This window comes from Oceanobacillus sp. AG, assembly GCF_009746545.1.
Lineage (GTDB): Bacteria > Bacillota > Bacilli > Bacillales > Amphibacillaceae > Oceanobacillus > Oceanobacillus indicireducens.
Genome location: NZ_WOWT01000027.1, coordinates 1 through 56,568, shown reverse-complemented (window position 1 = coordinate 56,568; position 56,568 = coordinate 1). Strand labels below are relative to the sequence as shown.

General features: G+C 38.4%; 51 protein-coding genes, 2 pseudogenes and 2 riboswitches. Of the genes and pseudogenes, 22 read left to right on the top strand and 31 right to left on the bottom strand.

The window, feature by feature from the left end; genetic code table 11:
• Positions 1-137: 137 nt before the first annotated feature.
• The 3 genes from GN217_RS14340 to GN217_RS14330 all read left to right on the top strand — a co-directional run bounded on the left by GN217_RS14340 (position 138) and on the right by GN217_RS14330 (position 3,071).
• Complete coding sequence (locus GN217_RS14340) at positions 138-641, top strand: hypothetical protein (RefSeq protein ID WP_156857348.1); 504 nt, start codon at positions 138-140, stop codon at positions 639-641.
• Positions 642-665: 24 nt separating this feature from the next.
• Positions 666-2,021, top strand: a complete 1,356-nt coding sequence (gene celB, locus GN217_RS14335) for a PTS cellobiose transporter subunit IIC (protein WP_156857347.1) — start codon at positions 666-668, stop codon at positions 2,019-2,021.
• 339 nt (positions 2,022-2,360) lie between these two features.
• Positions 2,361-3,071: an SDR family oxidoreductase gene (locus tag GN217_RS14330; RefSeq protein WP_156857346.1), complete on the top strand. Its 711-nt coding sequence runs from the start codon at positions 2,361-2,363 to the stop codon at positions 3,069-3,071.
• A gap of 55 nt (positions 3,072-3,126) precedes the next feature.
• Here the strand turns inward: GN217_RS14330 and GN217_RS14325 are convergent, their stop codons facing one another.
• On the bottom strand, positions 3,127-4,221 hold the full coding sequence (locus GN217_RS14325) for an NAD(P)/FAD-dependent oxidoreductase (protein WP_156857345.1): 1,095 nt from the start codon (positions 4,219-4,221) through the stop codon (positions 3,127-3,129).
• Positions 4,222-4,362: 141 nt separating this feature from the next.
• On the opposite strand from GN217_RS14325, the gene GN217_RS14320 reads away from it, so the two are divergent.
• Genes GN217_RS14320 through GN217_RS14305 form a run of 4 tightly spaced genes read left to right on the top strand, consistent with a single transcriptional unit; the run spans position 4,363 to position 8,077 of the window.
• Positions 4,363-5,205, top strand: a complete 843-nt coding sequence (locus tag GN217_RS14320; protein ID WP_156857344.1) for an ABC transporter ATP-binding protein — start codon at positions 4,363-4,365, stop codon at positions 5,203-5,205.
• A complete protein-coding gene (locus GN217_RS14315; RefSeq protein ID WP_156857343.1) occupies positions 5,159-6,076 on the top strand; it encodes an iron-hydroxamate ABC transporter substrate-binding protein in 918 nt (305 codons plus the stop codon). Before GN217_RS14320 ends, GN217_RS14315 begins: the two co-directional genes overlap by 47 nt.
• Before the next feature lie 4 nt (positions 6,077-6,080).
• Positions 6,081-7,076 (top strand): FecCD family ABC transporter permease, encoded by a 996-nt coding sequence (locus GN217_RS14310; RefSeq protein ID WP_156857342.1) that lies wholly within the window; start codon positions 6,081-6,083, stop codon positions 7,074-7,076.
• Positions 7,073-8,077, top strand: a complete 1,005-nt coding sequence (locus tag GN217_RS14305; protein ID WP_156857341.1) for a FecCD family ABC transporter permease — start codon at positions 7,073-7,075, stop codon at positions 8,075-8,077. The genes GN217_RS14310 and GN217_RS14305 overlap by 4 nt, the downstream gene beginning before the upstream one ends.
• Positions 8,078-8,779: 702 nt before the next feature.
• Here the strand turns inward: GN217_RS14305 and GN217_RS14300 are convergent.
• Positions 8,780-10,063 (bottom strand): acetylornithine deacetylase, encoded by a 1,284-nt coding sequence (locus GN217_RS14300; RefSeq protein WP_156857340.1) that lies wholly within the window; start codon positions 10,061-10,063, stop codon positions 8,780-8,782.
• Between the two features lie 135 nt (positions 10,064-10,198).
• Positions 10,199-10,301, bottom strand: a riboswitch (TPP riboswitch).
• 691 nt (positions 10,302-10,992) lie between these two features.
• On the opposite strand from GN217_RS14300, the gene GN217_RS14295 reads away from it, so the two are divergent.
• On the top strand, positions 10,993-12,216 hold the full coding sequence (locus tag GN217_RS14295; protein ID WP_156857339.1) for a CynX/NimT family MFS transporter: 1,224 nt from the start codon (positions 10,993-10,995) through the stop codon (positions 12,214-12,216).
• Positions 12,217-12,318, top strand: a complete 102-nt coding sequence (locus GN217_RS19455; protein WP_370459799.1) for a putative holin-like toxin — start codon at positions 12,217-12,219, stop codon at positions 12,316-12,318.
• Here GN217_RS19455 and GN217_RS14290 read toward each other — a convergent pair.
• Positions 12,311-12,898: a gluconate 2-dehydrogenase subunit 3 family protein gene (locus GN217_RS14290; protein ID WP_156857338.1), complete on the bottom strand. Its 588-nt coding sequence runs from the start codon at positions 12,896-12,898 to the stop codon at positions 12,311-12,313. The two genes, GN217_RS19455 and GN217_RS14290, sit on opposite strands and share 8 nt — an antisense overlap.
• A gap of 257 nt (positions 12,899-13,155) precedes the next feature.
• Between GN217_RS14290 and GN217_RS14285 the strand changes: the two genes are divergently transcribed.
• Entirely contained in the window at positions 13,156-14,253 is a 1,098-nt protein-coding gene (locus tag GN217_RS14285) for a transposase (RefSeq protein WP_156857337.1), read from the top strand.
• Positions 14,254-14,441: 188 nt separating this feature from the next.
• Here the strand turns inward: GN217_RS14285 and GN217_RS14280 are convergent, their stop codons facing one another.
• The 5 genes from GN217_RS14280 to GN217_RS14260 all read right to left on the bottom strand — a co-directional run bounded on the left by GN217_RS14280 (position 14,442) and on the right by GN217_RS14260 (position 18,031).
• Positions 14,442-14,660 carry a hypothetical protein gene (locus tag GN217_RS14280; RefSeq protein WP_156857336.1) on the bottom strand — a complete coding sequence of 73 codons (219 nt, stop codon included), beginning with the start codon at positions 14,658-14,660 and terminating at the stop codon, positions 14,442-14,444.
• A gap of 29 nt (positions 14,661-14,689) precedes the next feature.
• Positions 14,690-15,565 (bottom strand): RpnC/YadD family protein, encoded by an 876-nt coding sequence (locus GN217_RS14275; RefSeq protein WP_156857335.1) that lies wholly within the window; start codon positions 15,563-15,565, stop codon positions 14,690-14,692.
• Positions 15,566-15,903: 338 nt separating this feature from the next.
• The gene (locus tag GN217_RS14270; RefSeq protein WP_156857334.1) at positions 15,904-16,320 is read right to left on the bottom strand and encodes an Ltp family lipoprotein; all 417 of its coding nucleotides are present in this window, start codon (positions 16,318-16,320) and stop codon (positions 15,904-15,906) included.
• Positions 16,321-16,566: 246 nt separating this feature from the next.
• The gene (locus tag GN217_RS14265) at positions 16,567-16,983 is read right to left on the bottom strand and encodes a hypothetical protein (RefSeq protein ID WP_156857333.1); all 417 of its coding nucleotides are present in this window, start codon (positions 16,981-16,983) and stop codon (positions 16,567-16,569) included.
• A 94-nt stretch (positions 16,984-17,077) separates the two neighbouring features.
• On the bottom strand, positions 17,078-18,031 hold the full coding sequence (locus tag GN217_RS14260; protein ID WP_156857332.1) for an alpha/beta hydrolase: 954 nt from the start codon (positions 18,029-18,031) through the stop codon (positions 17,078-17,080).
• A gap of 134 nt (positions 18,032-18,165) precedes the next feature.
• Between GN217_RS14260 and GN217_RS14255 the strand changes: the two genes are divergently transcribed.
• The 3 genes from GN217_RS14255 to plsY all read left to right on the top strand — a co-directional run bounded on the left by GN217_RS14255 (position 18,166) and on the right by plsY (position 19,757).
• A complete protein-coding gene (locus GN217_RS14255) occupies positions 18,166-18,648 on the top strand; it encodes a ribonuclease domain-containing protein (protein ID WP_156857331.1) in 483 nt (160 codons plus the stop codon).
• A gap of 1 nt (position 18,649) precedes the next feature.
• Complete coding sequence (locus GN217_RS14250) at positions 18,650-18,916, top strand: barstar family protein (protein WP_188858061.1); 267 nt, start codon at positions 18,650-18,652, stop codon at positions 18,914-18,916.
• 220 nt (positions 18,917-19,136) lie between these two features.
• On the top strand, positions 19,137-19,757 hold the full coding sequence (plsY, locus tag GN217_RS14245; RefSeq protein ID WP_156857329.1) for a glycerol-3-phosphate 1-O-acyltransferase PlsY: 621 nt from the start codon (positions 19,137-19,139) through the stop codon (positions 19,755-19,757).
• Between the two features lie 431 nt (positions 19,758-20,188).
• Here plsY and GN217_RS14235 read toward each other — a convergent pair whose 3' ends face one another.
• The 6 genes from GN217_RS14235 to GN217_RS14210 all read right to left on the bottom strand — a co-directional run bounded on the left by GN217_RS14235 (position 20,189) and on the right by GN217_RS14210 (position 29,714).
• Entirely contained in the window at positions 20,189-21,859 is a 1,671-nt protein-coding gene (locus GN217_RS14235; RefSeq protein WP_156857328.1) for a hypothetical protein, read from the bottom strand.
• Positions 21,860-21,924: 65 nt separating this feature from the next.
• Positions 21,925-22,878: a hypothetical protein gene (locus GN217_RS14230; protein ID WP_156857327.1), complete on the bottom strand. Its 954-nt coding sequence runs from the start codon at positions 22,876-22,878 to the stop codon at positions 21,925-21,927.
• 153 nt (positions 22,879-23,031) lie between these two features.
• Positions 23,032-26,382 (bottom strand): DEAD/DEAH box helicase family protein, encoded by a 3,351-nt coding sequence (locus GN217_RS14225; protein ID WP_156857326.1) that lies wholly within the window; start codon positions 26,380-26,382, stop codon positions 23,032-23,034.
• A 26-nt stretch (positions 26,383-26,408) separates the two neighbouring features.
• Entirely contained in the window at positions 26,409-27,608 is a 1,200-nt protein-coding gene (locus GN217_RS14220) for a restriction endonuclease subunit S (protein ID WP_156857325.1), read from the bottom strand.
• Entirely contained in the window at positions 27,605-29,071 is a 1,467-nt protein-coding gene (locus tag GN217_RS14215; protein ID WP_156857324.1) for a type I restriction-modification system subunit M, read from the bottom strand. Before GN217_RS14215 ends, GN217_RS14220 begins: the two co-directional genes overlap by 4 nt.
• Positions 29,072-29,168: 97 nt before the next feature.
• Positions 29,169-29,714: a transcription repressor NadR gene (locus tag GN217_RS14210; RefSeq protein WP_156857323.1), complete on the bottom strand. Its 546-nt coding sequence runs from the start codon at positions 29,712-29,714 to the stop codon at positions 29,169-29,171.
• Between the two features lie 175 nt (positions 29,715-29,889).
• Between GN217_RS14210 and nadC the strand changes: the two genes are divergently transcribed.
• The 3 genes from nadC to GN217_RS14195 are packed head-to-tail and all read left to right on the top strand — an operon-like array spanning position 29,890 to position 33,733.
• Positions 29,890-30,726 carry a carboxylating nicotinate-nucleotide diphosphorylase gene (gene nadC, locus GN217_RS14205; protein WP_156857322.1) on the top strand — a complete coding sequence of 279 codons (837 nt, stop codon included), beginning with the start codon at positions 29,890-29,892 and terminating at the stop codon, positions 30,724-30,726.
• Positions 30,727-30,760: 34 nt separating this feature from the next.
• Positions 30,761-31,768, top strand: coding sequence for a TAXI family TRAP transporter solute-binding subunit (locus GN217_RS14200; protein WP_156857321.1), 1,008 nt, complete (start codon positions 30,761-30,763; stop codon positions 31,766-31,768).
• A gap of 30 nt (positions 31,769-31,798) precedes the next feature.
• On the top strand, positions 31,799-33,733 hold the full coding sequence (locus GN217_RS14195) for a TRAP transporter permease (RefSeq protein WP_156857320.1): 1,935 nt from the start codon (positions 31,799-31,801) through the stop codon (positions 33,731-33,733).
• A gap of 113 nt (positions 33,734-33,846) precedes the next feature.
• Here the strand turns inward: GN217_RS14195 and GN217_RS14190 are convergent, their stop codons facing one another.
• The 6 genes from GN217_RS14190 to pdxR all read right to left on the bottom strand — a co-directional run bounded on the left by GN217_RS14190 (position 33,847) and on the right by pdxR (position 39,043).
• Entirely contained in the window at positions 33,847-34,653 is an 807-nt protein-coding gene (locus tag GN217_RS14190; protein ID WP_156857319.1) for a glycosyltransferase family 8 protein, read from the bottom strand.
• 115 nt (positions 34,654-34,768) lie between these two features.
• Positions 34,769-36,010 carry a Zn-dependent hydrolase gene (locus tag GN217_RS14185; RefSeq protein WP_198042672.1) on the bottom strand — a complete coding sequence of 414 codons (1,242 nt, stop codon included), beginning with the start codon at positions 36,008-36,010 and terminating at the stop codon, positions 34,769-34,771.
• Positions 36,011-36,162: 152 nt separating this feature from the next.
• Positions 36,163-36,639, bottom strand: a complete 477-nt coding sequence (locus GN217_RS14180; protein WP_156857317.1) for a nucleoside deaminase — start codon at positions 36,637-36,639, stop codon at positions 36,163-36,165.
• A 55-nt stretch (positions 36,640-36,694) separates the two neighbouring features.
• Positions 36,695-37,591, bottom strand: a complete 897-nt coding sequence (locus tag GN217_RS14175; protein ID WP_156857316.1) for a DMT family transporter — start codon at positions 37,589-37,591, stop codon at positions 36,695-36,697.
• 17 nt (positions 37,592-37,608) lie between these two features.
• Positions 37,609-37,998, bottom strand: coding sequence for an aminotransferase-like domain-containing protein (locus GN217_RS19450; RefSeq protein WP_370459797.1), 390 nt, complete (start codon positions 37,996-37,998; stop codon positions 37,609-37,611).
• Positions 37,982-39,043, bottom strand: a complete 1,062-nt coding sequence (gene pdxR / locus GN217_RS14170) for a MocR-like pyridoxine biosynthesis transcription factor PdxR (RefSeq protein ID WP_370459798.1) — start codon at positions 39,041-39,043, stop codon at positions 37,982-37,984. The genes GN217_RS19450 and pdxR overlap by 17 nt, the downstream gene beginning before the upstream one ends.
• 110 nt (positions 39,044-39,153) lie before the next feature.
• Here pdxR and gabT point away from each other — a divergent pair, with 110 nt between their 5' ends.
• Both gabT and GN217_RS14160 read left to right on the top strand, forming a co-directional pair.
• On the top strand, positions 39,154-40,461 hold the full coding sequence (gabT, locus tag GN217_RS14165; RefSeq protein WP_156857315.1) for a 4-aminobutyrate--2-oxoglutarate transaminase: 1,308 nt from the start codon (positions 39,154-39,156) through the stop codon (positions 40,459-40,461).
• A 12-nt stretch (positions 40,462-40,473) separates the two neighbouring features.
• Positions 40,474-41,864 (top strand): annotated as a pseudogene (locus tag GN217_RS14160) (NAD-dependent succinate-semialdehyde dehydrogenase).
• 376 nt (positions 41,865-42,240) lie between these two features.
• Here the strand turns inward: GN217_RS14160 and GN217_RS14155 are convergent.
• From GN217_RS14155 to GN217_RS14125, 7 genes and pseudogenes are all read right to left on the bottom strand, one after another.
• Positions 42,241-43,521, bottom strand: a complete 1,281-nt coding sequence (locus GN217_RS14155; protein ID WP_156857314.1) for an ArgE/DapE family deacylase — start codon at positions 43,519-43,521, stop codon at positions 42,241-42,243.
• A 47-nt stretch (positions 43,522-43,568) separates the two neighbouring features.
• Positions 43,569-44,810 (bottom strand): Zn-dependent hydrolase, encoded by a 1,242-nt coding sequence (locus tag GN217_RS14150; RefSeq protein ID WP_156857313.1) that lies wholly within the window; start codon positions 44,808-44,810, stop codon positions 43,569-43,571.
• A gap of 22 nt (positions 44,811-44,832) precedes the next feature.
• On the bottom strand, positions 44,833-46,398 hold the full coding sequence (locus GN217_RS14145; protein ID WP_232334450.1) for a sodium:solute symporter family protein: 1,566 nt from the start codon (positions 46,396-46,398) through the stop codon (positions 44,833-44,835).
• 38 nt (positions 46,399-46,436) lie between these two features.
• Positions 46,437-46,634, bottom strand: a complete 198-nt coding sequence (locus GN217_RS14140; RefSeq protein WP_156857311.1) for a hypothetical protein — start codon at positions 46,632-46,634, stop codon at positions 46,437-46,439.
• A 480-nt stretch (positions 46,635-47,114) separates the two neighbouring features.
• A pseudogene (locus GN217_RS19445) lies at positions 47,115-47,198 on the bottom strand (hypothetical protein); the annotation flags it as partial.
• 265 nt (positions 47,199-47,463) lie between these two features.
• Complete coding sequence (locus tag GN217_RS14130) at positions 47,464-48,771, bottom strand: nucleobase:cation symporter-2 family protein (RefSeq protein WP_156857310.1); 1,308 nt, start codon at positions 48,769-48,771, stop codon at positions 47,464-47,466.
• A gap of 5 nt (positions 48,772-48,776) precedes the next feature.
• The gene (locus GN217_RS14125) at positions 48,777-49,352 is read right to left on the bottom strand and encodes a xanthine phosphoribosyltransferase (protein WP_156857309.1); all 576 of its coding nucleotides are present in this window, start codon (positions 49,350-49,352) and stop codon (positions 48,777-48,779) included.
• A gap of 590 nt (positions 49,353-49,942) precedes the next feature.
• A riboswitch (purine riboswitch) is annotated at positions 49,943-50,044 on the bottom strand.
• A gap of 182 nt (positions 50,045-50,226) precedes the next feature.
• Here GN217_RS14125 and GN217_RS14120 point away from each other — a divergent pair.
• The 3 genes from GN217_RS14120 (at position 50,227) to GN217_RS14110 (ending at position 52,623) form a co-directional block, all read left to right on the top strand.
• On the top strand, positions 50,227-50,934 hold the full coding sequence (locus GN217_RS14120; protein ID WP_156857308.1) for a helix-turn-helix domain-containing protein: 708 nt from the start codon (positions 50,227-50,229) through the stop codon (positions 50,932-50,934).
• 187 nt (positions 50,935-51,121) lie between these two features.
• Entirely contained in the window at positions 51,122-51,508 is a 387-nt protein-coding gene (locus GN217_RS14115) for a PIN domain-containing protein (RefSeq protein WP_483310469.1), read from the top strand.
• 479 nt (positions 51,509-51,987) lie between these two features.
• A complete protein-coding gene (locus tag GN217_RS14110; RefSeq protein ID WP_156857306.1) occupies positions 51,988-52,623 on the top strand; it encodes a pentapeptide repeat-containing protein in 636 nt (211 codons plus the stop codon).
• A gap of 550 nt (positions 52,624-53,173) precedes the next feature.
• Here the strand turns inward: GN217_RS14110 and GN217_RS14105 are convergent.
• The 3 genes from GN217_RS14105 to GN217_RS14095 all read right to left on the bottom strand — a co-directional run bounded on the left by GN217_RS14105 (position 53,174) and on the right by GN217_RS14095 (position 54,887).
• Positions 53,174-54,070 carry a permease prefix domain 1-containing protein gene (locus GN217_RS14105; protein ID WP_232334449.1) on the bottom strand — a complete coding sequence of 299 codons (897 nt, stop codon included), beginning with the start codon at positions 54,068-54,070 and terminating at the stop codon, positions 53,174-53,176.
• Position 54,071: 1 nt separating this feature from the next.
• Entirely contained in the window at positions 54,072-54,416 is a 345-nt protein-coding gene (locus GN217_RS14100; RefSeq protein ID WP_370459795.1) for a PadR family transcriptional regulator, read from the bottom strand.
• Between the two features lie 312 nt (positions 54,417-54,728).
• On the bottom strand, positions 54,729-54,887 hold the full coding sequence (locus GN217_RS14095; RefSeq protein WP_188858099.1) for a hypothetical protein: 159 nt from the start codon (positions 54,885-54,887) through the stop codon (positions 54,729-54,731).
• A 248-nt stretch (positions 54,888-55,135) separates the two neighbouring features.
• Here GN217_RS14095 and GN217_RS14090 point away from each other — a divergent pair, with 248 nt between their 5' ends.
• Positions 55,136-55,624 carry a PTS sugar transporter subunit IIA gene (locus GN217_RS14090; RefSeq protein ID WP_156857302.1) on the top strand — a complete coding sequence of 163 codons (489 nt, stop codon included), beginning with the start codon at positions 55,136-55,138 and terminating at the stop codon, positions 55,622-55,624.
• A 198-nt stretch (positions 55,625-55,822) separates the two neighbouring features.
• Here the strand turns inward: GN217_RS14090 and GN217_RS14085 are convergent.
• Positions 55,823-56,568, bottom strand: a 746-nt coding sequence (locus GN217_RS14085; RefSeq protein ID WP_156857301.1) for a transposase, incomplete at its 5' end; no start/stop codon positions are given.

Here is a 56,568-nt window from a genome sequence, read left to right as displayed (position 1 = left end):
AAACCCTGTTTGAATATTCCGCACTCTGAGTGAACACTATGCCCACCAATACATTCTATAAAATGGCGTTTGAGTAATTCTAAGAAAACAGGAGCATTTTGAAGATAATCAAAGTATATAGAGGGAGAGGGATTTAAATGAAAAAAGATGAAATGGCACAGATAGTACAAAACAGAAAAAAGTTAAGTGTAAAATCAATGTATTTTAATCGATATTTACTTGTAAGATATGTATCCGCGTTATTCTTTTTTACAAATTTTTATTGGTTAATCTCATTATTGATGAGTGATTCGTCACTATTCTTTATCCCATTGGTATTAATCATCGTATTTGTTGTGAGTGCTGCCGAACAGGTAAAAATATTTAGCAGTCATACTAATAATGCAAAACACACAAAATACTATTTTAAAATTCAACTTGTGATAAATATTATATTGTTATTACCAACTTATTTTTCTTCTTCCTTTACCCAGTTATACCCTTTCCTAATTGAAAAAGGGTCGTCTAAACTATTTATTTTAGCGATATTAGTGTTAGGAGTAATATTGAGTGCGATCACTCTCAAGCGTTTACATTCGATTAAACATAATGAGGATAAACATTTTGAACGCATCAAGGAATATGAACAAGCTATTAATTAATAATAGATAGAAGGGGAAATTACAATGGAAAATGAAAATAAAGTATTTGCTTTCTTAGAGAAGTATCTAATGGGTCCAATGGGTAAAATTGCGTCCTTTCGTATAGTGCGTGCCATAATGGCTGCAGGGATGGCTTCTATTCCGTTTGTAATTGTAGGATCGATGTTCTTAGTCTTGAACGTACTACCAGAGACATTTACTTTTTTAGAGGGCTTTTTTGATAATACATTTTTCAGAATTAGTGATTTGTATATGTTAGCAAACAAAACAACGATGGGAATATTAGCGTTATATTTTGGCCTCGTTATTGGGTATGAGTATACAAAAATATTTGCTGAAGAAGAAGAGTTAAACCTAAACCCGTTAAATGGTGCTTTACTATCTTTGTTTGCATTTTTTATGACTGTTCCTCAGTTAGTTATCGAAAATGGGAAAATGACTCTCGTACATCTAATTGATGAAGACAATACAATTGTCCATGGGTGGGAAATGGTTGCAGATGGGGTAAGTCGCTTAGGAGCGACAGGAATATTCACAGCAATCATTATGTCCGTTATAGCGGTGCAAGTCTATAGATTGTGTGTTAAACAAAATTGGGTTATTAAAATGCCTGAGGCCGTTCCAGAGGGTGTGTCCAGGTCATTCACAGCCCTAATTCCGGCATTTCTAGTAGCTTTTGTTGTTTTATTAATCAATGGTATTCTAGTTGCACTGGGGACTGATATCTTTAAGATTGTTGCAATTCCTTTTGGCTTTGTTGTTAATTTAACAAGTAGCTGGGTAGGTATTTTAATTATTTACTTCTTAATCTCCGCTCTTTGGATTGTAGGTATTCATGGGGCAACTATTATTTCAGGCTTCTTGACACCAATCGTTCTAACAAACTTGCAATCTAACATAGATGGAGCAAACATTCCATTTGCAGGCGAATTCCAAAATGCATTTGTTTATATGGGTGGTTCGGGGGCTACTTTAGGCTTATGTATTTTCATTGCATTTTTAGCTAAATCAAAGCAATTAAAAGTTCTAGGCAAAGCCGCTCTTGCTCCTGGTATTTTTAATATTAATGAGCCGCTAATATTCGGATTACCAATTGTCTATAATCCCTTTTTAGCAATCCCATTTTTCCTAGCACCAATGGTATCAGCATCAATAGGTTATTGGTCGATCAAACTAAAAATTATAGGTCCTGTTATCGCACATCTTCCTTGGCCTACTCCAATTGGTGCCGGAGCTTTCTTGAGTACAGGTGGGGACTACTTGGCAATCATTGTTGCATTGGTTTCTGCTATTGCAGCATTTATAGTTTGGCTGCCCTTCATTAAAATGTATGATAGTAAGTTAGTTAAGCAAGAAGAAGGTGAAGAAGCGTTAATTTAAACTAAATTATAAGTTGCAATCCTGAATAACTAAATTAAGGCAGCATATTGGAAAGATAGACCCCTTCTGATATTGCTGCTTTTTCATTCAAAAACCGCTTACTCTTCTTTCATAATGAATGACTTGTTTTTATTTTGAGTAATATCTTCTACAGTCCTTGCTTCTTGTCCATCACTTTGATCAGTAGTATGCATACCCCTTGAGTATTATCAACAAATGCTTAATAATTAGTGCAAATGCTTTATTTTTGCTATCCATTTAGAATACTTTCAATCGCTTTCATATCAAAGAGATAAAAGAGCGGGATGGTAGCGGTACAATAAGGAGGAGAAGATTATCTTGAACAAATTACAAGGGAAAACGGCGATTGTAACAGGTGCCAGTGCTGGGATTGGAGCTGCTATTGCTAAGGAATTAGCTAGTGAGGGGGCAAATGTCGTCCTAGCCGCCCGCAGGCTAAAAAAGTTAAACGAGTTAAAGAATGAAATTGCAGAAATAACAAACGGAAAAGTGAAAGTCATTGCTGTCCAGGCGGATGTATCCGTTAAGAATGACGTTAATCAACTCGTGGAACAGGCACAAACGGAGCTAGGAAATGTAGACATTCTTGTCAATAATGCTGGGCAAATGCTAACAGCCACCGTCCAATCTGGACAGGTGGAGGAATGGGAAAAAATGATCGATCTAAATGTGAAGGGTACCCTTTATAGCATTGATGCTGTCTTACCTTCCATGCTATCCCGTTCTACTGGCCATATCATTAACATTGCTTCTGTTTCTGGCCTTGAAGTAACAAAGACAAGTACCGTCTATAGTGCTACAAAACATGCTGTTCGGGTTATCTCTCAAGGGTTAGAAAAGGAACTCGCCAAAACAGGTGTAAGGATAACCAATATTTCACCAGGTATGGTTGATACGAGCTTAAGCAGTGACAACAACTGGAATGGCCGTAAAAAGCTTGAGCCAACTGATATCGCAAAGGCTGTCGTCTATGCTGTTACCCAGCCTAGTTATGTGAATGTTAACGAGATTACGGTGCGACCGGTGTAAAATAGAGGGGCCTATGAAGGTCCCTCTTTTGATTGATTTTTAGTGTAGATGCTTTTTACTTACAATGCCTACCACCCACAGTCTCTTTGCAACAGGCCTCCTCCCTCATCATCTCCTCCACTAATTCCTGATTCCTCTGCCTGAAAAGATCATTATGCGACGATACCATCGCATATTCCTCGGCCTGCGGTTGAATATATTGCTTCGCCCGGTTCACGGCATTCGCAGCATCTTGGAAACAACCGGCAATCAAATTTAGTTTACCATCGAAAGCTACAATATCCCCCGCCCCATATAAACCAGGAACGGATGATTCACAATGTGTATTACCAGCAATGAAAAAATCATCCTTCATTTGAATATTCAAATCGCTCTCTTGTAGTAAACTCGCATCCTGTTCATAGCCGTGATTAATGATCACATCGTCAACAGTAACTTCAATTTTCTCCCCTGTCACTCGATCCGTCAGTTCCACAGATTTGATTTTTTCATGGTTTTCACAAGCGACTAATTTCGTAATCGTCGTTTGCGAAAGCTGCGTCACAGAGCTGTTCCGTAACTGGGTCACTTGTGCTTCATGACCAGTCGGTTCACTCTTTCGGTAGGTCATATATATTTTTTTCGCGATTGGTTCGAGTTCATTCGCCCAGTCAATCGCCGCATTGCCACCTCCTGAAATAAGCACAGTTTTACCTTGGAATCGCTTAAGTGACGTAACTGCGTAATGAATATTCGCGGCTTCAAATTGTTCCGCTCCTTCAATCTCCAGTCTTTTCGGATTTAGAATTCCTGCCCCAACCGCAACAATTACTGTCTTTGAATAATGCATGTCTCCTAAAGCGGATCGCAATACAAAAATTCCTTCTTCATTACGAGAAATCGCTTCTATTTTCTCATTCAACACTACGGCTGGTTCAAAAATCAACGCTTGGTCGACTAACTGTTCCATCAGCTTTTCTCCTGGAACGGGCGGCACTCCACCGACATCCCAAATCATTTTTTCCGGATAGACATGGATCTTTCCGCCAAGACGCGGCTGATATTCAATCAGCTTCGTCTTCATTTCCCGTAAACCGCTATAGAAAGTGGAATAGAGCCCGGCCGGACCTCCACCAATAATCGTTACATCAAACAGTTCCTCTTGTTTCATCGTCATCCACTCCAACCCCACATTATTTTAATCTTGAATAGACATTGACACATTGAAAATTTAATTATATATTAACATATATAATTGAAATTGATAATCATTATCAGTGAATATCACTAATTTAGGATGGAGGTAATACAAATGACCCGCCTTTCCGGTGAAGATTTATATATTGGCTATGGGGATCAATCAATCGTTAAAAATCTCAGTTTAACCATTCCAGATAAGAAAATTACAACGATCATCGGATCCAACGGTTGTGGAAAATCTACTTTATTGAAGGCTATTACACGGATTATCCCTCACCAAGGAGGCTCCGTCCTGTTAGATGGGAAAGATATTGCAAAAGAAAATACGAAAACGCTCGCGAAAAAAATGGCAATACTTCCTCAAACTCCTGAAAGTGCCGACGGGTTAACAGTTGGAGAATTAGTATCCTACGGGAGATTCCCTTATCAGACCGGTTTCGGACGTTTAACGAGAAAGGATTTGGAAGTCATCGATTGGGCACTTGAAGTTACAGGTATAGCGGACTTTAAATACCGGCCCATCAGCTCCCTTTCCGGCGGTCAGCGCCAACGAGTTTGGATTGCAATGACACTCGCACAAGAAACGGAAATTATCTTTCTGGACGAGCCAACAACTTATTTAGATATGGCGCACCAGCTCGAGGTTTTAGAGTTATTACAGAAACTAAACGAAGAACATAACCGGACGATTATTATGGTGTTGCATGACTTAAATCAAGCCGCTCGATTCGCCGATTATATCATTGCATTAAAGAATGGAGAGATCGTGAAAGCCGGGGCTTGTGAAGAAATTATAAATTCGGAAGTGCTCCGGGAAGTTTTTCAAATCGATGCCGTCATCGGACGGGATCCGCGCACGAATAAACCTATGTGTATGACGTACAACCTACTGAAAGGGGAAAAACAATATGAAGAAACGAATCATCCCATTTTTGCTGCTGCTCATTCTCATTAGCGCATGCAGCAATTCCAATACAACGAAAGAAACAAGTGACGCACCAGAAGGCGAAGGGGAAACAATTACATACGAATCGGAGACAGGCCCGATTGAGGTTCCCGCCAATCCCGAACGGGTCGTCATCCTCTCTGGCTATACAGGGAATGTCATCCATTTAGGGGTGAACGTTGTCGGTGTAGATGTTTGGTCTAAAGACAATCCGACCTTTGAAGAAGAATTGAAAGATGTAGCAGAAGTTTCAGAGGATGATCTGGAAGGGATCTTGGAATTAGAACCAGACCTAATTATTGCGCTATCAACGGTGAACAATCTCGATAAATTAGAAGAAATTGCACCAACTGTAACCTATACATGGGGAAAAGTAGATTATTTAACCCAACATATCGAAATTGGCAAACTTCTTGGGAAAGAGGAAGAAGCGACAGAATGGGTTGAGGACTTTAAACAGCGCGCGGAGCAAATCGGGGAAGACGTCCGTGCCAAGATTGGTGAAGATGCAACCGTATCGGTTATGGAAGCCTATGGCAAAGATCTTTATGTTTACGGTGAGGACTTTGCCCGTGGAACAGAAATCTTATATGATTCAATGAAACTTAAAATGCCTGAAAAAGTAAAAGAACATGCATCCGAATCAGGTTATTATACATTATCGGCAGAAGTGCTCCCGGAATTTGCAGGGGATTATATCGTGCTAAGTAAATATTCCGAGGCAGACACCGCCTTCCAGGAAACGGACACCTACAGGAACATACCGGCTGTGAAAAATGGTAATGTGATTGATATGCAAGGGGAAGGTGCATCATTCAGCGACCCGGTTACATTGGAGAAGCAGCTCACACTCTTTGAAGAAGGATTTCTAGGAAAGTAAAATTATGAAGGAAAAAGCTTTAGCATTCAAATTTATTCTAGCCATTCCCATCTTTATCTGCATGTTTCTTCTTGCAATGAGCTTTGGTGCAGCAGAAATTTCAGTTCAAGATGTGTGGCTCGCGCTCATAACATCCAATAAGAATGACGCAATTTCCATTATCCGTGATATTCGCTTACCCCGGGAAATTGCCGCAATTGCTGTTGGAGCAGCGCTTGCTGTATCTGGTGCGATCATGCAAGGTTTAACCAGGAATCCGCTTGCCGATCCTGGACTCCTCGGTTTAACGGCCGGTGCGAATACGGCTTTAGCAATTACGATTGCCCTCCTTCCTACAGCCAACTACTTTCTAACGATGGTTGCCTGTTTTATCGGAGCGGCAATCGGTGCCGGATTAGTATTTGGCATTAGTTCCATGAAAAAAGGCGGGTTCTCTCCCTTTCACATTGTACTTGCCGGAGCTGCCGTCTCCGCATTTCTAGTTGCCATTGCTGAGGGAATTGGAATTTATTTTAAAATATCAAAAGACATTTCCATGTGGACAGCAGGCGGAATGATCGGCACGAATTGGAAGCAACTGCAAATTATCATGCCCTTTATCCTTATCGGGATTGTGCTGGCCATCTTCCTTTCCAAGCAGCTGACGATTCTCAGTTTAAATGAAGAAGTAGCGATAGGCCTTGGACAAAATATTTTCAAAGTTAAAATCCTGCTCTTTATCGCCATTATTATCCTTGCAGGCGCATCCGTTGCCCTGGTTGGGAATATGACGTTTATTGGACTGATGATCCCGCATATCGTCCGAGCAATCGTTGGGACGGATTATCGGTTTATTTTACCAATGGCTGCGATTGCAGGGGCTACGTTCATGCTGTTCGCTGATACGGTTGGGCGTACGTTGAATGCACCATTTGAAACGCCTGTTGTCGCTATCATCTCTGTGATCGGCTTACCATTTTTCCTCCTCATCGTTCGTAAAGGAGGAAAAGCATTCGTATGATACATCCGGCATTAATTAATAAACAGCGCATCATTTTAGTTATTTCACTATTACTTATTATAACGACGGTTATAATAAGCATGGGCATCGGTTCATCCAGCTTAACCTTTGACCGACTCATTCAGACGCTTCTCGGATCTGGCAGTAGAAATGAGGAATTCATCTTATATTCGATTCGCTTGCCACGGATATTGATTACCCTTCTAGCTGGGATGGCACTCGCTCTGTCTGGATCAATCCTGCAAGGAATTACGAGAAATGATTTGGCTGATCCTGGTATTATCGGAATTAATTCCGGTGCGGGAGTCGCCATTGCCGTTTTCTTTTTATTTTTTCCGATTGAAGCTGGACGCTTTGTTTATATGATTCCAGTTGTTGGATTTCTCGGCGCATTTATCACTGGTTTCCTTATTTATCTATTTGCTTATAGTAAAAAAAGTGGCTTGCAGCCTGTAAATCTCGTGCTCATCGGAATCGGATTTTCTGCGGCACTGTCAGGTGCGATGATTGTGATTATTTCCTCTGCCGAGCGGGAGAAAGTAGATTTTATCGCCAAATGGATCGCAGGGAATATCTGGGGAACCGACTGGCCATTTATTGTGGCTCTCCTTCCCTGGCTTGTCGTTTTGATTCCATTTACTTTATATAAAGCGAACCGGTTGAACCTGCTTGGGTTAAGTGAACCTGTTGCAGTTGGTGTTGGGGTTTCCATTGAGAGAGAACGCGTCACGCTACTTTTAACAGCTGTTGCATTAGCAGCTGCTGCCGTTTCTGTCACAGGGGGGATCAGCTTTATCGGACTGATTGCACCACATCTTGCGAAATCCCTAGTCGGACCGAGGAATCAATTGTTTATCCCGGTTGCGATTTTACTTGGTGGCTGGTTGCTGTTGGTTGCGGATACAGTTGGAAGAAATTTGATTGATACAACGATTCCGGCTGGAATTATGGTTGCTTTGATTGGTGCGCCATATTTTGTTTATTTGTTGGTGAGGGATTGAGGATGAAACGATTAAAATAAAAAATGGCTGCAAATGGATAACGATTTGCAGTCATTTCATCTTCAATTATTCCACACCAGGATGATTCCCGGAAAAACCCAAACAGTATGATGAAGATATAAACTCCAATGATTATAATGAGGAACATATAAGAGATAACGAACCGATCCGATTTTTATCGATTTCAGTTAGAAGACTTAGAGAAAGAAACATCCGTAATTAGAAGGATTGCACCTGTTGCACAACCTCCTTATAAATCTTTACTTTTGGAAAAAACTGACTTCTATATTATCTATATGTCTGACTAAATAGCAAAACAGCATCGGATTTTAACTACCAATGCTGTTTTAATTATTTATATTTGGAACTATGAACGAGTCTAGCATAGATGACTAGATACTCACACTTCAAAAAGATTTAACATAGTAGTCCGTAATAATGGGAAATGCAAGAAGTGCACGAACGAAATTGTCACAATCCCAGATCAGTTAATATACTCTCCATTTTTTCACTTCTGCAAAAATATGAAATTCACCCATTAGATATTTCAATTCGCTTTTAGAACCTTATATGAGACTGTTTCACGAATTTAGAGCTGTTTTATCTAATAGAACCCTGCTATAAGACAGATTCAAATCCTTTAAGTCTCATAATTCATAACTGCTGAGCATACCACTTTTTCATTGATGGACATCGTTCCTTTTACGATTTTGTTTTCCTTTGATTCGTCCACTCATAGATAAATTGAATCATTGTTTTCGTAAATTGAAGAAGTTGTTGAATAGAAACCTCCTCATTGACCGCATGTGCATGCCTGAACTCACCCGGTCCATAAATCGCTGCCGGTATCCCCATATGCCCAAACCATCCTCCATCGGTAACAGAAGGGGAAACATCGATGACCACCTTACTATCGTGTACCATTTCATGAGACGCGGCTAGCGCATGAACCGCAGTATAATTCTTATCGACTTCTAATGATGGGAAGATTTCCCCGCGTTCTTCAATCATCGAAGTTCCACCCCATTCAAAAGTAGGCGGATGATGGCACAACCAAGGATCTGCTTTGGCAATGCGAAGAATATAGTCTTCTATTTCTTTACTCACTTGTTCATGCGTCTCATTCGGATAATAATGCACCGTGATCCATAAACGACACTCATCAGCAATAAATGCCGCATGGCGTCCCCCTTCAATTACAGCAGGATTAATCGTATTCGTTCCCGCCGGATATCCTTCATACTGTTTCGTTACAGCCCAATAGCGCTCCAGCTCTTGTAAGCCTTCTATAACTTTCATCATCTTTTCAATTGCACTCGCTTCAGGCAGACCACCGCCAGCATGTATCATGTTCCTTCTCATCGCATCATGAAACGTACGCGGATTTTTTACCGTAATCCACCCAGTTATTACACCGCCTTGACCTTGGATATGTAAATCACTCGTATCTACTACAAGCGCAAAGTCTGCATTATACCCTCGCTCGCAACATTGCAACGTACCCGCCTCACCAACTTCTTCACCTATAACAGATTGGAAAATCAGATCTCCTGGCAATTCGATATCCGCTTCATTCAATAGTTTCGTTGCGAATAATGCACTAGCAAGCCCGCCCTTCATATCAGCGGCTCCTCGACCAATAATCCGATCTTCTTCGATAATCGGCTCGAATGGATTCGTTTTCCACACTTCATCTTCACGAGCCTCAGCTACATCAATATGACCATTGATGATGAGACTATTATGTGTAGTAGATTTTATTCCCTTTTTCACACCAACAACATTCGGGTCATTTGGATACACGTCCCACATGTCGATTTCAAAGCCCATTCGATGTAAATAATCAGCGATAAAATTCTGTGCATCTTTCGTATTCCGAGCAGGAGGCGCAGATGTATTATATTCAATGAGCTTTGATAATAAATCAATTAATTCCATTTTTCTTGCGTCGACTTGCTTTAATAAGTGTTCAACCGTTATATCCATTAGATAACTCCCTCTCTAATTTATTTTAATAGACAACTAGTCATTCACCTCCCTAAACAAAAAAACCACTCCTAGAAAATAGAAGTGGTTAGAATAAGACACAAATTAGTTACATGAAAAAACATGTTCTTCAATCTGTTCTATTCACCGCTTCCTTACGCTAGTTCAAACTAGATCAAGTTCAAGGGTTGAGGATTACCTCTCTCAGTTTTTCAGTAAAACACCCCTAGTGGTGATTAAATATGAGTTTTTCAGACATTAAGTTTAGTATGTCATATTGATTGTTAAACTGCAACCTCTGTTTGATGTACTCTCTTCTATTTTGATTTCTTATGATAAAACGAAATGTATGCAGGACTATTTAGCTCATTTTTTATCATAATTAATTATCATTAATTAAAAATAAAATTTCAGTTATACTAAAAAAAAGATTCGACGGTAAGTAAGAAAAACCCTCTAATACAGGCATATTCAAGTGTCTTATTAGGGGGTTTTATTTAGATTACATATATAGCGTCATCATGTTGAAATTACTCTTCAAAAAAAGAAAACAGCTTAAAGTGTATGTCAGCAACATTATATTTGCATCTATAAACAAACATGTCTATTTTAGTTATAAAAGTATCCCCTTGTCCGGTTTTTGGTTTTACTTAACTAGCATTGAGCTACCATAATGACTCGCGGGCAAACGATCAGATATGGTACCTCAAATTCAAAAACTAATGATGAAAGCGCTAATCGGAGCTACATTAGCAAATCTTCTGAACGGCGCCATTGTTGCAATGCTTATTTTCTAATAAATCTATACTTGAATACCAGAAAGAATATTATTTAGGATGTTTGCTTCAAGCGAATAACAATGATTGATGTATGTTTGTTTGAATGATATCCTATTTAATATTGGAATATAGATTGAAAGAAGGTCTTTCATGAAGAATACAGATCATGCTATCAATAAAGGTCCTTTTAATTTACAGAACCTTATTTTAACAATTGGAATTATATTCGTAGCTTTTAACTTACGGCCTGCTATTACGTCAATCGGTCCTTTAATTCGTTTAATCAGAGATGACGTTGATATTACGAATGGAACGGCAGGGTTATTGACAAGCTTACCCCTGATTACATTTGCCATTGTATCACCAATTGTTCCAAAGTTATCTAGAAAATTAACAAGCGAAATTGCATTAATCATTGGTTTACTTTTAATCATTATCGGTATTCTAATTCGCTCTTTCGCAATTCTTACCCCGTTATTGCTAGGAACACTTATTATTGGTTCGGGTATTGCAATATGTAATGTCTTATTACCAGGAATAATTAAGGATAATTTCCCGTTGAAGGTTGCACTCATGACAGGTGTTTACTCAACAGCTATGAATATATTTGCAGCCTCTGCTTCAGGGTTAAGTTATCCATTTACAAAAATGTTAAATGGAAATTGGCAATTATCTCTGCAAATCTGGATGATACCTGCAATCCTAGCTGTCCTTATTTGGATATATATAACAAGAAAAAATACAGTAAACAATGAAGGAAAACAGATACAACTAGAAAGTAATAATTCGGCTAATAATCGAATGTGGGGTTCCGCCTTGGCATGGCAGGTTGCAACCCTTTTAGGCTTACAATCATTCTTATTTTATGTGACGATATCTTGGTTGCCTGAAATGTTGATTTCAAATGGTGTAAGTTTAACGACAGCTGGTTGGCTCCTATCTTTCGCACAGATTATTGGGCTTCCCGCTAGCTTTTTAGTACCGACCTTTGCCGGTAAAGTGAGATCCCAAAGCCTTATTGCTGTATCGATGGGATTATCAGCTTTCTTTGGTTATAGCGGTCTTCTGCTAGGGAGCTCGATGCCTATATTGATTATAAGTATTACATTAATTGGCATCACGTTAAATGGTGGGTTCGCATTAGCTTTAACTCTACTAGGCTTACGTGCAAAAACCTCTGAACAAGCCTCAGAGTTATCGGGTATGGCCCAGTCGATTGGATATTTATTAGCTGCTGCAGGTCCTTTTGCGATAGGCATAGTATTTGATTTAACAACGAGTTGGACGGTGCCATTAATTGTATTAATTCTAATATCTACATTAATAATGATCTTTGGCTTTCTAGCAGGAAGAAATAAATATGTATTAAATTAAATATGCAACTTTTACACTGAGGCAACATTCCAAACTTTGACGTTAATGATTTCTTTTTCCACAATGATCATTGCGTTAATCGCAGTCGTTGCCTCTATTTAAAAAACTCAGATGAAGGTACACCTGATAAATCATTTGCTTCCCCCTGCTCAAATGCGATTAATACCTCATCTTGCTGACCAGGTTCTAAATCAACGAACTTCTGAGAAAACTCTTTGTTGCTGTGATTATCCAGTTCTTTTAAACCTGAACGGAATAAGTCTTTTCGGAAAAGCTTAATCTGTTCTCCTTGCGTTTCCTCCGGTTCATACCATGGACCCAATCGATAATCACTGCCGTTGATCCCCCATTGACTGGCAAGCTGATGGTCAATATAGATTGCTGCATTTAAATCTTTTGCGCCTGGTCCTAAGTCATCCGCTGGGAAGATACGTTCACAAGCGGCTACTGTAGTCTGATATTCATCAGGATAGAAAAACATCAATGCAATATTTGGATTTTCCTCGGGTGCTGCTGGTGCCACATCGGTTTCTGTATTTTTATTACTACCAAGTAAACCCCCGATTGTACCACCAACAACAATGCCCCCAACGGCTATGCCTGAGTTTCTTAAAAATGTACGTCTCCAACGGTCTGTACCTTGTTTTTCACCTGTATTATTTTTCTTTTTGTCGTCTGACATAGAAATAACCTCCTATTTATTAATTGAAAGCACTTATATTTGCCAAAAATGGAGTAAAAGTTAAAAAATGATCCAAATAACCACTTTTCTCTAGCTTAGACATATAAACAAAGAAAAATACTTTTAGTTTATGTAAAGCTAGCTACAATACTTAAAACGGGGCTGTTGCACATCAGATAACTGATTGTACAACAGCTTTTTTGTGTAAACACAAAAAAACAGACCACAAAGGGTCTGCTCTCGTGTATTATTAATTTATGACTAATAAAACAATAATACAACCCCAGTATACGCAAACATCCGGTAATTATCAATTATATCTACCGATGGATGTAGAAGAAATGATTCCGATGGATGATTCGGTCCGACTTCACTGCCTCTTATGTGAAAGGATGGATTATAGAGAACTATTACAGGCGTACTCTCCAAAAGGGAGAAAACCGGCAGTCGATCCAGTCATTCTATTTAAGGTCATTACCTACGCAGCTTCGCAAAAAATCTATTCTTCCCGCGAAATCGAAAAAGCATGTCGCCGGGATATCAATTTTCGTTGGCTTCTTCAAGGGTATACAGCTCCGGATCATTCCACCATCAGTCGTTTCAAGCAAAAATATCTGACTGATAGCGTAATGGAACAGCTCTTCTTCCAACAAGTCGTGTGGCTCTATCAACAAGAAGCGATTACCGGTGAAACAATCTATATAGATGGCACAAAAATCGAAGCGTATGCCAATCGGTATTCTTTTGTATGGAAAAAGGCAATCACCAAGCATGAAGCCAAGATGTATACCAAATGGCAAGCCCTTCTGGAACAGATTAATACAACGTACTGTCAGATCTTCACAAGTCCTTACGAGACCTTTTTGGATGATTTGAAACAAGTACTTGCTTTCCTGGAGAAAATACAAGAGGAAGAAAACATCACGTTTGTTTATGGCAAAGGGAAAAGAAAAAACGTCCTTCAACGTTACCATGAACAAGTAAAGGAAATGCTTCAGCGCAAAGAACACTATGATGCTTCCAATCAGATTATGGGAGAGAAACGAAACAGCTATTCCAAAACAGACCATGATGCGACGTTTATGCGTATGAAAGATGATCATATGCGGAATGGTCAACTCAAACCGGCCTATAATGTCCAAGCTGCCGTGGATGCGGAATTTATCGTTGGAATTAATGTGTTTTCCGATCGAAACGACACAACAACATTGATTCCAATGCTTCAATATTTAAAGGAAAATCTCCCCTTCGCGTATCGCCATATCGTCGCAGATTCCGGATATGAAAGCGAAGAAAATGATGTGTATTTAAAGAAGCAACAACAGACGGCCTATATCAAACCGCAAAATCATTAACGCAAGAAAAAAGCTTCTTTCAAAAAGGACATCAGACATCGAGAAAACATGGCTTATCCGAGGAGTTAGAAATAATGCCTGGTAGTAATTTATCCCAAGACTAAAATCACGAGTGTTCTTGATTTTATTTAAAAAACCTCTCTGCCATATTCGGAATAACAGAGAGGTTTTATATCAGCTAGGTGCTATTAATTTTTTTCATTTAAAGCCTTTATTTCCTCTTTATCCAAGTAGGTGACTTCCGCTATAAGATTGATATCTAATCCTTTGCTCAACATTTCCATGGCAACTTCTTTCTTACCTATTTCCTTCCCTATCTCCTTCCCAATTTCTTTTCCCTTTTCCTCATACGAGATTGGTATCTCGAGAATCTTTTCTGCTTCTGGCAGCTCTTCAATTTCCTTCATTAGCTGTTCCTCCTGTTCTGTAGGAGTTTTTATATTTTTTCTTTTAATCTCTTTATTTCCTCTTTATCCAAGTAGGTGACTTCCGCTATAAGGTTGATATCTAATCCTTTTCTCAGCATTTCCATGGCAACCTCTTTCTTACCTATTTCTTTTCCTTTTTCCTCATACGAAATTGGTATCTCAAGAATCCTTTCCGCTTCTGGCAGTTCTTCAATTTCCTTCATTAGCTGTTCCTCCTGTTCTGTAGTTAGTTTTAAATATGTCTCAAAAAATCCATAGACAATACGCTGCTTGGCTGGGTTTAATTTCATTTTCACCATCATGCGCAGAAATTCCTTTTTAACCTGTACCTTTTCCTTTTCCTGATATCCCATTTCACTCATAAGTGCTGCAGCAACTGGGTTTTCAGAGAGAATATAATCACGCCAGTTCTTTTTCTTTAGATGCAGTGTCAGATAGTTGAATGTCAGCACATGGAAAAAAGGGAATTCCATTGTGTACTGGTTTCTTTCCCAGTCTGCTTTATAAGTTAGTACAGCAATAGGCACTATCGGTTTTTGATACTTATTGTACAGCATGCTGAAATAGTGATACATGCGCTCGTGGAAATGCTTTTGTTCATAACTTTGCGGCTCAACATGGATAATTACCACAACATCTGTCCCTTTTAGTGTTGTTTCAATAACAATATCCAACCTGCGGGTTTCTCCCTGTAATACATCGGTATACACTTCTTCAGACAGTGGTTTTATCGCATGAAAATCAATACCTTCGTAAACGTCGGGAAAGAATGCTTCGAGAAATTCTTTAAAAAATGTTTTGATAAGGTCCTTGTACAGTTGATCATGTTTTGTGTAGGTTGATTTTGAGGGTTCTTCTTTAATAAGCTGTGGCAGGGCTGCCATTTTAATCACATCCTTTAGGGGGTTTGGTGCGATGACGGAGGTGCTGTTTCTGCTTATAATATAGCATGTTTTTAATTAAATGCAAATTATTCAAATATCTTAAGGCAGGCTCGTTTTAGATACATCTATTCCGAATATTAAAGTCAGTACTTTTTCTTTCCATATGTCATTAATTTTATTACGTATTGCATTATCGTTGACCCTTTAACATCTCAACAAGCGTCAATCTTAGTCCTCTAGCATTCATGGCAACGAATATATCCTTAGAAAACCTTGACTTAATCTTGTAGTTCCTTTTAACTGTTTTATTTTTTTGCAATATTATACTAAATCAAATACTATGAATGCACCAACGACTCAAATGAGAATGGAGGTGAAAAAAACGGGAACGTATTAGCATACTGAGCGGCATCCTCTGGATATTGATCTCCATATTCAGATGTTAACTGTTCAAAAAGTCCCTTTTCAGAAAAATGCATAAGGTCGATATAATTTTGAGCAGCCTGTAAGGCATTTTGATATTCTCGCGGCACATCAGCTTCTTCTGGTTCCGGTTCCGTCTTTGCCTCTGCCTCTACTTCTTCAACTTCTTCAGGGTTTTCTTCAACGTTTTCATCCTCATTATCTTCAGACAAGCTTTCTTCTGCATCTGCATTATCGTCACTTTGATTACTTTCGCCTGATTCTGTCTCCCCGCAAGCCGCTAAAACGAAGGCAATAAGTAATGATAATATAAACACTGATAATTTCCTCATAGTTATTCCCCCATATGTATAATGTTATGAGTATATTATCCTATATTTTGTCACTCATTACAAGACTATTTACCCTTATCATATTGTTTCCAAAACCCAAATTACCTTGATTTTTAACTGATACCTGCCCTTTTGCTTGCTGGAGGAAGTTTAGCTATGAAGTTATCCGAATTGGATTTAAAAGCTCTCCTTCTGTTATTATAGGCCTACAAATAATCAAAACGTCTATATTTTACTTTTGCACCTTTAGTTTAATTTTTTCACTATGGAACCTACTGCAATACCAAATAAAGCGTGTGAGACAGTCCAATAATTCCATGCAGCTACATCATTATATCTAGGCGGCTTGTTTGTTAAAGCACTGAGGAAATATAATGCTCCCCCACCAACAGAATAAACCAAAACATAAGGAAAAATATTTTTTTCCAAGCGAAATGACTTTAAAACATAATATAGACTTAGAGTACTAAGGACACACGTTGCATAATGAAAGCCAATCCCCACACCCGGAATATGCTTATATCTCTTAATAAAAGGAATGTACCCGATGTTATACAACAAAGTTTCAGAGGGGTTCCCAGTTATTTTACGGACGACTTTTAGTGAAGCAGCCAGAACTGCACCTGAGAAAATGCCTGTTGCTATAAGCTTTGAGATTCTCATCTTATCACTTGCTAGATATAGTATAGTTGGCTATACCCCTTCAACAATTTGAATGAAACACTTCGTTATAAAAATTGCATCAAACAGCTTCAAATTATTCAACGAGAACACCATCAAGAAAATCCCCGACTCTTCTCTGGAACTCACTGGTTATGTTATCCATTGCCTTCGTATGCCCCGTCTCAGGGACAAGCCATAATTCTTTTTCACCACCCGCTTCATTATAAATCTCATGGGCCATGTCAGTTGGAACTAAATCATCATCTTCTCCGTGGATGATGAGAAGCGGTAGTGTATTCTTTTTAACCTGCTGAGTAGCCGAGCCTTCACCGAGCATATAACCAGCACGAGTCTTTGATATGACACTAGTAACTTCGAGTAGCGGAAATGCTGGCAGTCCATATAAATGTTGCAATTGATGAGCCAATTCATCCTTTATCGTGCTATAGCTGCTATCAGCGATAATTCCCTTCACCTCTTCCGGCAACTCTTCTCCACTTGTCATTAATACAGTGGCGGCTCCCATTGAATTTCCGTGCAAAATAATATTCTCCGTTCCATATTCTTCAATCAGCAAATGAATCCAATCAACATAATCCAATCGATCATGCCAGCCATATCCGATATAGTCTCCTTCACTTTCTCCGTGCCCTCGTGCATCTGGAAGTAAAATATCAAATCCCCTATCATAATAAAATTTGGCTAACTTCCCCATATCGTCACTGGTGTTACGAAAACCATGGGCAAGGATTACAGCTTTTTGATCGTCCGCCTCATTTTCAATAAATTGCGCAACCAGACTCAAATCGTCATAAGAATTCATTTCGATTCGCTTAGGTTGCTGATCATCAAACCAGCTATTCGCCTCCTCTAGAAGGGCCTGGTCCTCTTCGGATGCTACAGAATTAATCGTTGAATCCTCTCGGTGTAATTCTACCTCCGTTCCTCTTTTTATTCCCTGTCCGTAAAAATAATTGCCTGCAAAAATGAACCCGATAAATACGACAGCCAGAATAGCCGCTAATGTAATGAGTATTTTCTTTTTCAAATAAAAACCCCCTTGTCAGTATTAATTTAATTTTCATTACTCCATTATAACAATTAAGATTTGCTTGAATCTATTAAGTATTATACAAAACCATTTGATATAATAGAATATAAATTAGATTAAAGGTGAGATGAATGAAACGAATCATATATTTACTAAGCATACTCCTAATTGGAGTTATTTTAACTAGTTGTTCAGCTGCAGACCTATTTGCTGATTTTAATGAGTCAGTACCAGAACCTGCCAATGCAAATACAGAACAGTTGATAGAGGAAGATGGATATTATACAAGCAAGGATGAGGTTGCTTTATATATCCATACTTTCAATAAACTCCCAGACAATTATATTACAAAATCAGAGGCTAGTAAGTTAGGGTGGGTGGCTAGTGAAGGAAACCTCTGGGAAGTAACGGATCAGAAAAGTATTGGCGGCGACAGATTTGGAAACAGAGAGGGAACCCTCCCTGACAAAGCGAATCGACAGTATTATGAAGCTGATATAGACTACGAAGGCGGCTATCGTGGACCAAAGCGCATTGTTTATTCCAATGACGGATTAATTTACTACACCGACGATCATTATGATACATTTACCTTATTATACGGAGATGAATAGAATGGAACACATCACACTTGATGGGCGTAAAATGCAGGATAAAGATACAGTACATCAATATTTAAAAACTGTACTGCATCTTGATGAATATTACGGAAACAATCTTGATGCACTATGGGATGCCCTAAGCACCTCCCATCATCCCCTTGAAATTCGCTTGATTTATCGTGAAGAAATGCTTGAGCAGCTTGGGAGTTATGGAGAGTCCATAATAAAAGTATTTGAGGACGTGGCTGAGGAGAATCAGAGGATTGTGTTTAGGAGTTGAGTCGGTAGTTGATGGTTGGTTAAGTGATAAGTTCGTAAATATGCTTGCGATTTATGCCCCACCTGAATCTTCCATGGCTAATGTTTGTTTATGTTCTGATAGGTAATTTTAATGCTAGTTACTGTAGAAAAAGATAATTAAAAATCAAATTACATAGTTGGAAAGTACAGATACAAAATAACAAATAGACTGAATAATAGAACAAATAAGGAGAGAGTCCATGGATATTTTAAAGCTTTTTGTGGCCTTAGCTTTTGGTTATTTTTTAGGTAGCCTTAATACAGCAGTGATTGTAGGGAAAATATACGGCACGGACATTAGATTCCATGGAAGTAATAGTGCCGGGCTTACAAATACTCTAAGGGTACTTGGGAAACCTGCTGCAGTTTTTGTTCTTATAGGAGATATATTAAAAGGTACAATTGCTTGTTTTATAGGCTTGTTACTTGGTGTTTACTTTTATTCGGGAGAGGCAATGGATTCCTTAAGCCTCTTAGCGGCAGGCGCAGGAGCTGTTATAGGGCATAACTGGCCGATATATTTTAAGTTTAAAGGGGGTAAGGGAGCACTTACAGCAGTGGCTGTACTATTTATGATTGACTGGATTATGGGTCTTTTATGCCTTGTTTTTTTTGTAATAATAATAGCTTTAACACGTTATGTATCTTTAGGTACCATAGGTGCTACAACACTTATAGCAGTTATTTCATTTATTCCTATTTTTGAGCATACTTTATATTTCAATATATTTGTATGCCTAATGGCTCTTATAATAATAATTAAACATAGGGAAAATATACAAAGGCTGTTTTCAAGAACAGAAAATAAACTTACTTTTTGATTATTACCTACACTGAGGATATTGGCGAAATATAAAAGTTTAGAATTAGTTAAGCAAACGGTTGTGTTTGTAGAAGATTATAGATAAAAATAGGACCAAACTTTTGCAAACAAATGATAAAATCCAGTATTAATTGAAATTGGTGGTAGCACGTATTCTAGTACATTAGAATACGTGCTAAATAATTTACTCTACAATCGTCCAGTTAGTATCTTTTTCTAGTAGGAGTTCATACTGTGAAAACTGTGTAGCTTTAGTAGTTTCATCTGAATATCTCACAGTGACCTATACTTTTATCTATATAGAACAGCTACATGCAGATAATTTATTAGTCAACTGATTTACGATTGACAGCTTGTGACTGAGGCATGAGCCTAATACCCTAAAGGAACAAAAAGTCGTGATCGGCGAAGTTGTTTATTAGGCTAAGATTAAGCACTATGAAATTTTTCAAACTCCGACTTAAATGCTCTCTTTCGGGAGTGTAACTTTTTATAGTACTCTATTATCCGCTCTCTTGCATTTAAATCGCCATTGGACTCCAAGGTTTCACCCAAAGAGGCGATCAGTGCGGCTGCCTTATAATAGCTTTTACGGTAGCCTCCCCCAACGACGGCTTCTGTTCTTTGGTCTACTACTTTTGATAACCATTGAATATACTTTTCATATTGTTCAGCAGATAAATCAACTTTTCCTTTCCAAGTTAGGAACTGATCTAGAAAGCAATCCCTATTGGAAGTCGTATATCCTAGTCTGTGTACGAAACCATTGATAAGCTGTTGTCCAGCTTTTGTAATTTCCGAGTTCTTATTTAGCGCTAAAATAAAAAGTGGCACAGCTATCCCTATGAAATTGTTACTCCACCCCAGTTTGGTTGTCTCTTTTTTACAATCTTCATAGACAGTTTCAAATTCAGCATTAAAAAAAGCTATAACCTCTTTTTGTTCCTTTGAAAGGTTATTTGTTAGTAATTGTCGATTTACTCGATAATCGTAATCTATTTTTTGTTCGGGCAATGTTTTTGCATATTTTGCTGCTTGGCTTGTTATTTCGCGTCCACCTTCAGTTAATTGAAATAAACGTAGATAGTTACTTAAACTTGAATCCGAATAAAAGGCAGCCACATAGCATTTTTCTACCGTTTCATGATGGTCTAAACTATTTGCAGCTTTAGCAGTCAAATCCGCAATTTCAGCTCGAATAATCAGGTTTTTAGGTAACTGTTGCATTGCTTCAAGTCCGAGTTTTTCACACTCTATCACTTGGTTTTGGTTCAATAGATGCTCACATGCATATTTATACAGTATGGGATGGGTTGCCGACACGACCTTAGCTGTTTCACATAGTCGATGAATTCCCCCTTGATACATACATGCTTCGATCAATAGTTTCCCTGCCAAATCCCCTTGTTTATTTCCTAAAAAGGAAATCCAGTCTTCCATAAATAAATCCAGATCCGCAAGCGCCTCAGGGCCTATAATAAATATTTCTTCCATTCTTAGATTTGTTGACATTTTCCATGTGAAATAATTAAATAATGCAGCAGGTCTCCGTTTTCCTTCCGTAGCCTGATATTTTGCATAGATAGCATGTTTAGCAATATGGTTTAAATCTAATTCTACTATATTTTCTTCTACAAGATCCTCCAGTTCAAGCTCATCCCACTCTCCTGCATCCCTTTCATTTGTTTGAAACACCATCATGCAAAGCGATTCATAAAGTTTAGCAGCTTGAATGTAATTTTTTTGGTATAACAATTCCTCTGCTTGCTGGAATGCCCTTAACAAATCATTACCAATTTTAAATTCATCGAAATAATCGTATTTAAAATCACTATCCCAATAGTTTTCACCGTACACTTCATAGCCAGTGCATTCAAAATAAATTTCTCCACTTTCTATATCTTCACAGAATGCTCCTATCCATTCCACATCGGGAGTAATTAAATGTTCGCCTGGCTGATCAATTGTAAAGTTTAAAAATGCAATTCTTTTATCTTCTTTCGTGACTCTAGCTAGATTGTATATCCAACTATCTTTTTCAGAGTCTGACATACTCGTTAATTTTTTATTAACAATTTCCATGAACTCTTGATAATTCATTGTATATCACCCCGCATTTTAATTAATTGCGCCTGGAAGAGTGGTACAAACTCTTATCTATTTGTTTACTGCTGTTCCAATCGTGGTAATGCATTTAGCAATTCTCTTTTTAGGAAAAGCTTTTCAAATGCTTCGTGAAACAGTTGCGGACGATTGACTTTGTTTCCAGCTTTGACTTCTGAATGAGGCAGTTTTAAACCAGGCACTGGATTTGCTTCACCTCGTTCACGGCGTAAAGGGATATTCCATCGTTCAAAATCTCTGGATTCCATTAATACTGGAATCATTTTCTTTCCAAAAGATGTTAGAGCAATAGACTTTGCAAAGTAATATCCATTTTTTTGATAGTGATCCATCCGCTCCTGGTCTTTTTCACTATGCCAAAATCCAAACCATTCGAAATAAAGAAAGAAATAATTCCAATGAAAAATAAGATTCGCGAGTAACGGTTGTTTATGAAGCTGCAATCGAAATCCTGCCTTTTTATCTGATAACTTACTGATCACATCTGGTAGCATAAAATAAATGGAATGATGGTTATTTCCCACAAATTTGCTCCAATTTAAATCCACCCAAAATGTTTCCAGTAAAAAGAAATATTTCTCTGTATCTGTCAATTTATCAAATAAGTTTCGTCGCTCTGTTATTCGTATATATCGTTTACTGAAATCCGCCGATTCCTGTTTGATTAAGGATCCGCCTCGTGCAAGTAAATAGAAAAAATGTATGTATGGATAGTGCTCTTGCTGTGTGTTTCGTGTTTCATCTTGTGTTTTAATAGATAATTGTTCATTAATATGAGGGAGATGATTGCTTGAAATATATCCTTTTGTATTCGTAATTTGAATAGGGTGGTGCTCTATGTATTTGAGAAATTTTTCAAAGTCAATGATAAGTTGTATCGGAAGTTTTGTTACATCCTGTGTTAATTTTTGAATTCTCACACCCATATTTGGCGCTTCTTCAGTTGCTTGGTTGAATAAACTGTCAAAGGTTAGCTGTTCCATATTTTTCTTCATCCAATCCCCTCCCTTTTATACGATTATAGTTTGAACCTCTCATGACTGAAGTAACGAGATTCTTGGGAATAGAGCATAGCTGACGAATAATGGCATACACGATTCATCAGCGGTTTCTCTTGCAGCCGTCTGCCCCTTCATCCAAAGCTATAATCAAGCCCCTTCAAACGCATCCACCTTCTCATTTATATCATCTATAATACTTAATATCTCCCTCACATCCTGGATATTGTCCTCAAACAACTCAGACACGCTACCTAATGTTCTAAACGGATCTTGCTGTAATACTTGCTTCTCTAGATAGCCATTCGCTACAACATAGTCAATGATTAATCTAACAAATTTAATTTGGGTAGCATTTAACCTCTCATCAGATAAAAACTCAGAAAATGCAGCATTTACTGCCCCGCGGTCCAATCCTACAACTTGTCGAACGAGTTTAGTGATGGGAGTATCACCGAATTCATTTTCATAGTCTTCTCGGGTACCTAACTCATGCCATAATACATTTTCTAAAAATACAACATCATCTTTTGTTAAGGGCTTATTATGCCTTAATTTAAAAATAGCCATTTCATTTTGATGCTCTTTTAAATATTGATTTACTCGTTTTTGGTAGTTTCTCAAATCGTTTGAACCGTAGATTGGTGTACCGTCAACAATCACGTCAAATGTATCTTGAAAATTGGTATAAAAGGTCTTTCTAGTTTCTTTTTCTAAGAACTGTACTAATTCCCGCATTACTTTACGTACTTCTTCTAGTTCAAAAATATTTGCCTCATCCCAAAAATCTGTTGATTGGACATTTATTAATAATTCTCTGTTCTCGTTTATTTTTGGTATCGTTCCTATTTCACTTAATTTTTCAGCAGTATCCATCACAGCCCTGATAGGTTTTGTTGCTTTGCGCGCAGTCAAATACGCAAGCTCGATTGTATACATTACATTGTCAAAGCGTTTCGCCATCTCGTCATCGTCATCTGGGATGATTAAAGGCGCTACTTCTTCCTTTAATTCCCTTATATCACTAGTCGTCAAAGCTTTCCAAATATCTTCACCTTGGAACTTATGAATATATTTAATACTCATCCTCACTTGGAAATTTTCTTCATTTAATCTTCGTATCTCCGTAAGTAATTCGTTAATTAAGCGGTTACGGTGAGTAATATAAGTGTCATCCTGATAATCTAATGACTGCAATTCTTTAATGATTTCTACTCTTAAATTAAATAATCTTTCCGTTAAACTAACAACAACACTACCTTCGATTCCTTTAGGGTTTTCTCTGAAAAACTCAAAGTTACCAACATAGTCAAAAATGAGGAAGTATTCTTTATCCTGCCCCGGGCCGAATAAATCTTCACATAACCTCGTGCCACGGCCAATCATTTGCCAGAACTTTGTTTTTGAACGTACTTTTTTGAAGAACACTAAATTCACAACTTCTGGAACATCAATTCCTGTATCTAACATATCAACTGACACGGCGATATGTGGTTCAGAATCCTTCATTTTAAAGTCATCAATGATGGAGTGAGCATACTTAATGCTATAGTCCACTTGTTGACAAAACTTGCCACCATAATGCGGATACAAATGATTAAATCTATCGACAATATGCTCTGCATGTTTTGCATTCTTAGCAAAAATGATCGTCTTGCCGATTCGGTCTCCTCCAGCTACTTTAATTCCCTTTTCCATTAGTTCATTCAGCACGTGATCAACTGTATGGTTATTAAATAGCCACTCGTTTAACGCAGAACCACTGATATAATCAGAGAATGTTTCTTCCTCATCGAACGTCTCTTCATACATTTGCTTTTCTTCTTCGGATAGATCATCATAATAAATTCCGTCTTCCATAAATTTAGAAACAGACTCTATTGTTCTGTAATCGACTAAATACTTCTCTTCAATTGCTTGTTCAAGTTCATAAGCATATGTCGGATTTCCTGATTCAAGACCGAAAATCTCGTATGTATTGAAATCTATTTCATCCTTAGGAGTTGCCGTTAATCCAACGAGGAGGCTATCAAAGTAATCAAAGATAGCACGGTATTTCTTATAGATACTCCGATGGCTTTCATCGATAATGATTAAATCAAAATGCCCTGGCGTAAATAAAATTTTCCCGTCCTCACGCTTCGTTCCATCAATTGCATTCATCATTGTTTGATAGGTAGAGAATACTACTCTAGATAACGCTGGGCTCTCTTTATCATCTAGTAAATTACATAAACTAAGTGATGGTACTAAATTATTAAAGGAATTTTTTGCCTGTCTTACTAACTCTTTTCTATCGGCTAAGAATAATACGTTCTTTACCCAGTTATGACGTACGAGTACATCTACAATCGAAATAGAAACTCTTGTTTTTCCCGATCCCGTCGCCATTACAAGTAGGGCTTCGCGTTGTTTCGATTCAAATGCTTCACACACATTTATAATGGCTTCTTTTTGATACGCCCGATTCGTTATATCATCTTTTATTTCAATGTTTTGTAGCGAACGTTTTAACTGCCTACGTTCCATTAGCTTTACTAAATCAGGTTTAGAATATACACCTGATACTTTTCGATCTGGATATTCTGTGTCATCCCAAATTATTGATTCAAAACCATTGGTTAAAAAGATAATTGGGCGCTGACCATGCATTTTCTCTAAACAGTCAGCGTAAAGCTTTGCTTGTTGTTTTCCTTGATTTACACTAGCTGTGGTTCTTTTTGCTTCAATAAGAGCTAGAGGCTTGCCGTCATCTTCAAATAACACATAATCAACATATCCGACACCTTTTGAGTTAGGCATTCCTGCTACTTTATATTCAGTTAAAATATCTTTATCGAATGTCCAACCTGCCAACTTCAAATCTATGTCAATGTAACGTTTCCGTGTTTCATATTCGGAGATCTCGTCCACTTTAAAGTCATAATCTTTTTCCTGTTGATTGTGAATACGGGTCTCTGTAACTTGTTTTCTAAGTTTCTCGTTCTCAGCTATCATGTCTTCTAATTTACGATCTTTCGCGCTTAATTTTTCGAATAGATCTTGATATTCTTCTTTGCGCTTCCGAGTTTCGCTACCTGTTAATAATACTTCTTCATTAAATGGTTTAGCTGTATAGTCAACGGAGTAACAATAGTCAATCCAACTCACGAACTCGTGCAAATTCCGTAGAGAAGTGATTGCTTCTTCTCGTGAAATATTAGAATTTGTATGCACAGCAACATTACCTAATTTCACAATATAGCGAAGTAAAGGGAAGAGGTCATTATCAATGATATCTCTAAATGTTTGTTCGTGGATTAATGCTGATAAACGATTATCGTAAGGGAGTTTTAATCCTTCATCAAAGCTGTACGTCCATTTGACCGCAAGCTCTAAAGCCCTCCTCGACAAAATAGCTGTCGTAGCAGGGCTGATTTGTAAACTTTTCTCTGCTTCAAGACAAGCACTTGAAAAGGATTTGTATTGGTCTTTTTCTTTTAGAAATTCAAAGTTGGTCAATTGTAGCACCTTCTTTCGTATTTCAGTTATACTTCTATAGCTTCTTGAAATAGTTCGCCATTGAAGGCTTTGTGTAATAAAACTTCATAGAGCATTTTTATATTTACTAAACTACTATTCAACATTTTCAACTTATGGTTTATAGCAGAAACTTTTGATGCATATTTGTTTTGAGTTTCTAAATCTATTAAGGGAATTTCTAAATCCAGATAGTTTTTTTGCGATATGTTTTGCATTGAACCACTTGTACCTGTAGAAATACGATCTATTTGAATTCTAAACAGTCTACTTTGAATAACTGAAATTAAATAATATGGATTTATCAACTCCGCATTCGGTACCAATTTCCAAAGCCTGTCAGGTATGAATAGCTCTGTATAATCCTCTTCTACAATACAAGCAGCACCTACTAATTCTTTAGTATTCATGCGACTTACTAAAATAGAATCTTTAGTAGGAAATACTAACTTTTTTTCTTTTATTTTATCTTTAGGTGGTACTTTAAATGCTTTTGGATCAAATACTCCATAAGTTACTGCACTTGTTGTTAATACTCCAAGTTCCCCTTCATCTTTTTTTCTATTTTCTCCTCCTGTACTTAACCCCGCCTTAATTGAAGTTATAACTTCTTTTAATTTCACATTAGGATATCTTTTATTTCCTTTAAAATTATCCAAGAAAATACTTTGTTTCAGGGCCGTTAAAGCTTGAAGTTGTTGTTGACGTTTAAACAATATATTCTCAGTTGTTTTTAATATTTCTATTATTTTTCTTTGCATATCAAAGCTTGGGATAGGGACAGTAATATTTCTTAAAATCTTAAGGTTTATATTATTTTGAGCAACTCCCCTACCTTCATTTATCACTTTGCTTTTGATAGACTTCAAATAATAATAAAGATAATCCGTCAATACTTCATCAGAAGTTATATTAATCCCCGCAATTGCTTGATTTGTGGTAGCATCTATATCCAAAATTGCGCATTCGCCCAAGGTAGCGAATATTGTATATAAAATAGTTCCTTTAGGGAATAGTTTTGCAGATGATTTTTCCATACCTTGCTTTGTAATGTATTCTTCCGTTTCAGAAATATATTTACTTTTAATATCCTTTATTTTAACCCAGGGTATACTTCCATTTTGCCAAAATGCAGGTTCTGAACGTTTAGGAGTTCCACCCGCAGATACTTCTGCTATATCTTGTAGCCTTAAATATTTTATGTTCATTTTATTAACTCCTCTAACTCATTGAGATGAACATTTATTTCTGATTCTAGCTTTTTTAAATTAGAGATAAGAGTTACTGGATCCTGATACTCAATCTTTTCATATTCAATTTCTTTATATTTGTTAATCGACAAATCATAATCATTCTCTTTTATCTCTTCAAAAGGAACTAAGAACGACTTATCTGTTCGTTTTCTCGTCTTTTCTTTATCTAAACTATGAAATTTCTCAATAATATCCGGAATATCATTCGCCTCAATTGGGCTTCGTTTATCGTCTAGTGAAAACCCATCACTCTCCATATCATAAAACCAAACGTGATCCGTTCCACCAGACCCTGTTTTCGTAAAGATGAGCACTCCTGTTGAAACTCCTGCGTATGGCTTAAATATTCCGCTCGGCATACTAATAACAGCTTCTAGTTTATTGTTTTCCAATATTTCTTTCCGAATAGCTTTATGGGCATTTGATGCTCCAAATAAAACACCATCCGGTACGATTACGGCAGCACGCCCCCCTTTTTTTAATAGGCGTAAGAATAAAGCTAAGAATAGCAATTCCGTTTTCTTTGTTTTCGTCACTTTTAATAAATCATCTGACACTGCATCGTAATCAAGTGAACCTGTAAAAGGCGGATTCGCTAGTACTAACGTATATTTTTCTTGCTCTTTATTTTGCTCATTTAAGCTATCTTGATAGCGAATATTAGGGTTATCAATCCCGTGAAGCATCATATTCATCGTACTAATTCTTAACATTGTTGTATCAATTTCAAACCCATTAAACATCGTATTGTGGAAGTGTTCTTTTAAGTCCCTCGTGTAAAACAAATCGTCATGGTTTTTTCTTAGATACTCACTAGCCGATACTAAGAAACCTGCCGTACCAGCCGCTGGGTCAACAATCGTATCTTGCGGGGTTGGCTTCATTAACGCAACCATCATATCAATAATTTGTCTTGGGGTTCTAAATTGTCCGTTTGTTCCAGAACTCTGTAATTTTGATAATAGATACTCGTATAGATCCCCTAATGAATCAACCTCACTGTCAGCACTCGTTGTCTTCGGCAGGTCACTAATCCCTGCGACTACTCGTGATAATAAAGCCGGCGATGGAATAACAAACACGGCATCTTTAATGTGCTCTGAATATGCAGATCCATCTCCACCCATCCCTTTAATAAATGGAAATACTTTTTGAGAAACTACTTCAAACATTTCCTCTGGGCCCATTTGTGAGAATGTACTCCATCTTAGTTCAGGTTGATCTTTAGGAAAAATCCCTTCATATGGGGTTCCCAATAACTCTGAATCCTTTTCTCCTCTTTTTTCACGATCGTCTAAACCTTTTATATAAAGTAAATATGTAAATTGTTCAATAACGGTAAGTGGGTTTGTAATTCCACCCGTCCAAAATGATTCCCAAATCTTATCGACTTTGCTTCGTAATTCACCTGTAATCATAGTTGATGCTCCTCTATTCATTTCATATATGACTATTATACTATATAAACTCCAGCTAAACTATTATCTCTTACCGTGGAATTGATTATAAATCGTCTTAATTTGTAGTCCCCACCAAAATCCCAATCTCATCCAACTTCCAGCAAACCTCCTCAATCTTCCCCACCGAATCTGCCTCCAACGTATGCAGGTGCAACCCGTTCGTCAGCGAAGATAAATGCGCAACATTCGGTCCCCGCAAATTCTCATAAAAAAGATCAACTTCCCTTCGATTGCTCACCCGAATCGAAGCGGTAATATCCCCATAAACCGGGTGATCCACACTCACATCCTTCACGGTCACCCCATGATCGACAATAATATACAATTCTTCTAACGTCTGTTCCGGCGTATGGTTCACAACGATTGTCTTTCGCACCAGGTTGTCTTCCGGTTGATTGCCCATATAAATATAACCCTGACTTGTTGCAACAACTGGCTCATTCTTTGCCTTTAAAATCGACACATCTTGCACAATCACTTGTCTCGATACATTCGCTTTTTCCGCGAACTTGGATGCGGTAATTGGCTCTTTCGACTTCTTCAGTTCATTTATAATCAGTTGTTGGCGCTCACTGGATGACATTTTTTCTTTACTTTGCATGTCTTCATCCCCTTATTTATAAAAATTCTTATAATTAGCCCTTGCTATTATATTGATTTTGTGTAAATATAGGTGTCATGACACCTATACAGATTATCTCATTCTACTTATTTTTATGCAATGTATGTGAAATAATTAACAACCAAAATTAAAAAGAAAATGGAGCGGACATACAATGAATCAAATCAAACTACGAAAAATGCTAGAGGACTTTTTTATGGAGGATATTGGCGATCAAGATCTGACGAGTCATGCGATTTTTCCGGTGAGGCAAAATGGAAGCGGTGTTTTTATCGCGAAGGAATCTGGGATTATTGCAGGTTTAGACATCATTCAACAAGCTTATCATTTACTAGATTCAAAGTTAGAAATCTCCCTTCACTATACAGACGGAGACTATGTGCAACGGGGTGAAAGAATCGCGGAAGTTCGTGGCTCGGTTCGGAATATCTTAACAGGGGAACGGGTTATTTTAAATCTGGTGCAGCGAATGAGCGGAATTGCGACATTAACGAATCAATGTGTAGAAACGCTGAATGACCCTTCCATTCAAATATGTGATACGAGAAAGACGACACCTGGCTTACGCATGCTCGAGAAATATGCGGTAACGGTCGGTGGCGGGAAAAATCATCGGAACGGGTTATATGATGGCGTTATGATTAAAGATAACCATATAACGTATGCCGGCTCGATTACAAAAGCGGTCGAAAGGGCTCGAAAAGCGCTTGGGCATATGGTGAAGATTGAAGTGGAAACGGAGAGTAAAGAAGCGGTGCTTGAAGCAGTGGAGGCAAAAGCCGATGTGATTATGTTTGATAACCGGACTCCTGAAGAAGTGAAGGAATTTGCGAAGCTCGTGCCGTCCCCAATTATCACGGAAGCGTCTGGTGGTATTAATCTCAAAAACCTAGCAACTTACGCAGGGACGGGTGTGCACTATATTTCGCTCGGTGCGTTAACCCATTCCGTGAAGGCGTTGGATATTAGTTTACTTGTGAAAGAAGAATAAGAAAATAACTAAGGCTCAAGCAAGGAGAAGCATAATGAAAAACGTTTGGAAGGTGTCCATAATCTTACTTGGATTCTTACTATTAGTCGCATGTGGAAGCGAAACAAGTTCTAAAAAACCAAATGAACAAAATACGCAGCTTACAACAACAATCAAAGGCGGACGCACTGGCGGAGCATGGGCGGTGTTTACAGAGGGAATCGCCGAATCGATTCGCCGGGAGCATGGCGGATCATTTATAACAGTGGAGCCTGGAAGCATTATTGAAAATCCATTAATGGTCGGAACAGGTAGAGTTCCTTATGGCTTGTCCTATTCAATGACAGCTTATGCGGCTTATAAAGGACTAGAGCCGTATAATCAAGCCTTTCGAGACATTCGTGCCGTCAGTGTCGTTGTACCGGCAAACTATTATCAGCTTTTTACAAGGGAAGAGCTTGGGGTGACTTCGGTTGAGGACTTATTAGAAAATGGTCCGCTCCACATATCCGTGAATCAACAAGGTTCGGCAGGCGAGGTTATTACCCGGGAAATTTTAAGATTTTACGGGGTAACCTATGAAGATATTATTTCTGAGGGTGGTTCAGTTGATTTCCTCTCTGGCTCGATGGCTTTTGAACTGATGGCAGACGGAAGACTTGATGCGGCAGGGAATGCTGAATCCGCTCCTTCCAGTAATATTATCGAAGCGGCGACAATGACAGATTTAAACATGATTTCTTTTGATGAAGAAATGATTCAGACCGTTGCCGATAATTTAGGGATGGAACCGAACACCATCCCTGCTGGCACATATGATTTTCTCACCGAAGACGCTCGGACGGTAAGCACACCGGCAATTCTTATGGTTCACAAAGATGTTTCCGATGAGGAAGTCTATGCTGTCACGAAAAGTATTTATAATAATCTAGACTTTTTAGATACCGTTCATGAAGAATTTAAAGCGTTAACGAAAAGAAATATGAGCAATGTTGGAGCACTCCCGCTGCATCCAGGAGCGGAAAAGTTTTTTAAAGAAAAAGGACTGCTAAAAAATAACTAAAGCTTAGCATTCGATAAAGGAGATTGTTCAATGGTGAACCTAAAAGCACGTATAACTGGCTGGTTTGGGTATGGGTACCGTCGCCGGCTGTCATCCTATCATTTACATATCTTCAGACTGCTTGCTTGTATTCTTGCAGTCTATCAAATTTGGTCAGTCATTTGGGGGAAATTAGATCCATTGAATCAAATGGCACTGCATTTATCTGGTATTCTTGCAATCGCCTTTTTGCTGTATGGTTATTCCAGGAAAGCTCACGAAGGGAAAACAACGGAGAATCCGACCTGGATCGATTATACAGCGGTACTCCTCGTTATTCTAGCTGGAGTCTACTTTTCTATGCATGCGGAGCGTATAGCTGTAAGGATTCCAATTATGGACCCGCTCACGACTCTTGATTTATTTTTCGGGCTTGTATTTATCGTGTTAGCAATTGAAGCAGCCCGCCGGACGATGGGCTTTCCGATTATTGCGATTGTGCTCGCCGGTTTTAGCTATATTTTCTTCGGGCATTATTTGCCGGGGATCTGGCAGCACCGGGAGTTTTCTTTTACAGACGTCATGCATGAGCTCGCCTTCAGCTATAACGGATTGTGGGGATCTCCAATTTCGGTAGCGGCAACCTTCGTGTTTATGTTCCTCTTGTTTGGTGCGTTTTTAAAACAGGCTGGAGCAGGTGAATTTTTCTTTCAATTGTCGACTGCGATTGCTGGGAGAACACGAGGCGGCGCAGCGAAAGTGGCGGTGTTAACAAGTGCCTTTTTCGGATCTATCTCCGGAAGTCCAACGGCGAATGTTGTTGCGACTGGATCTTTTACGATTCCAGTGAGTAAAAGAAGTGGCTATAAACCATCTGTTGCTGCGGGTATTGAAGCTGCCGCGTCAACTGGTGGAAGCACTCTACCGCCGATTATGGGTTCATCTGCCTTCTTAATGGCCGCGGTAACCCAAATCCCATATGGGATGATTGCGCTTGCTGCAACAATTCCCGCGATTCTTTATTATGTTTCCTTGCTGTTGATGGTTCATTTAGAGGCAGTGCGTTCTAATATGCCCCGGCCGAAAGAGGAAAATATCCCTGACATTAAAAAGGTTCTGAAAGAAGGCTGGTATCATATTATCCCCTTCATCGTGCTTATGTATTTCCTTATTCAGGGATATAGTGCAGCAAGAACAGGATTTTACGCAATTCTAGCTATTATCGTCGTAAGCTGGTTTCGCAGAGAGACACGGATTGGTTTTAAAGCGACGATTCAAGCACTTGTTGACGGTGCAAAATCGTCCATTCCTGTTACGGCGGCTTGTGCTGTTGCAGGCTTAATCATTACCGCAATCATGTCTACAGGACTTGGAGGGAAATTGACAAGTATTGTGCTTGGTTTAACGAGCGGACTTCTTATTCCTACATTACTGCTTGTAATGATTATTTGTATTGTATTAGGGATGGGTATGCCGGTCGCTGCTGCTTATATTTTAACAGCCATGCTTGCTGCCCCTGCATTAATTGAATTAGGTGTTCAGCCAATGGCAGCACATTTATTTATCGTTTATTTCTCTATTTTTTCAGCAATCACGCCACCAGTTGCAGTTGCAGCTTATGCAGCCGCTGGAATTGCCGAGGAAAATCCGAACCGAGTTGGCTTAGAGGCCGTAAAGCTTGGAATCGTTGGGTTTATTATTCCATTTATGTTCGTGCTGGAGCCAGCATTGTTGCTGGATGGTTCAATCGGAGACATCGTTCTGGCTGTTCTTACAGCTTTACTTGGTATTGTTGCACTTACTGGGGCGATGATTGGCTGGCTCGTTACGAGTGCGACCGTACTAGATCGTATCCTTTTATTAAGTAGTGGCTGTTTGTTTGTATTCCCAAGTATCGTTTTGAACATAGCTGGGCTTGTATTGGTTCTCTTTGTTTTCTTCATGCAAAGAGGGTCGAGGGAGCAGGTTCCTCGAACTATTCAATAACCGAGTGTGAGGAGTCTAACTTTTACCAAGAAACTAAAAGCGGAGCAGTTCCCGAATGGGCTTAGCTAGTTCGGGAACTAGTACACTTCCGCCGCGTAGTGCAAGGTAAGAAACTATCCTAAAGCTATTCTTTCATAATGCTTATACAAGGAATGAAATTTACCGGAATAATTGACATGCCATGGCTTTTTCTTCCCGCAAAAGTGAATGATCGCTGTATTGTGAATAACGTAATCCATATCAATTTTATTTTTGTTAGCTAAACGATAATACAGATAAAACCGTGCATCAAAGTTATATAAGATTTCATCTATATTTTTTATTTTTGCCGAGTATAAACCATTTAAAATATCCTGATCAGGCAAGATTAACTTTTTCCTGTTTTCCTCCACAAATTTATAAATCTCCTCTTCCTTGATTTCCATCCGTTGACGTTCTAAATTCATTAACAGAACACCAGAATTATAATATTCATCTATTTCATAGCCCGGAAAGCGAATTTTGTTAATATCGCTTAAAATGGAACGATCATGGAACGCAGCAGCGTATAGATATTCCGAAATATCCATATCATACAAGGTGCGAATTTCATTTATGACCAGAATATCTGGATCAAGATAAAGAATTCGATCGAGCTCTTGCGGTAGCATTTGGTAAGCTAGTAAACGATAATACATTTCTTTCGTAAAATGCTTAACAACTGGAGCATTAGAAAAGTGCTTCTCTTCCACTGTAATCACGACAAGCTCCTGACCCTCTTGTTGAATATACCGCATGAGATCATCCAGTTCCTCATCTTCAATAGACGAATGCATTAGATAAATAGCAAAGGATTCTCCAGGGTTATTTACAAAAAGGGACTTCAGCATTGTCTTTAATGGATTGATATAATTTGAATTCAACGTTACGAGGATATTCATGATTTTCTTTTCCCACCCTATTTTTTATTGCTTCATGACTCAACTTTCGCACTGCAGAAATTCACATCATTTTCAGGGCCTGACAAACTCACCCGGCAGCCAAAATCCACTCTTGCTAGTTATTCACAAATCCACCCGCTTGCTTTAAAACTTCCATCTCTAATACCGTTACCCCAATTTCTATATCTTTTTCCTCCGTAAATTCATCAGGATGGTGGCTCAGACCATCGACAGAAGGAACGAATATAAGAGTAGTCGGCCAGCGGGAAGCTGTGTTCATCGCGTCATGCCCTGCACCACTCGCCATAAACATATAAGAAACCCCGACCTCCTCACATGTTACTGCAACCGCCTGCGCTAAGTCTTCATCCATCATGACCGGATCATCATTTTGGATGATCTCCATTGAAATTGGTGTCGCACGCTTCTTCACGATTTGCTCTGCCTTTTCCTTTATCCGTTCAAGCACCCGTTCACGTGAATCAGCATATATACTGCGGATATCCACCTTGAGTGATGCACTGCCGGGCACGACGTTCATGGCCCTTGGCGATATATCAAGTACTCCGACAGTTGCGACCGTTTCATATTCATCTTCCAAAAGACCCGCTTCTTCCACTGCTAGCGATAACTCAGCTGCAGCAAGCAATGCATCACGCCGATTCTTCATCCCTGTTGTTCCGGAGTGGGAACTCTTCCCGGAAATATGAATTGCTAAACGGAGTGGTGCTGCAATACCTGTTACAATACCGATTTGTTTGTTTTCCTTGATTAACTTTGGTCCTTGCTCAATATGCAATTCGTAAAATGCCTTTACACGTCTATTGCTCTGATCCGCCTGCGGAAACTGGTCCAGCTCAAGCCCCTGTTCCTTGACCGCTTCCCTAAGTGACACTCCATTTCTATCCTGCAAGTTTTCCAATGTCGCAAGATCTACCTTATTCATCATCACCTTACTCCCAAGGGTCGCGAAATTAAAACGCGATGATTCTTCACAAGTGAAACCGATTAATTCAATCGGATGCTGCGTCCTTATCTCTGCCTCTTTTATCGAACGGATAATTTCAAATCCAGCTACTACCCCAAGTAGACCATCATACCTTCCGCCTTGGTAAATCGTATCTAAATGAGAGCCAATAATGACGGGGGGAAGCGAGTCATCCGCACCAGGCAGGCGGATGATAACATTCCCTGCGGCATCAATTTCCGTTTCAAGCCCAAGCAGTGTCCCTTCTCTCATCAAATATTGCTTTGCGATATATTCCTCGTATGTATAGGCAACCCGCTCAATCCCGCGATCCGTCTCACCCAATTCATTCAATATATGCAGCGTTTCCATCAAGCGATCGATTTTCATAAGACTCATCCCCATTATTTAAAGCATTATGTATACCTATAATTTACAGTATATTCCGCAATAGCTCCAGGAAATTTTTGCATGCACGAAAATAAGGTCAAGGGGCCTAGTCCTTGACCGAAGCAAAATCATGAGCATAAGTTGTTCAAGCTTTATTTCTGGTGCAGCTTGTAATGCAATTCTCTAACCCTTTCCGCAAGCTCAGAAACTGGCCCATCAACTACCGCACCGCGAATAACGTCTTGGATCGGCAAATTCCGAACAGGCGACGGAGCAACCCCCAGTTCGCTCATCCATTCCGCAAGCTGCTCCGAAGAACTTGCATACACAATTCGACCTAAGCCAACCCAGCCATGAGCCGCAGCACACATCGGACAATGTTCACCTGAAGTATAAACAGTCGCTTTACTTCTTTCTTCCGGTGTCATATTCTCAGCTGCCCAGCGCGCGATAGCGAATTCCGGATGCTGCGTATGGTCTCCGCTCGCAACATGGTTATGGTCTTCAAAAAGTACCTCTCCATCTGCTGAGACGAGAACAGAACCGAATGGCTCGTCACCTTTCTCTAGAGCGATTTTTGCCAATTCCACACAACGACGTAAATGCTTTAAATCTGTATCTGTTATCATATTGTAGTCCTCCTTCGTTTCATGTACCCATATTCTATCTATGTACCCATTCATTTTACAAGCTTTCCGATTCCTTCAGCACCACTTCCTTCGAACCTCCTTGCAACCTTAGAAAGTAAAATATCCCAGCGATAATCAGGATACCACCAACAGCTTCTACTCGTGTAATCATCTCATTTAAAAGGAATATTGCTAAAACAGAAGCCCCAATTGGTTCTCCTAACGTAGCCATTGATACAGTTGTAGTATTGACATAGTTTAATAGCAAATTGAAAATAATATGTGCCCCTGTTGGAAAAATAGCGAGCATCATGAAGACGGCCCAATCATTTGTACTATAACCGGTAAAAGGTATCCCGCCAATTAAATTAAAGATAGCAACCGTTACCCCAGCCACAAAGAAGACTAAAAAGCTGTATACCCAATGATTAATTGATTTTACATTCCATTGCCCGATCATTAAATATAGAACAATAGAAACAACGGCAAAGAAAGATAAAATATTTCCAAAGAAAGCGCCAGTCCCGCCTCCTAAATTACCTCCACCAACAATGACAACCCCGATAAAAGCAACTCCCATCGCAAACACGGTACGAACATCTACCTTTTCTTTAAAGAAGAGTAGTCCCAGAACTAAAGCAATCGCAGGCTGTAGCGCTAGAATTAAAGTAGAACTTGCCACCGTCGTATGATTTAAGGATTCAAACCATAATCCAAAATGTCCGGCTAAAAAGATACCAGCAAATACAATCGCTACCCATTCTCTCGCACGTATCCCAAGAAATGTTTTCCGATGTTTAATAACCATAGGAAGAATGATTACACATGCCAAAAACATCCGGTACATGACCATAACCGTTGAAGGTGCATCCGATAACTTCACAAGTATTGCAGATAAGGAGATACAAATAATTGTAATGACTAAAAGAATGTTAATCGTTCTCTGCTTCAATCGTTTCCCTCCCTTATTCAATCTTCTTTAAGAATCTCATACAATCGTTCGACCGCTTCTGGAATTTCTTCTCTAGAAATATTAGCAAATCCTAACACAAGCACAATTTTATTCCCCCTATCAACTTGCTCTTCCTTTAGCATGAACCGAGTTAAAGGGTACAACTCAAGCTTCTTATTCTTCGCCAGCTGAGCTACCTCCTCATATGTCTTATTCGTTTTAAACTCAGCTAGAAAGTGCAAGCCAGCTCGAATATCCTTAATATGAATATCCTTCATAAATTTTCGTTTTAATTCTTCAACTAACAACTCCCGCTTTTCCTCGTAGCTATTATTCGTCCGATTAATATGCTTAGCATATTCTCCAGTTTCAATAAAGTAGTGAAGCGTATTATAAACTGAGCACATTACTTCCTTGAATCCAACCAGAATATTTACGTCGATATTCCCTTAACAAAGCAGGAGGCAAGACGAAATAGCTAACTCGTAAGCCTGGCATCATTGTTTTTGAAAAAGTCCCTGTATAAATAACACGCTCATGTCTGTCTAAACTTTGTAAAGAAGGAATGTTATCTGTACCATATTTATATTCACTATCATAATCAGCTTCTATAATATAAGTATTCTCCTGATTCACTGCCCAATTCAGCAATTCCATCCTTTTAGAAATCGGCATAATTATTCCTGTTGGGAATTGATGAGATGGAGTAATAATTAAAAGATTTGGATTAAGTTCTTTCACCTCTTTCACATCAATCCCTTTATCAACTAAAGAAATGGGGGCAACTTGATGATTCGTATCTTTTAATTGTTGATAAAGCCTAGAGTATTCTGGGTTTTCAATAGCTGTCGTAATTCCAGATGGTAACATATTCATTATCTGCCAAAGAAGCGGCTGGGTTCCTGGTCCGATTATCACTTGTTCCGGTTCACACATCACTCCGCGGGAAACAGCGATAAGGCGAGCTATCGTTTGCCTGACAAGATAAGGGCCTTGAGGGTGGGATATTTCTGATAGCTCTTTTTTGTGATGTTTAATTGCCATCCTTTCACATTTCATCCATGCTTTAAAGGGAAATATCGAAAGGTCTGTCGACATATGTGATAAAGAAATCCAGCTTTCTTTATCATCCTCAGACGTCTCTTTTTCTTTCAAATCATCGGGAAAATCCGGTCGCATGGAAAACTCTTGCAGACTCATAAATTGTTTAATATCTTCCACATAATACCCTTTTCGTTCCACGGTATAAATATATCCTTCTGCAAGTAGTTGTTCATACGCGTTCGTAACCGAATTATTACTTACTCCCAGCTCTTGTGCTAGCTTTCTTTTAGAAGGAAGCTTTTCACCGGGAGCCAATTTATTTGCTAAAATACTCTTTTTCATTTCTAAGTAGATTTGCTGATAGATATGCTTTCCAGTATTCTCTCGATCAACCTTGATTAACATCATCAACTTCTCCCTCTCCTTCTGGTACCATATTAATTATAATTCTGGTACTTTCCATTATAACAGAATCTTATAATATCAGTATAAATACTGAAAATGGGAGGCATTACAAAATGGATTCATTAACTAAAAGTACAAAAGAATTGCAAGATAAACGAAATAAATATATCCCTCGTGGGGTTAGTAATGGAAACTTACACATTGCGCGGGATGCACAAGGCTCGACAATTACGGACATCGAGGGAAATGAATTTATCGACTTTGCAGGGGCGATTGGTACTTTAAACGTTGGACACACACACCCGAAAGTAACAGAAGCAGTTAAAGAACAAATTGATAAATTTTTACATCCTGGCTTTAACGTCATGATGTACGAAGGCTATATTGAGCTTGCCGAGAAACTTTGCAAAATTACACCTGGAAACTTTGAAAAGCAAGCACTACTCTTAAATTCAGGTGCAGAGGCAGTGGAAAATGCTGTCAAAGTAGCTCGTAAATATACAGGTAGACAAGCTGTTGTTTCGTTCGTTCGAGGGTTCCACGGTCGTACGAACATGACTATGAGCATGACGAGCAAAGTAAAGCCTTATAAGTTTGGCTTTGGTCCCTTTGCACCAGAAGTCTATCAAGCTCCATTCCCTTATCCGTATCAGAGACCAGAATCATTATCGGAAGAAGAATATACCGACCATGTCATACAGGATTTTAAAGACTTTTTCGTGGAAACGGTTGCACCAGAAACAGTCGCTTGTGTCGTTATGGAACCAGTTCAAGGAGAAGGTGGATTCATTATCCCTCCTAAAGAGTTCGTGCAAGCGGTAAGAGAATTTTGCTCAGAGCATGGCATTGTTTTTGTAGCTGATGAAATCCAAACTGGCTTTGGACGTACTGGGGCATATTTTGGAATTGATCATTTCGATGTCGTTCCAGATTTAATTACGGTTTCGAAATCCCTTGCAGCTGGTCTTCCACTAAGTGGCGTTGTTGGCCGTAAAGAAATTCTGGATGCCTCAAATCCTGGAGAGCTTGGTGGAACGTATGCAGGAAGCCCTGTTGCATGCGCCGCAGCATTAGCAGTCATTGATATTATGGAAGAAGAGAATCTACCTGCCAAGGCGGAAATCGTTGGTGAAAAGATTGAAAATAAACTTACAGAACTACAAGAGAAGTATACGTTTGTCGGTGAAATTCGCCGTCTAGGCGCGATGGTTGCTGTTGAAATCGTCGATAACCGTCAAAATAAAAACCCAGATAAAGAAACAACAGCTAAAATTGCTAAATATGCAAATGACAATGGTTTACTGCTATTATCTGCCGGAATTAAAGGAAATGTCATTCGCTTCTTAGCTCCACTTGTAATAACAGATGAAGAATTGAACAAAGGATTAGCAATTCTTGAAGATGCTTTCGCTAATCAATAGGAGGAAATAAAATTGACAAAATATATTTCAGTAAAGAATCCAGCAACAGGTGAGTTAATCGAAGAAGTAAAAACAAACACCAAAGAAGAAGTCGAACAAGCTATCTTAAGAAGCCACGAAAGCTTTAAGGCATGGTCTTCTGTCAATGCCCATGAGCGTTCAAGGCTATTGCAAAAATGGTCTCGCCTTATTCAGGAAAGTAAAGAAGAAATCGCTAAGGTGATGACGCTAGAAAGTGGAAAGCCAATTAGAGAGTCGCTTGGTGAAGTCGATTATGCAACAAGTTATATCGATTGGTATGCTGAAGAAGCAAAACGTCTTTACGGACGGACCATTCCGGCAAACACGGAAACAAAGCGAATTATTATTACACGTCAAGCAGTTGGTCCAGTCGCAGCAATTACACCTTGGAACTTCCCTGCAGCCATGATGACGAGAAAGGCAGCCCCGGCACTTGCTGCAGGATGTACATTTATTGTAAAACCAGCTGCAGAAACACCGCTGACAACAATAAAATTAATTGAGCTTGCTCACCATGCCGGGATTCCAGAAAATGTAGTACAATGCGTGAACGGTAATGGCTCAACAATTGGTGATATTTTTACAAGTAGTCCTTACATCCGTAAAATCACATTTACAGGGTCCACTCCAGTAGGTAAGTCTCTTATTGCAAAGAGTGCTGATACGGTGAAACATATCTCAATGGAACTTGGTGGACATGCACCAGTCATTGTTGCAGCTGATGCAGACGTTGATTTCGCCGTAACCCAGACCGTCGCTTCAAAATTCCGTAATGCGGGACAAACGTGCATTTGTGCAAACCGCGTCTTAGTACATGAAAGCGTGGTAGAAGAATTCTCTCAAAGCTGGCAAGTGCAGTAAGTCAATTAAAGTTAGGTAATGGTTTGAATGAAGATACAGATGTTGGTCCGGTCATTAATGAAAAGGGATTCAATAAAGTTGTTTTCCAGCTAGAAGATGCGGTTAATAAAGGTGCTGAGGTCCTAACTGGTAACGTATTCGATGCCAACCAAGAAAAAGGGTACTTCTTCATCCATCCAACTGTTTTAAAAGGTGTAAGAGAAGATATGAATATTATGCAAGAAGAAACATTTGGACCAGTTATTCCAATCACCACCTTTACAGAGTTAGATGAAGCAATCAGGATTGCCAATAGTACTCCATTTGGGTTAGCATCTTATTTCTTCACAAATGATTACCGTACAGGGGTTTACTTAAATGAAAACCTCGACTTCGGAATCGTTGGTTGGAACGACGGAGCACCATCTGCCGCACATGCGCCATTTGGGGGAATGAAAGAAAGTGGAATCGGCCGAGAAGGTGGCAGTGAGGGAATCGAGCCTTATTTAGAAACGAAATATTTATCAATTGGAAATCTATAAGCTTATTTTAAATATCCGCCAACAGCCCAAACAAGCTGCTTGGCGGTTGTAATCTTATAAATACAGTTTTTATAAAAAGAGAAGGAGAGTTTCAACTTATCAATCCTATTTTAGAATGAATGGATAGGCCTTTAATAAGCTTGCATTGTTATCATGATTATTAAAAGATCAAGAAATACATTAATGAGTGGTTTCATTCTCTCAAAGCAAGCCCATTTCATTTTAGACTAGCTTTTTAGGTAAGAGTAGGGTATCAAAAAAAGAAAGTAAAAAAGCAGCATAAGATAATAAATGAGAAGACAAGTTCACTAGTACAATATTTTGCTGGACTAATGAACTTGTCTTTCTCTAAGTTATTTAACTATTAAATGATGTCCTAGTTATTCTCCTTACACCAATCTAAAATAAATGCAGCAATTGTTTTTGTTACAGTTTTAAGACTATCTAAGTCAATATATTCATTTGGTGCATGCATATTGGCTCCGCTTGGTCCATAACACGTTGCAGGTATACCAAACTCACCAAATGCACGAAGGTCAGTAGTAGCAGTGAATGCCAATGATTCCATTTCTTCATTTGTTGTTTTTTTATGTGCTAAAGCTATACGGTTAAAAAGCTCACTATCTTTAGATATTGTATATCCTGGTGCATGGAAACCAAAAAATGTAATCTCCGGTGGATTCTCCTTTAGCCAATCATCCTGTTCAGAGGCTTTTAAAAACCATTGCTTTACTTCTTCTTGGACGTCTGATGGATCAGTTCCTGGATAAAACCCTACCCTTGCCTCAAATGTATATTCATTAGGAACACTAGAAGGCCAGTCTCCTCCATATCCGACTCCTACATTTACATTTAAAGGATGAGAATGATGGGTAAAATCTGGATGTTTTGGTTGAGCATTAATATGCTTTCTGTAATCTTCCAGCGCCTGAATTAGTATTGTTGACTTATTAATCGCATTTTGCGCCATTTCTGCTCGTTCGACATGAGCCCCGCTTCCCTTCACCTTCACTCTCAACCACATAACACCTAATTGCGAATGAATTCCGCGAAGTTCTGTTGGTTCAGGTATTAATGCACCATCTGCTACAAATCCTTTATCTAGTAATGCTAGTGCTCCGTTTCCTGTACATTCCTCTTCAATTACTGTTTGAATTTGGAGGTCTGCGCCCAATTTTATATTTGCTTTCTGTAGTGCTTTTACTGCATAGATAGCCGCAGCTACTCCGCCCTTCATATCCAATATCCCTCGTCCATACATTTTATTGTCAATGATGGTTGGTATGAATGGGTCCTCTTCCCATAATTGTTTTGGTTCTGCACTTACGACATCAATATGACCTTGAAGAATTAAACTTTTTCCCAGTTTTTCTCCATCGGATTTCCATTCCCCAACTAAAACTGGCCGGTCCTCATAATCCCATTCAGGCTTTCCATAATTTTCATAAGCGGAAAGACGTTTAGGATCAGGTGAAAACAGAGTAGTTGTTAAATTCATGTCGTCTAAATGTTTCTTAATAAAAATTTGCGTTTCCTTCTCATTTCCTAATGTACTTTCAAATGATCCAATTGATTTAAGAAAAAGTAATTCTTCCTCCCATAAATCATCAATCGCTTGATTTACTATTTCTAAATTTTTTGATGTTATGTTACTCATACAGGATCCCCTCTTTCATAAAAGTATTCCGATCTACGGTAAAGAATTTATAGTTTCATCTCATCGTTTGCTAACCTTTTAATTACACCAAATAATACATTTGCCCCTTTTTCTATATCTTCATCTAAGGTAAGTTCTGATACATCATGACTCTTTCCATTAACGCTTGGTAAGAATATCATCGCAGTTGGCCCAAGTTCATTCATATACTTCGCATCGTGACCAGCACCACTTGGGATGCTTTTACTTGTATATCCATATTTCTCAGCGGTTTCCATTATCAAATTTCTAAGTTTTTCATTGAATAATGTTGTTTCTGAGTCCCATAAATTTTCAACTTCAAATGAAACGTTTCGTTCTAACGCTACCTTTTCCATTTCATCTATCATTTTTTCCAAGGTTTTCATTCTTAAATCATTGTCCATATGACGAACATCTAGTGAGAATACCACTTCACCTGGGACGCAATTTGCAACATCTGGAGTAACGGAAAGACGGCCCACCGTTGCCGTTACACCATACTTAATTGCTGTTTCTTCAATAACACTCATCATTTTCGATGCAGCTGCGAGAGCATCTTTTCTTAAATGCATTGGCGTAGGACCGGCATGATCGGCCTCCCCGGTTACTGTTATTTCACGCCAATTCATTCCTTGAATCCCCTCAACTCCACCAATAGAAATATTTTCACTCTCTAACACAGGTCCTTGTTCAATGTGAAGCTCTAAGAATGCAAAAAAATCCTTTATTCTATTTTCTTGCAATCCGTCATAACCAATTCGTTTTAGTTCATCTTCAAAACTCTTTCCAGTTCGATCAACCCTACTATATACAAATTCTTTCTCGAATATACCAGCTAGACCACCTGATGCCATCATTGGTGGTTCAAAACGAGCGCCTTCTTCATTTGTAAAATTAATAATTTCTATAGGTCTAGCTGTCTCAATATGATAGTCGTTAAGTGTTCTTACAACCTCTAAGGCTGTTAGAACACCTAATATCCCATCGAAACGTCCCCCTCTTGGTTGTGTATCTAAATGAGACCCGATTAAAACAGGTGCCAGATCCCTTTTTCCTTCTCTTCTTCCATACATATTACCAAAGTCGTCGATACGAACGGATAATCCAGTTTCCTCCATCCAACTCTTAAACAAATCTCGCATTTCTTTGTCTTCATCCGAGAGCGCGAGCCTTTTCAACCCATTTCCAGGTATTTCGCCTATTTCTGCACTTTTATCAATTGTGTTCTTTAATCTCCTAAAGTTTATTCTTTCCTCGACTTTTTTCAATACCTTCACCCCCAATAAAGAATTACAGCCCTAGCTGAACAAATAAATAACCCCATATCGCAACAGAAATTAAAGTAATCGCGACAGCACTTAGAATGACTTGTCTATATTGTTTCTTTATCAATGCAAGCCCATTTGGCTTTTTCTGAAATTCTTTAATTGTGATCTTTGCCATACTTGTTTGCTTCATTTTTGTAAAATACTGTAGCTCATACGTATTCGGCTTTGTTAATAAAGCAATAATAATTAATGATCCAACTGAGAAAACAAGAGCAAGCATAAGTTCATCTATACCCTCAGGAACAGGCATCACACCTCTCCTTATTAGTTCTCCAAAGATAACAAATGTTGTAACACCGATAATCATACTTGATAATGCTGCTTTAGAATTCATACGCCTCCATTCAAATGAGGCGATGATTGTCGGCAACCACCCTACCGCAAAGAAGGAACCTGCATAAATAGAAATCCAGTAAATAGCGGATGGTTGCATAATAGCAATAAGACAAACCACGGCAGCTACTATGATTTGTGCGATACGTGCGTATGACAAGCTTTGTCTGTCCGTAAGTTTTTTCTCGAATATTCTTTCGTATAGATCTCGAGAAAGAGCGAAACCAACTAAGACAAATAACGTTGATGCCGTAGATAGAACTGTAGCCATCAATGCAGCAAGTCCAATACCGGCTATTGCTGGTGGAGTAAACTCCATGAATCCAAAAACCATCACATTATCTGTTGGTGTTATATTCGGAGCAAGTACCTGCATTCCTCCTGCGGCAATAAAAATAGGAATTTGCATAAGCGGAGCAAAAAACACTCCAATCGATGCAACTTTTAATATAACAAAGTCATTTTTTGCAGGGAAAACACGAGAAACAAGAGCAGGCATACAAGTAAAGAATAAGATCCATACAAGGAATTGAGAAATAGACCAACCAATGGAACGATCCTCTGCTCCTGCTAACGTCCAATATCCTGGTATTGTTTCAGATAAATTCTTTATTTGATCAAAGCCTGCTTGTCCAATAATCATTGGAGCAATGATGAATGTAATTGCTAACATTGTAAAAAGCATTATCGTATCTGTAATGACCACACTGTACATCCCACCAAAGGCTGTAAAAGCAAGTAATGCAATCGTAAATAAAACCATAATTAACTCAAATCTTATATCAATGATTTCACTCAATACTAAACCTGCTCCGATAAACTGAACGACACCGTAACCAATTAATCCAATAATCATGATAATTGTTGCAACAACACTAACCCATTTACTTTTAAATCTCTTTTCAAAGAAATCTGGCATGGTTGTACAATCTAATGCTTTCATTTTTCGACCAATATATACTACTGCAAGTAACGTACCGATCCATGAACCAAAAGAGCCAAGTGTTGAATAGACTAAAGGACCTTCCGTATATGATTGTCCTGCAATACCTAATAATGTCGTAGCACTAAGAAATGTAGCAGCTAATGTACTCACTATTAGGATTGTGGATCCTTTGCCTCCCATTGTATAAAAATCATCGCTATTTTTAACGAATTTACTTACTACAGCACCAACAAAGATGTAGATAATCAAAACTATAATAAATATTGCAATGGCCATATGTATCCCCCTTAATTTACGTTTGCATTTTTCTCCATTTTATAAGCATCATTAACTTTTCCTTCTTCCTGTAGTTGTTCGGCTTCTTCTTTTTCCATTTGGCGAATAACTGGAAGGTATTGCTTTCTAAGTATCGTAACTACAATAATAAGAGAAAGAACGGGAAGCAATGTTGCATTTAAAAACAAGATTAATACACTTATATTCATAAAATAATCACCACCTCTACCTTTCTATATCTTTTCAATAAATTTAAAACGCTGCACTAGCGCTATATATACCAATTTTCCAACTTTTCACCAGATACTTATTGAGCTTTTAAGCGGTCACCTCTTTCTTATTCAGTATTTATAATCCATTTAGAGAAAACGGTTACAGAGTTAGTTATAAAAATCATAATGCTTATTATTACAAGTATTCTGTCTAATGAAAAGTACCAGATGCATATATAATTAGGGTACCAGAATAAAGTTTTATATTGAGCTAAAATGTGTTTAACTTGCTTACTCGGCAAACTAACTCCAATAGTTTTACTAATCTGTCGCTTATCCAATACATGTAGGAAGTTGTTTAAAAAAACAAAAAGAAGACCATCCGATCAATGGTCTTCTTCCATTTAAAACGCATCTATTATTCCCTTTTTATCCATCATTCCTTCTACAATTTCCCCACCCATTATGCCTTAGCTCTTAATCCACTTCGACCTTTACAATTTTTCCTGTATTCATATCAACTTCTACTTCATATTTAACGTCCTGTGCAGTTATAATCTCGACTTCATATACTCAAATACCTTGTTCTTTCTCTTATTTTACTTTGACGATTTGTTCAGGAACTCAACTACTGCAATGTTCATTGCTTCTTCTATCGATATCTGTCTATACCGATTATATCCGTTATTGTATTCGGTACCTTGCCAATTAGTGATTATTCACATACATTCTCCTTGCAATCCTGGTCGTTTACACTACATCCTATTCAGAGACGAGCTGCATGTACCTAACCTAAATGAAAATGGTCAGGTGCCTAGAAGGGAAACTAAAGCGCCTTTTGTTCTGCCATTTGTTGAGCGGCTTCGGGGGAAGAGCGTTTAGATGTAAAAGGGCGTATATTAAAAATAATATTTAAAACAATCGCTGTTACACTTCCTGCAACAATCCCATTATTCGTTAAAATTTGGATGCCGGATGGTAAAACAGAGAATAGGTCAGGTACAACGGTTACCCCCAGTCCCATCCCTACCGAGCAGGCAATAATCATCGAATTTTCCGGGGACTCACTAATCACCCTTCCTAGCATCTTAATTCCTTGGGATACAACCATGCCGAACATTGCAAGCATGGCACCACCTAATACAGCGGTGGGAATAATCGTTGTTACGGCAGCAATTTTAGGAACTAATCCAAATACAAGCAAGATAATCCCAGCTACGAAGATGACTTTCCGTTTTTTTACACCCGTTAATTGAACAAGACCAACGTTTTGTGAGAATGCCGTATATTGAAAAGCATTAAAAATTCCTCCTAATAATACTGCAATCCCTTCCGCACGATAACCTTTTGCTAAATCCTCCTCCGATAACGTTCTATCTGTAATATCACTAAGTGCAAAATAAACACCCGTAGATTCCACTAAGGAAACCATGGCAACAAGACACATCGTGAGAACTGCGGAGATTTCAAATGTTGGCATACCAAAGTAAAAGACTTGCGGCATATGAAAATAAGAAGCCTCCCCGACGGCACTAAAATTAACTTTCCCTAAAACAGCAGCTACTAGAGTACCGGCAATAAGTCCGATGATAATGGATATTGACCGGATAAATCCTTTCGAAAAGCGATACATGAAAATGATGAACGTTAAGGTACCAAATCCTAATAATAGATTCATTGATGAACCAAAGTCACTAGCCCCTTGTCCTCCAGCTAAATTATTAATTGCAACAGGGATGAGGGTTAATCCGATAATCGTAACGACACTTCCCGTCACAATCGGAGGGAAAAAGCGAACTAACTTCCCAAATATCGTGCTTATCAAAATGATAAAAATTCCTGATGCAATAATCGAACCATATATCGCTGAGATACCGAATTCTCCGCCAATCGCAATAATTGGTCCAACCGCTGTAAAGGTACAGCCAAGAACGACTGGAAGTCCAATTCCAAAAAAACGGTTGCTTCCAATTTGTAAAATGGTAGCTACTCCGCACATGAAGATATCGATCGCAACGAGATACGTGAGTTGTTCCGTTGTTAGACCCAGTGCACCGCCGATTATAAGTGGGACCAATATCGCGCCTGCATACATTGCAAGTACATGTTGCATTCCTAAAGCCGCTGTTTTCATCTAGGTTAATCCTCCTTAAAGGTTACTTTCCCATTTTCAAGCGAAGAAACAATAGCTAATGATTCCACTCGGAATCCTTCTTGCTCAATAAGCTTTCTGCCATTTTGAAAACCTTTTTCAATGACAATTCCAACTCCTGCTAATGTCGCCCCGGATTGTTTTACCATATCGATTAAACCAAGTGCAGCTTGTCCATTAGCGAGAAAGTCATCAATAACTAAGACAACATCATCATGTGTGATGTAATCCTTCGATATAGAAATAGTGTTCGATTCTTGTTTCGTGTAAGAATAGACTTCTGCACTATATAAGTGATCGATTAAGGTGAGCGATTTACGTTTCCGGGCAAATATCGTTGGAACACCTAACCGTAATGCAGTCATGACCGATGGAGCAATTCCTGATGACTCCAGTGTTAATACCTTTGTAATTCTTTCATCTTGAAAGCGGGAAGCAAACTCCTCCCCAACCTCCTGCATTAATACCGGATCGATTTGATGGTTTAAAAACGAATCCACCTTCAATACAGAATCAGACAATACCTTACCTTCGTTTATAATCTTTTGCTTTAATCGTTCCATAACGATCTCCTTTCCAATATACTAAGGCGTAAACGCCCTTACAGGCTAAAAACGCGATTCGTTACGCAACACCTGTGACTGCGATTACTCGTCCCACTGAAGAGTATTTTGCACTAGCACATCCAGTAGTCGCAGCAACGTACAAACTGTGCCTCCTAGGACGGGAGGTAGTTCGATGTTGCCCCATACGTGAGCGAACTTAATCGAACTTCCCCTTTACCTGAATGAGATAAAGGAAACATGCTCCTTTAGGGGTAGACGTGAGTTGGGCTTGCCCGAATTTAAACGGCCCTCCTTTAGTTTTGAGCCGATGTTGACTTTCACCACAAGGGTATAAGGGCGACTAGGCCTCACAAAGACCGCTCGGCAAGTCTTCCTTATCGATTGCAGGAGTGTGAAGTTTGATAGTTGCTGGGCGCAGAGCGGACGTAGCTATTTCTCGGCACACTAGATACCTCAGTATCTTTATTTTATAGTCTCAGTAAATAAAAAAACCCAGAAATTCTTACTTCTAACTATGAAGAAGCAAGAATTTCTGAGCGGATAGACTCGAAATAAAAAGATAAATTTTAACCTGAACGGCAAAATTACCTTTTTGTGCTACTTTTCATAGTCAGTTTATTTACGGTAAACCGGTAGAAACTTGCAGGCCATATCCCCGCGATTATATGAAAATAATATTCGCTTTAAATGTTACAAGTATAGCATGTAATCGACATATTTCAAGGCTTTTTCCATATGTAAAACCTTTCAAACAATTTGGACTTAGGTGCGATTAGTCATTATTTTCCAGATTACGTTTGTTGACTTATTTGAGTTTGTTGTATTTGTTGGTTTTAAATAGTATATTATAATTAGAAAGGAGTGGTTTGACATGGTCTCAATTAAAGAAGAAAACTTGTTGGATACAGTTCGTTTTTTAATGGAGCAGGAAAAAGAACAACACGCCGTGGCTGTATTGAAGGCTGCTATTGAGAAATCATTAAGACAGATAGGCATGTATACCCCAATTATTTCCCAACTTCCATTCGTCTCTCCAAAACAGGAACAGTTAGAAGAGCTAAAAAAATTGGAATCTGAAATTATCAAAGAATTTACGAAATCCGCTTTCCCAAAGGAGGCAACTTTTGAAAAGATATTAGATTATTTATTCCTAGTTAGCTCCATTACAGAAAAACCGAGTTACTTTTATAGGAAGTTAACGGCTTCCATTCTTGCTCAAATATCCAACAAAGGGATTTATCTTTCAAAAGAAAAAAATAGGGTTAGACAAATGAAGGATGATTCTTTAGTAAATAGAAGTGTACCACTTACTGAAATTGCAAGTAGCCAAGAAGAAAACAAGTACTACACGACAAGTGAAGCTGCTAGGAAGTTAGGATTAAGTGACCAAACTATTAGACGTATGTGTGAGCAAGGTAAGTTTAAAGGAGCTATTCGAGTGGGCGGAACTGGTCATTGGCGGATTCCAGCAGAAAATCTCATTACAACAGATGCTCAAGATAAAAAAGCTGAAATGATTTTACAACGAATAGATGAAAAGAATGTAGAAACGGGGGATATAGATGAGTTTGACCTCTAGTTTCACTCGTCCCCCGAAGGCATTTATTGATACAACGGTCCTTTGCGGGGCGATTCGAAAAGATGGATTGAATCGGAAGTTACTGAAATTGGCTCGTTCTCCTCAGTTTTATCAACCCGTCCTTTCAAGAATTTGCCTCTTAGAATTCATGCGAAATTCCTCGAATGGACTGGGGAAGGGAAATAAGATGGTGAAATACAGTGAAGAAGAAATTATGACCTTCACCTTCTCCTTTTTAGCTCCTATTTTTGATAATTACTCAGAGTTGCCTGTAAACAGCATCGTAGGGCGGTATAGTATTGAAACAATTATCCGGGAGAACCAACCAATTGGCGAAGTCCTGACATTATTAAGTGGATGTTCGGATGAATTCGCTAAACAGATTGCCGGTAATCAAGAAATGAGTGAGCCACTTCATCGGTTTGATCAAGATGACTTTCACGTTTGGATTACAGCCATCCAGGAAAAATGCGATTACATCGTAACTACAAATACTCGGCGTTTCCCTTCTCAAATTGGAAATATACAACGAATTCATCCGGGGGATTTTTACGACTTTTTGATTTCAGAATAAAATCTTAAAATAAATTCCATTCAAGAACAATGATAATGATAGAGAAGTTGCAACATGTATGGTGCTTTAGGCATTGATTTTAATATGGATTCTTGTATTTATTTTAATGGTGAGCTCATTTATTAATGAATTTTAAAATGACTTTAAACGGCGTCCACTTTCACTTTCCCAATCTTTTCAACATAGCTATCCCCTCTCAAGATAACTTCGTCAGCTTCATAACGCTATACTCTCTCTACTTTGTCCGGCCCACAAACCACAATAACTTTTTCTCCTCTTGCTTTTACTAATTGGATAAATGCGGAGCCAACTCCACCTGATGCCCTTGTTATTAAAACACATCAGCCTTTTCTGCGCATTTCCTCTTTCATCTTTCAACGAATACGAGATCTTCATCATAACATCCTAGTTAGCCGCTATTATTTATGATATACTCCTCGCTAGTTGGCTAAATAAATATATCTGAAAGGAAGTTAGGCATGAAAATTGATTCTCCTAAAATTTCCCCAGCACTATTCACAAAAAATTTTCAAGATATCTTTTACGAAGAAGACCCGATTCTAGAAATGTGTGAAATCATGGATTCTAATTTCACAAACGAGGCTGTGGATCGTTTACGGCTATATAATGCAGTCGTAAGAAATAGCACGTTTACGAATACGGATTTTAGCAATGGCGACATAACAGATGTTCGCTTTGAAAAATGTGACTTATCCAATGTAGATTTTAGCAAATCATCGATTCACCGAGTAGAGTTTATAAACTGTAAGTTAGTTGGCTGTGAATTTCCAGAGTCATCTATCGGTAATGTAAAATTTGAAAATTCCATATTGAACTTCGCCACCTTTGGAAATGCAAAACTTCAGAAGGTTATATTTCAAGAGTCTTCCTTACAAAATGTCGATTTTTATGAATGTAAATTTAAAAGAATCGCATTCGATGCATGTGATCTCAATGAAACAAACTTTGAACAGACATCACTAAAAGGAATAGATATAAGTTCTTCAAAGTTCGATTCACTTACGGTTTCACTCGAAGCTATCAAAGGTTGCAAAGTCTCCACATACCAAGCTATTCAATTGGCATCACTAATGGGCTTAGTAATAAAAGATTAGTACTTTTATTAGAATGGGACTTATACAACAAGGAAAAAATGTAAATTCGGGGATGTAAATGCGTACGACCTCTAGTTATAGGCATCCCCGCAAGCATTTATTGATTAAGCTATAGCTTTTCGTTATATAATTCATGGCATATCTATGTGTCCATATAACTCTTCACGCTTTCCTCCAATACATGCACTTTAACGAAATTGTATTTTTAATTAACAGAATGAATTGAATTGCATTACCAATTGCAATGGCACCCCATGACAAATAACCTCATAAGTATACCTTCGTTTATCAAAACTAGTGACTTATTGCTTTTCCTCTATTTATGGTAAGTTTCGACTTATACTCTGAAGTCACAATACTTTTTAGTTATTTAGAAAATTTCACTTGATTATTTTGTTTATATTAAATACCATATATCTTAACTACAGGCGCTATCAAGTATACAGGCTCAGAGGAATACCTAAGGGTATATGTATACATAAAAACACCCATTTCTTTTTAGAATATGGGTGTAAAAAACGGATGAAAATTTAGTATTGTAGTCTGGATATTATTTTGTTGCTGAATTGCGTTTATGCTTTGATATCATACGGTACTCAATTAAGAGTTCTCCTACAATGGCAAATAGGAATACAGGAAGGGAGTAAAGGATATTAGTCAATATCCAGATAAGAAGAAAGACCCCTATCGCTCCAATCCATAAAGCTCCGGACAGCATTCCGCGTTTTGTCACTTCTTCTGTATCTTTATAATAGCCTGCGTAGGCTTCGTGATATCGTTCATGCTCCTGCATTAGCCATGGTTTGAACCGTTTTTTTTCGGTAAGCATTAAGAAGGCAATAACCAGAACGCCTGGTAATACAAAAGGAACCAGCACCCCCAGGATAGCAGCGGGATCACTGTTTTCCATAAAAAAGTGTGAACTGGAGATGGAAATTCCGAATAAAATGGCGCCGACAGCAAGGGCATAGATAAGTGCCCTTTTCCAGTCCATCGGATATTTGGCAGTTGTTTCTGTTGTTAAACCTAAATAGGTTAACGCTGCTCCTGCAGGTACAACGAATGGCAGGAAGGAGGAAATAGCAATGAATAAATTATTTCCTGCAGAAAAATAAGTAATTAGACTTGTAATAATTCCAAACAATAAAACTCCTGCAGCAAGTGTATATCCAATGGCATATCCTGCAGAAAGCTTGGGTTTTGTATCTACATACATTTTTCCAATAATCTCCTTTCGTTTTTCTCTGCTTAAATCATCGGCAATTGCTGTAATGTCACCTAATTCTGAGACAGCTTCTGCAAATGCCTCATCAGATGATTTTCCTGCTTTTTCTAAATCCTGCACGCGGTCCTTTAAATTTATTATGATTTCTTCTTTAAAATCCTCCAGCTCAGCTGTTGATTCATATCCGTGAAATAAATCATCGACATATTTTTTTATCATCATATTAATCGTCTTCCTCCTTCAATAATTGATTCAAAATCCGCTGAGTAAATTCCCAATCGGCGATATTTTGTTTGTATTGTATGCGGCCTTTATCAGTAATACGGTAATATTTTCTCCGGCCACCCTGACTTTCATCTCCCCAATAGGCAACGATACATGCTTCTTTTTCTAATCGTTTATAGCTGGAATAAAGCGTGGCTTCCTTTAATTGATATAGTCCGTCTGTTCGATCCATGATGGATTTGTATATTTGATATCCATAGGCATCGTTTTTTAATAGTATTCCCAACACAATCGTGTCTGTATGACCACGCAATAAATCTGCTGAAATTCTTCCTTCCAACAAAACCCCTCCTTGCCTTGCAATGACTCTTCTTATCTATAACAAATAAAATACTATGACAGACAAAGTAATTGTTTGTATAAGTATATTACTATGACTGTCATAATATGTCAATGGAAAAGTAGTTGTTTAATATTTTTATGTTGGAAACAAGTCCAATTGACCGTAATCATTCGGTTTCTTCGTTATTTTAACCATAGAAAAAAGCTTGCAGAGAAAATACCCTACTATCTCTGCAAGCTGAAGACTAAAGTTGCTCCAGTCTTGGTTTCCATTCATAATTGAATCAGCAAATATTTTTTATAGAGGATTCTTTTATAGAAAGTGAGAAGGATAGTTTTTAATCAAGAATTCTTTCATTTCCTCAGCTGATTTCTTTTGCAAGACAGTCACAATATCATCAGCTAGTAATTTTCTGTGAGAGCTGCTGGAAAAGCCGATTTGCAACAGTTTATTGATATCATCATCATGCATATAAAATTTCACTTTTAGGGATGTATAGCCTTGTTCTTCAATAAGTGTAGCAATACATCTTGCTGTATGAAGTGATGTAGATTTGGGAGTTTCTCTGCAGTTTGATCCAGCTTATTACCATAAAATCAAAGTGATAATCCGAACGCAGAATACACTTGAAAATGGACTGGTATATTTTTCCAAGTTTTCACTTTCTAAAGTGATTTTTATAAACATGTATGTAATAAATTAAATGGAGGGATAGCGCTATGCTTGGGAAGCTTTTTAAAAAGAAAGAGAATCAGGAAATTGAATTATTTGCTCCTGTTGACGGTGAAGTAATACCTTTGGAAGAAGTACCTGATCCGGTATTTGCTGAAAAAATGATGGGTGATGGAATTGCTATTAAACCGTCTAATGGTAAAGTGGTATCACCAGTTGATGGAGACATTATACAAGCGTTCCCGACAAAACATGCGGTAGGGATTAAAGCATGCAATGGAACAGAAATTTTAATTCATATTGGTTTAGAAACAGTTGCATTGGATGGAGATGGGTTTACCATCCATGTTAAAGAAGGAGACAAAGTAAAAAAAGGAGATGCACTTGTTGACGTAGACTTGGCAGTGGTAGGTGAAAAAGCAGCAAATACTGTCACACCTATGCTTATTACAAATATGAATGATATTGAAGATTTAAATAAACAGAAGTTGAAGCAGGTAAAGGCAAGTGAAGATGTTGTTATTACGGTGAAATAAAGGGAGCTGACAATGAACTGATTTTGTTGGGACTCAAAAACAAAACTATACAGTTAGAAAAACCAGCAGCTTTTCAATTTGAAATGGAAAGCTGCTGGTTTTTCTATTTCAAATACTACATGAGTCAATTTCATAATTGCTCTTTTTAAAAATACAAAGACGTACAGAATTTCTAAATTGTATTTTTAAAAACAGAAATCATGCAGTTTGTGATGGATTTAATTGCGCATCGATACGATCCGCGGCGAGCTTTGATGCATTATAAACAAGGGTTACCATGTCAAAATGGACTTTTGCACGCTTTCCCGTACGATAACGAACATTGTTCAATTGGAACCATTCTTTAAGATAGGCGTTCACGCGTTCTACAGCGGTGCGACGTTTGTAAATATTGTCCCATGCTTTGGAACCGCGGGCTGGAGCAGTATACTTCCGAAGGTCTTTCGTTATTTTCATTTTATAAACCTTTTGACAGGTGCCCTCATTCGCTAAAGGGCATTCCCTGCATTCTTTTGGGCTCGTGTATTTTAGTGTTTCATATTTGGCATCAAAGCTATCATAACGGTACGAATGCTCACGAAAACATGTTGGGGCAAAGTGTTTGTCGTAACCCAGAAGTTCCCCTTCATTTCGCTTGTTGTATGCAATCACAGATTGTTGTCCCATCCGATGGACTTGCTCGTAAATCGGTTCAAAGTCATAGCCTGCATCCATCGTATTATAACGTAAATTCAGTTGAGGAAGGCGCTCATGAATTCCCTTAAGCAACGGGATGGCAGCCTTCCCATCATTTAGATTTCCTGATGAAAAGAGTGAATCCAAAATATATTGACTGGATGTGCCAACGATTAAGTGAGCTTTGTAGCCAAACCAAAAAACATTTTTTCCTTCCGAGTTCTTCTTTACGCCCCATTTTGGGTCTATGGGAACTTCGGAACGCAACT

What these genes read in the sequence shown, in the direction of transcription:
- GN217_RS14340 (WP_156857348.1), top strand. Translation starts at nt 138, where the DNA reads ATGAAAAAAGATGAAATGGCACAGATAGTACAAAACAGAAAAAAGTTA.
- celB (WP_156857347.1), top strand. Translation starts at nt 666, where the DNA reads ATGGAAAATGAAAATAAAGTATTTGCTTTCTTAGAGAAGTATCTAATG.
- GN217_RS14325 (WP_156857345.1), bottom strand. Translation starts at nt 4,221, where the DNA reads ATGAAACAAGAGGAACTGTTTGATGTAACGATTATTGGTGGAGGTCCG.
- GN217_RS14320 (WP_156857344.1), top strand. Translation starts at nt 4,363, where the DNA reads ATGACCCGCCTTTCCGGTGAAGATTTATATATTGGCTATGGGGATCAA.
- GN217_RS14315 (WP_156857343.1), top strand. Translation starts at nt 5,159, where the DNA reads ATGAAGAAACGAATCATCCCATTTTTGCTGCTGCTCATTCTCATTAGC.
- GN217_RS14310 (WP_156857342.1), top strand. Translation starts at nt 6,081, where the DNA reads ATGAAGGAAAAAGCTTTAGCATTCAAATTTATTCTAGCCATTCCCATC.
- GN217_RS14305 (WP_156857341.1), top strand. Translation starts at nt 7,073, where the DNA reads ATGATACATCCGGCATTAATTAATAAACAGCGCATCATTTTAGTTATT.
- GN217_RS14300 (WP_156857340.1), bottom strand. Translation starts at nt 10,063, where the DNA reads ATGGATATAACGGTTGAACACTTATTAAAGCAAGTCGACGCAAGAAAA.
- GN217_RS14295 (WP_156857339.1), top strand. Translation starts at nt 10,993, where the DNA reads ATGAAGAATACAGATCATGCTATCAATAAAGGTCCTTTTAATTTACAG.
- GN217_RS14290 (WP_156857338.1), bottom strand. Translation starts at nt 12,898, where the DNA reads ATGTCAGACGACAAAAAGAAAAATAATACAGGTGAAAAACAAGGTACA.
- GN217_RS14285 (WP_156857337.1), top strand. Translation starts at nt 13,156, where the DNA reads ATGACTAATAAAACAATAATACAACCCCAGTATACGCAAACATCCGGT.
- GN217_RS14280 (WP_156857336.1), bottom strand. Translation starts at nt 14,660, where the DNA reads ATGAAGGAAATTGAAGAGCTGCCAGAAGCAGAAAAGATTCTCGAGATA.
- GN217_RS14275 (WP_156857335.1), bottom strand. Translation starts at nt 15,565, where the DNA reads ATGGCAGCCCTGCCACAGCTTATTAAAGAAGAACCCTCAAAATCAACC.
- GN217_RS14270 (WP_156857334.1), bottom strand. Translation starts at nt 16,320, where the DNA reads ATGAGGAAATTATCAGTGTTTATATTATCATTACTTATTGCCTTCGTT.
- GN217_RS14265 (WP_156857333.1), bottom strand. Translation starts at nt 16,983, where the DNA reads ATGAGAATCTCAAAGCTTATAGCAACAGGCATTTTCTCAGGTGCAGTT.
- GN217_RS14255 (WP_156857331.1), top strand. Translation starts at nt 18,166, where the DNA reads ATGAAACGAATCATATATTTACTAAGCATACTCCTAATTGGAGTTATT.
- GN217_RS14250 (WP_188858061.1), top strand. Translation starts at nt 18,650, where the DNA reads ATGGAACACATCACACTTGATGGGCGTAAAATGCAGGATAAAGATACA.
- plsY (WP_156857329.1), top strand. Translation starts at nt 19,137, where the DNA reads ATGGATATTTTAAAGCTTTTTGTGGCCTTAGCTTTTGGTTATTTTTTA.
- GN217_RS14235 (WP_156857328.1), bottom strand. Translation starts at nt 21,859, where the DNA reads ATGAATTATCAAGAGTTCATGGAAATTGTTAATAAAAAATTAACGAGT.
- GN217_RS14230 (WP_156857327.1), bottom strand. Translation starts at nt 22,878, where the DNA reads ATGAAGAAAAATATGGAACAGCTAACCTTTGACAGTTTATTCAACCAA.
- GN217_RS14220 (WP_156857325.1), bottom strand. Translation starts at nt 27,608, where the DNA reads ATGAACATAAAATATTTAAGGCTACAAGATATAGCAGAAGTATCTGCG.
- GN217_RS14215 (WP_156857324.1), bottom strand. Translation starts at nt 29,071, where the DNA reads ATGATTACAGGTGAATTACGAAGCAAAGTCGATAAGATTTGGGAATCA.
- GN217_RS14210 (WP_156857323.1), bottom strand. Translation starts at nt 29,714, where the DNA reads ATGCAAAGTAAAGAAAAAATGTCATCCAGTGAGCGCCAACAACTGATT.
- nadC (WP_156857322.1), top strand. Translation starts at nt 29,890, where the DNA reads ATGAATCAAATCAAACTACGAAAAATGCTAGAGGACTTTTTTATGGAG.
- GN217_RS14200 (WP_156857321.1), top strand. Translation starts at nt 30,761, where the DNA reads ATGAAAAACGTTTGGAAGGTGTCCATAATCTTACTTGGATTCTTACTA.
- GN217_RS14195 (WP_156857320.1), top strand. Translation starts at nt 31,799, where the DNA reads ATGGTGAACCTAAAAGCACGTATAACTGGCTGGTTTGGGTATGGGTAC.
- GN217_RS14190 (WP_156857319.1), bottom strand. Translation starts at nt 34,653, where the DNA reads ATGAATATCCTCGTAACGTTGAATTCAAATTATATCAATCCATTAAAG.
- GN217_RS14185 (WP_198042672.1), bottom strand. Translation starts at nt 36,010, where the DNA reads ATGAAAATCGATCGCTTGATGGAAACGCTGCATATATTGAATGAATTG.
- GN217_RS14180 (WP_156857317.1), bottom strand. Translation starts at nt 36,639, where the DNA reads ATGATAACAGATACAGATTTAAAGCATTTACGTCGTTGTGTGGAATTG.
- GN217_RS19450 (WP_370459797.1), bottom strand. Translation starts at nt 37,998, where the DNA reads ATGTGCTCAGTTTATAATACGCTTCACTACTTTATTGAAACTGGAGAA.
- pdxR (WP_370459798.1), bottom strand. Translation starts at nt 39,043, where the DNA reads ATGATGTTAATCAAGGTTGATCGAGAGAATACTGGAAAGCATATCTAT.
- gabT (WP_156857315.1), top strand. Translation starts at nt 39,154, where the DNA reads ATGGATTCATTAACTAAAAGTACAAAAGAATTGCAAGATAAACGAAAT.
- GN217_RS14155 (WP_156857314.1), bottom strand. Translation starts at nt 43,521, where the DNA reads ATGAGTAACATAACATCAAAAAATTTAGAAATAGTAAATCAAGCGATT.
- GN217_RS14140 (WP_156857311.1), bottom strand. Translation starts at nt 46,634, where the DNA reads ATGAATATAAGTGTATTAATCTTGTTTTTAAATGCAACATTGCTTCCC.
- GN217_RS14130 (WP_156857310.1), bottom strand. Translation starts at nt 48,771, where the DNA reads ATGAAAACAGCGGCTTTAGGAATGCAACATGTACTTGCAATGTATGCA.
- GN217_RS14125 (WP_156857309.1), bottom strand. Translation starts at nt 49,352, where the DNA reads ATGGAACGATTAAAGCAAAAGATTATAAACGAAGGTAAGGTATTGTCT.
- GN217_RS14120 (WP_156857308.1), top strand. Translation starts at nt 50,227, where the DNA reads ATGGTCTCAATTAAAGAAGAAAACTTGTTGGATACAGTTCGTTTTTTA.
- GN217_RS14115 (WP_483310469.1), top strand. Translation starts at nt 51,122, where the DNA reads ATGGTGAAATACAGTGAAGAAGAAATTATGACCTTCACCTTCTCCTTT.
- GN217_RS14110 (WP_156857306.1), top strand. Translation starts at nt 51,988, where the DNA reads ATGAAAATTGATTCTCCTAAAATTTCCCCAGCACTATTCACAAAAAAT.
- GN217_RS14105 (WP_232334449.1), bottom strand. Translation starts at nt 54,070, where the DNA reads ATGATGATAAAAAAATATGTCGATGATTTATTTCACGGATATGAATCA.
- GN217_RS14095 (WP_188858099.1), bottom strand. Translation starts at nt 54,887, where the DNA reads ATGCATGATGATGATATCAATAAACTGTTGCAAATCGGCTTTTCCAGC.
- GN217_RS14090 (WP_156857302.1), top strand. Translation starts at nt 55,136, where the DNA reads ATGCTTGGGAAGCTTTTTAAAAAGAAAGAGAATCAGGAAATTGAATTA.